This window comes from Acinetobacter sp. yr461 (assembly GCF_900110445.1).
GTDB lineage: Bacteria > Pseudomonadota > Gammaproteobacteria > Pseudomonadales > Moraxellaceae > Acinetobacter > Acinetobacter calcoaceticus.
Genome location: NZ_FODU01000002.1, coordinates 57,672 through 115,342, shown reverse-complemented (window position 1 = coordinate 115,342; position 57,671 = coordinate 57,672). Strand labels below are relative to the sequence as shown.

At 39.3% G+C, this 57,671-nt stretch carries 51 protein-coding genes, 1 tRNA gene and 1 pseudogene (2 of these 53 cut by a window edge); 18 read left to right on the top strand and 35 right to left on the bottom strand.

Annotation, left to right across the window (positions count from 1 at the left end; all coding sequences use genetic code 11):
- Window positions 1-149, bottom strand: the 5' end (the start) of a protein-coding gene (locus BMW38_RS05005) for a Nif3-like dinuclear metal center hexameric protein (protein ID WP_092706304.1). Its footprint begins 610 nt before the window's first position; the window shows 149 of its 759 coding nt (coding positions 1-149); it begins with the start codon at window positions 147-149; its stop codon lies off the left edge, out of view.
- 194 nt (window positions 150-343) lie between these two features.
- Here BMW38_RS05005 and BMW38_RS05000 point away from each other — a divergent pair, with 194 nt between their 5' ends.
- On the top strand, window positions 344-1,519 hold the full coding sequence (locus tag BMW38_RS05000; protein WP_092706301.1) for a S1C family serine protease: 1,176 nt from the start codon (window positions 344-346) through the stop codon (window positions 1,517-1,519).
- Between the two features lie 43 nt (window positions 1,520-1,562).
- Here the strand turns inward: BMW38_RS05000 and BMW38_RS04995 are convergent, their stop codons facing one another.
- The 6 genes from BMW38_RS04995 to ahcY all read right to left on the bottom strand — a co-directional run bounded on the left by BMW38_RS04995 (window position 1,563) and on the right by ahcY (window position 11,422).
- The gene (locus BMW38_RS04995; RefSeq protein ID WP_092706299.1) at window positions 1,563-2,801 is read right to left on the bottom strand and encodes a multifunctional CCA addition/repair protein; all 1,239 of its coding nucleotides are present in this window, start codon (window positions 2,799-2,801) and stop codon (window positions 1,563-1,565) included.
- 91 nt (window positions 2,802-2,892) lie between these two features.
- On the bottom strand, window positions 2,893-5,163 hold the full coding sequence (locus BMW38_RS04990; RefSeq protein WP_003650593.1) for an NADP-dependent malic enzyme: 2,271 nt from the start codon (window positions 5,161-5,163) through the stop codon (window positions 2,893-2,895).
- Between the two features lie 237 nt (window positions 5,164-5,400).
- Window positions 5,401-8,253: a putative bifunctional diguanylate cyclase/phosphodiesterase gene (locus tag BMW38_RS04985; protein ID WP_092706297.1), complete on the bottom strand. Its 2,853-nt coding sequence runs from the start codon at window positions 8,251-8,253 to the stop codon at window positions 5,401-5,403.
- 134 nt (window positions 8,254-8,387) lie between these two features.
- The gene (locus BMW38_RS04980) at window positions 8,388-9,110 is read right to left on the bottom strand and encodes a 16S rRNA (uracil(1498)-N(3))-methyltransferase (protein ID WP_092706294.1); all 723 of its coding nucleotides are present in this window, start codon (window positions 9,108-9,110) and stop codon (window positions 8,388-8,390) included.
- Window positions 9,111-9,128: 18 nt separating this feature from the next.
- A complete protein-coding gene (gene metF, locus BMW38_RS04975) occupies window positions 9,129-9,965 on the bottom strand; it encodes a methylenetetrahydrofolate reductase [NAD(P)H] (RefSeq protein WP_004643512.1) in 837 nt (278 codons plus the stop codon).
- Window positions 9,966-10,039: 74 nt separating this feature from the next.
- Entirely contained in the window at window positions 10,040-11,422 is a 1,383-nt protein-coding gene (ahcY, locus tag BMW38_RS04970; RefSeq protein ID WP_045125749.1) for an adenosylhomocysteinase, read from the bottom strand.
- Between the two features lie 223 nt (window positions 11,423-11,645).
- Between ahcY and BMW38_RS04965 the strand changes: the two genes are divergently transcribed.
- Complete coding sequence (locus BMW38_RS04965; RefSeq protein WP_092706292.1) at window positions 11,646-12,182, top strand: cysteine peptidase family C39 domain-containing protein; 537 nt, start codon at window positions 11,646-11,648, stop codon at window positions 12,180-12,182.
- Between the two features lie 37 nt (window positions 12,183-12,219).
- On the opposite strand, the gene BMW38_RS04960 is transcribed toward BMW38_RS04965, so the two are convergent.
- The 3 genes from BMW38_RS04960 to lipA form a co-directional block, all read right to left on the bottom strand.
- On the bottom strand, window positions 12,220-12,603 hold the full coding sequence (locus BMW38_RS04960) for a carboxymuconolactone decarboxylase family protein (RefSeq protein ID WP_003650604.1): 384 nt from the start codon (window positions 12,601-12,603) through the stop codon (window positions 12,220-12,222).
- Between the two features lie 106 nt (window positions 12,604-12,709).
- Window positions 12,710-15,172 (bottom strand): acyl-CoA dehydrogenase, encoded by a 2,463-nt coding sequence (locus BMW38_RS04955; protein WP_092706290.1) that lies wholly within the window; start codon window positions 15,170-15,172, stop codon window positions 12,710-12,712.
- A 282-nt stretch (window positions 15,173-15,454) separates the two neighbouring features.
- A complete protein-coding gene (lipA, locus tag BMW38_RS04950; RefSeq protein WP_003650609.1) occupies window positions 15,455-16,468 on the bottom strand; it encodes a lipoyl synthase in 1,014 nt (337 codons plus the stop codon).
- A gap of 196 nt (window positions 16,469-16,664) precedes the next feature.
- Here lipA and sthA point away from each other — a divergent pair, with 196 nt between their 5' ends.
- Window positions 16,665-18,077: a Si-specific NAD(P)(+) transhydrogenase gene (gene sthA, locus BMW38_RS04945; protein WP_003650611.1), complete on the top strand. Its 1,413-nt coding sequence runs from the start codon at window positions 16,665-16,667 to the stop codon at window positions 18,075-18,077.
- A gap of 243 nt (window positions 18,078-18,320) precedes the next feature.
- On the opposite strand, the gene BMW38_RS04940 is transcribed toward sthA, so the two are convergent.
- From BMW38_RS04940 to map, 4 genes are all read right to left on the bottom strand, one after another.
- Window positions 18,321-19,535 (bottom strand): MFS transporter, encoded by a 1,215-nt coding sequence (locus tag BMW38_RS04940; protein WP_092706288.1) that lies wholly within the window; start codon window positions 19,533-19,535, stop codon window positions 18,321-18,323.
- A gap of 178 nt (window positions 19,536-19,713) precedes the next feature.
- Window positions 19,714-21,060: an MFS transporter gene (locus tag BMW38_RS04935; protein ID WP_092706286.1), complete on the bottom strand. Its 1,347-nt coding sequence runs from the start codon at window positions 21,058-21,060 to the stop codon at window positions 19,714-19,716.
- A 415-nt stretch (window positions 21,061-21,475) separates the two neighbouring features.
- Window positions 21,476-22,546: an OmpW/AlkL family protein gene (locus BMW38_RS04930; protein WP_092706284.1), complete on the bottom strand. Its 1,071-nt coding sequence runs from the start codon at window positions 22,544-22,546 to the stop codon at window positions 21,476-21,478.
- A 206-nt stretch (window positions 22,547-22,752) separates the two neighbouring features.
- Window positions 22,753-23,577, bottom strand: a complete 825-nt coding sequence (gene map / locus BMW38_RS04925; RefSeq protein WP_092706282.1) for a type I methionyl aminopeptidase — start codon at window positions 23,575-23,577, stop codon at window positions 22,753-22,755.
- 210 nt (window positions 23,578-23,787) lie between these two features.
- Here map and rpsB point away from each other — a divergent pair, with 210 nt between their 5' ends.
- The 6 genes from rpsB (at window position 23,788) to BMW38_RS04895 (ending at window position 28,165) form a co-directional block, all read left to right on the top strand.
- Entirely contained in the window at window positions 23,788-24,540 is a 753-nt protein-coding gene (gene rpsB, locus BMW38_RS04920; RefSeq protein WP_092706280.1) for a 30S ribosomal protein S2, read from the top strand.
- A gap of 140 nt (window positions 24,541-24,680) precedes the next feature.
- The gene (gene tsf / locus BMW38_RS04915) at window positions 24,681-25,556 is read left to right on the top strand and encodes a translation elongation factor Ts (RefSeq protein ID WP_092706277.1); all 876 of its coding nucleotides are present in this window, start codon (window positions 24,681-24,683) and stop codon (window positions 25,554-25,556) included.
- Window positions 25,557-25,621: 65 nt separating this feature from the next.
- Entirely contained in the window at window positions 25,622-26,107 is a 486-nt protein-coding gene (locus tag BMW38_RS04910; RefSeq protein ID WP_092706275.1) for a DUF3465 domain-containing protein, read from the top strand.
- Between the two features lie 104 nt (window positions 26,108-26,211).
- Window positions 26,212-27,036 carry an AraC family transcriptional regulator gene (locus BMW38_RS04905; protein WP_092706273.1) on the top strand — a complete coding sequence of 275 codons (825 nt, stop codon included), beginning with the start codon at window positions 26,212-26,214 and terminating at the stop codon, window positions 27,034-27,036.
- 93 nt (window positions 27,037-27,129) lie between these two features.
- Window positions 27,130-27,846: an AzlC family ABC transporter permease gene (locus BMW38_RS04900; RefSeq protein ID WP_092706270.1), complete on the top strand. Its 717-nt coding sequence runs from the start codon at window positions 27,130-27,132 to the stop codon at window positions 27,844-27,846.
- A gap of 1 nt (window position 27,847) precedes the next feature.
- Window positions 27,848-28,165, top strand: a complete 318-nt coding sequence (locus tag BMW38_RS04895) for an AzlD domain-containing protein (protein ID WP_005046064.1) — start codon at window positions 27,848-27,850, stop codon at window positions 28,163-28,165.
- Between the two features lie 44 nt (window positions 28,166-28,209).
- Here BMW38_RS04895 and BMW38_RS04890 read toward each other — a convergent pair whose 3' ends face one another.
- From BMW38_RS04890 to BMW38_RS04840, 11 genes are all read right to left on the bottom strand, one after another.
- The gene (locus BMW38_RS04890) at window positions 28,210-28,659 is read right to left on the bottom strand and encodes an Mpo1 family 2-hydroxy fatty acid dioxygenase (RefSeq protein ID WP_004643497.1); all 450 of its coding nucleotides are present in this window, start codon (window positions 28,657-28,659) and stop codon (window positions 28,210-28,212) included.
- A 570-nt stretch (window positions 28,660-29,229) separates the two neighbouring features.
- On the bottom strand, window positions 29,230-29,841 hold the full coding sequence (locus BMW38_RS04885) for a septal ring lytic transglycosylase RlpA family protein (RefSeq protein ID WP_045430069.1): 612 nt from the start codon (window positions 29,839-29,841) through the stop codon (window positions 29,230-29,232).
- Between the two features lie 289 nt (window positions 29,842-30,130).
- Complete coding sequence (mltB, locus tag BMW38_RS04880; RefSeq protein WP_092706268.1) at window positions 30,131-31,132, bottom strand: lytic murein transglycosylase B; 1,002 nt, start codon at window positions 31,130-31,132, stop codon at window positions 30,131-30,133.
- A 19-nt stretch (window positions 31,133-31,151) separates the two neighbouring features.
- Complete coding sequence (rodA, locus tag BMW38_RS04875) at window positions 31,152-32,294, bottom strand: rod shape-determining protein RodA (protein ID WP_045430082.1); 1,143 nt, start codon at window positions 32,292-32,294, stop codon at window positions 31,152-31,154.
- A gap of 127 nt (window positions 32,295-32,421) precedes the next feature.
- Window positions 32,422-33,072 (bottom strand): hypothetical protein, encoded by a 651-nt coding sequence (locus BMW38_RS04870; RefSeq protein ID WP_092706266.1) that lies wholly within the window; start codon window positions 33,070-33,072, stop codon window positions 32,422-32,424.
- 23 nt (window positions 33,073-33,095) lie between these two features.
- The gene (gene queF, locus BMW38_RS04865; protein ID WP_092706264.1) at window positions 33,096-33,908 is read right to left on the bottom strand and encodes an NADPH-dependent 7-cyano-7-deazaguanine reductase QueF; all 813 of its coding nucleotides are present in this window, start codon (window positions 33,906-33,908) and stop codon (window positions 33,096-33,098) included.
- Window positions 33,905-34,678, bottom strand: a complete 774-nt coding sequence (locus BMW38_RS04860) for an ABC transporter permease (RefSeq protein WP_092706262.1) — start codon at window positions 34,676-34,678, stop codon at window positions 33,905-33,907. Before BMW38_RS04860 ends, queF begins: the two co-directional genes overlap by 4 nt.
- Window positions 34,675-35,610 (bottom strand): ABC transporter ATP-binding protein, encoded by a 936-nt coding sequence (locus BMW38_RS04855; RefSeq protein WP_003650650.1) that lies wholly within the window; start codon window positions 35,608-35,610, stop codon window positions 34,675-34,677. Before BMW38_RS04855 ends, BMW38_RS04860 begins: the two co-directional genes overlap by 4 nt.
- Before the next feature lie 116 nt (window positions 35,611-35,726).
- Window positions 35,727-35,803, bottom strand: a tRNA-Arg gene (locus BMW38_RS04850).
- A gap of 101 nt (window positions 35,804-35,904) precedes the next feature.
- Window positions 35,905-36,537: a hypothetical protein gene (locus BMW38_RS04845; RefSeq protein WP_092706260.1), complete on the bottom strand. Its 633-nt coding sequence runs from the start codon at window positions 36,535-36,537 to the stop codon at window positions 35,905-35,907.
- 147 nt (window positions 36,538-36,684) lie between these two features.
- A complete protein-coding gene (locus BMW38_RS04840; protein ID WP_092706258.1) occupies window positions 36,685-37,371 on the bottom strand; it encodes a 3'-5' exonuclease in 687 nt (228 codons plus the stop codon).
- Window positions 37,372-37,617: 246 nt separating this feature from the next.
- Here BMW38_RS04840 and BMW38_RS04835 point away from each other — a divergent pair, with 246 nt between their 5' ends.
- Window positions 37,618-38,847 carry an alpha/beta hydrolase gene (locus BMW38_RS04835; RefSeq protein ID WP_092706613.1) on the top strand — a complete coding sequence of 410 codons (1,230 nt, stop codon included), beginning with the start codon at window positions 37,618-37,620 and terminating at the stop codon, window positions 38,845-38,847.
- 92 nt (window positions 38,848-38,939) lie between these two features.
- Here BMW38_RS04835 and BMW38_RS19570 read toward each other — a convergent pair.
- Window positions 38,940-39,032 (bottom strand): annotated as a pseudogene (locus tag BMW38_RS19570) (hypothetical protein); the annotation flags it as partial.
- A gap of 59 nt (window positions 39,033-39,091) precedes the next feature.
- Here BMW38_RS19570 and glyA point away from each other — a divergent pair.
- Window positions 39,092-40,345: a serine hydroxymethyltransferase gene (gene glyA, locus BMW38_RS04830; protein ID WP_003650657.1), complete on the top strand. Its 1,254-nt coding sequence runs from the start codon at window positions 39,092-39,094 to the stop codon at window positions 40,343-40,345.
- A 62-nt stretch (window positions 40,346-40,407) separates the two neighbouring features.
- On the opposite strand, the gene BMW38_RS04825 is transcribed toward glyA, so the two are convergent.
- The 3 genes from BMW38_RS04825 to adeF are packed head-to-tail and all read right to left on the bottom strand — an operon-like array spanning window position 40,408 to window position 46,302.
- Window positions 40,408-41,883 (bottom strand): efflux transporter outer membrane subunit, encoded by a 1,476-nt coding sequence (locus tag BMW38_RS04825; protein WP_092706256.1) that lies wholly within the window; start codon window positions 41,881-41,883, stop codon window positions 40,408-40,410.
- A 12-nt stretch (window positions 41,884-41,895) separates the two neighbouring features.
- Complete coding sequence (adeG, locus tag BMW38_RS04820; RefSeq protein ID WP_092706254.1) at window positions 41,896-45,075, bottom strand: multidrug efflux RND transporter permease subunit AdeG; 3,180 nt, start codon at window positions 45,073-45,075, stop codon at window positions 41,896-41,898.
- Window positions 45,076-45,081: 6 nt separating this feature from the next.
- Window positions 45,082-46,302 carry a multidrug efflux RND transporter periplasmic adaptor subunit AdeF gene (gene adeF / locus BMW38_RS04815; protein ID WP_092706252.1) on the bottom strand — a complete coding sequence of 407 codons (1,221 nt, stop codon included), beginning with the start codon at window positions 46,300-46,302 and terminating at the stop codon, window positions 45,082-45,084.
- A 197-nt stretch (window positions 46,303-46,499) separates the two neighbouring features.
- On the opposite strand from adeF, the gene BMW38_RS04810 reads away from it, so the two are divergent.
- The 5 genes from BMW38_RS04810 to BMW38_RS04790 all read left to right on the top strand — a co-directional run bounded on the left by BMW38_RS04810 (window position 46,500) and on the right by BMW38_RS04790 (window position 50,769).
- On the top strand, window positions 46,500-47,528 hold the full coding sequence (locus tag BMW38_RS04810; protein ID WP_092706250.1) for a LysR family transcriptional regulator: 1,029 nt from the start codon (window positions 46,500-46,502) through the stop codon (window positions 47,526-47,528).
- A gap of 175 nt (window positions 47,529-47,703) precedes the next feature.
- Window positions 47,704-48,489: an ABC transporter substrate-binding protein gene (locus BMW38_RS04805; protein ID WP_092706248.1), complete on the top strand. Its 786-nt coding sequence runs from the start codon at window positions 47,704-47,706 to the stop codon at window positions 48,487-48,489.
- Window positions 48,490-48,580: 91 nt separating this feature from the next.
- The gene (locus tag BMW38_RS04800; RefSeq protein ID WP_092706246.1) at window positions 48,581-49,270 is read left to right on the top strand and encodes an ABC transporter permease; all 690 of its coding nucleotides are present in this window, start codon (window positions 48,581-48,583) and stop codon (window positions 49,268-49,270) included.
- Window positions 49,267-49,980, top strand: a complete 714-nt coding sequence (locus BMW38_RS04795; RefSeq protein WP_092706244.1) for an ABC transporter permease — start codon at window positions 49,267-49,269, stop codon at window positions 49,978-49,980. Before BMW38_RS04800 ends, BMW38_RS04795 begins: the two co-directional genes overlap by 4 nt.
- A 12-nt stretch (window positions 49,981-49,992) precedes the next feature.
- Window positions 49,993-50,769, top strand: a complete 777-nt coding sequence (locus tag BMW38_RS04790; RefSeq protein ID WP_017387976.1) for an ABC transporter ATP-binding protein — start codon at window positions 49,993-49,995, stop codon at window positions 50,767-50,769.
- A 74-nt stretch (window positions 50,770-50,843) separates the two neighbouring features.
- Here the strand turns inward: BMW38_RS04790 and abeS are convergent, their stop codons facing one another.
- The 4 genes from abeS to BMW38_RS04770 form a co-directional block, all read right to left on the bottom strand.
- Window positions 50,844-51,173 (bottom strand): multidrug efflux SMR transporter AbeS, encoded by a 330-nt coding sequence (gene abeS, locus BMW38_RS04785; RefSeq protein WP_003650669.1) that lies wholly within the window; start codon window positions 51,171-51,173, stop codon window positions 50,844-50,846.
- A gap of 247 nt (window positions 51,174-51,420) precedes the next feature.
- Window positions 51,421-51,672, bottom strand: a complete 252-nt coding sequence (locus BMW38_RS04780) for a YfhL family 4Fe-4S dicluster ferredoxin (protein WP_092706242.1) — start codon at window positions 51,670-51,672, stop codon at window positions 51,421-51,423.
- Window positions 51,673-51,674: 2 nt separating this feature from the next.
- On the bottom strand, window positions 51,675-53,045 hold the full coding sequence (gene yegQ / locus BMW38_RS04775; RefSeq protein WP_092706240.1) for a prephenate-dependent tRNA uridine(34) hydroxylase TrhP: 1,371 nt from the start codon (window positions 53,043-53,045) through the stop codon (window positions 51,675-51,677).
- Between the two features lie 56 nt (window positions 53,046-53,101).
- Complete coding sequence (locus BMW38_RS04770) at window positions 53,102-54,568, bottom strand: aminotransferase-like domain-containing protein (RefSeq protein WP_092706238.1); 1,467 nt, start codon at window positions 54,566-54,568, stop codon at window positions 53,102-53,104.
- A gap of 231 nt (window positions 54,569-54,799) precedes the next feature.
- Between BMW38_RS04770 and BMW38_RS04765 the strand changes: the two genes are divergently transcribed.
- Window positions 54,800-55,669 (top strand): PhzF family phenazine biosynthesis protein, encoded by an 870-nt coding sequence (locus BMW38_RS04765; protein WP_092706236.1) that lies wholly within the window; start codon window positions 54,800-54,802, stop codon window positions 55,667-55,669.
- A 53-nt stretch (window positions 55,670-55,722) separates the two neighbouring features.
- Here BMW38_RS04765 and BMW38_RS04760 read toward each other — a convergent pair whose 3' ends face one another.
- Window positions 55,723-56,502, bottom strand: a complete 780-nt coding sequence (locus tag BMW38_RS04760) for a ferredoxin--NADP reductase (protein WP_016137545.1) — start codon at window positions 56,500-56,502, stop codon at window positions 55,723-55,725.
- Between the two features lie 101 nt (window positions 56,503-56,603).
- Here BMW38_RS04760 and tsaA point away from each other — a divergent pair, with 101 nt between their 5' ends.
- The gene (gene tsaA, locus BMW38_RS04755; RefSeq protein ID WP_092706234.1) at window positions 56,604-57,335 is read left to right on the top strand and encodes a tRNA (N6-threonylcarbamoyladenosine(37)-N6)-methyltransferase TrmO; all 732 of its coding nucleotides are present in this window, start codon (window positions 56,604-56,606) and stop codon (window positions 57,333-57,335) included.
- Window positions 57,336-57,343: 8 nt separating this feature from the next.
- Here tsaA and BMW38_RS04750 read toward each other — a convergent pair whose 3' ends face one another.
- Window positions 57,344-57,671, bottom strand: the final stretch of a protein-coding gene (locus BMW38_RS04750; protein ID WP_092706232.1) for an MgtC/SapB family protein. It continues 944 nt past the right edge of the window; only the last 328 of its 1,272 coding nucleotides appear in the window; the start codon falls outside the window, past its right edge; it ends in the stop codon at window positions 57,344-57,346.

Sequence of the window (57,671 nt, the reverse complement as noted above, 5' to 3'; positions counted from 1 at the left end):
ATCGCATCTTCGGAAGCAGTAACGGCACAAACGATACGTTTTACTTCAGTTGAACCTTCAATTTGCAGGCCATTTGGTGCGTAATCTTTAAATTCTGCTGCTTTTAAGGTTTGATCGCACCACTGAATAATTTCATGCAAATTCGCCATGATATTTCCTGAATTGAATAGTAAATAATTGCTAAAGCTATAGAAACATATTTTGTTGTGTAACTAAAGCTAGACAAATCTTTTTTGAGTTTTTTATGTATATCGACATATTTAATTTAAAATGCTTAACTGAAAACTCTTTTTGTTCAATATATTAATTTAATTAAAAGCTTCTTTGCGTAGAGGATATGAACGTGCGCCGCACCTTTACATGGTTACCTTGGGTGTTACTTATTATTGTAATTGCCAGTTTTATTGCATGGCAAAAATACCATCAGCCGAAACCAACTGTTGCAGTTGATGGGGTGCAAATGCCTGCCGAAAAAGTTGAACCATTGGTTGATACTTCACGAGCGGGTGGGGTGGTGTCTTATAGTGCTGCGGTAAAAGTTGCAGCTCCAGCAGTTGTTAATATTTTTACGACCCAGAAAGTTAAACAAAATCATCCATTGTTAAGTGATCCAGTATTCCGCGAATTTTTTGGAAATCAGGTTCCTGAACAACAACAGCAAAATGAAAATAGTTTAGGCTCTGGGGTTATTGTTCGTGCTGATGGTTATATTCTTACCAATAATCATGTGATTGCTCAGGCCGACCAAATTGTAGTTGCATTGCGTGATGGACGTCGTGCAGAAGCAACTATTGTTGGAACAGACCCTGATACGGATTTAGCCGTAATTAAGATCGAACTCGACAAATTACCCGTGTTGCCATTTAAGCTCAGCGGTAATGAAGTGGGTGATGTTGTCTTAGCGATTGGTAATCCATTTGGCGTAGGGCAAACGGTAACTCAAGGTATTATTTCTGCCACTGAGCGCTCTGATTTAGGCATCAATACCTATGAAGATTTCATTCAAACAGATGCTGCAATTAACCCAGGTAACTCAGGCGGAGCTTTAATTGATGTCGCTGGTAACCTAATTGGGGTAAATACCGCTATTTTCTCGCAGTCAGGCGGCTCTTTAGGTATTGGTTTCGCAATTCCAGCTAAAATTTGCCAACAAGTATTAAACTCGATTTTGAAAGATGGTCGTGTTGTACGTGGATGGTTGGGCATTAGTCTAGTACCGCCTACACAAGAAGATGTATTAGCACCAAAACAACAAATTGGTGTGGTCGTTGCTGATGTTTTGAAAAACGGTCCAGCAGCATCTGCGGGCATTAAAGTTGGTGATAAAATTATTCAGGTAAATAATGAATCAATTACCTCAGCTTCTCATTTGATTAATTACGTTGCATTACAAGCGCCTAATAGTGAAATTAATGTGGTGGTTGAGCGAGCTGGGAAGCAAGAAAACTTTGTGGTAGCAGTTGGGGAAAGAAAAAACCAAAATACTCAATCTCAATATATACCACTGCCTAAACAGTAAAAACAAAAAAGCCTCGTAATGAGGCTTTTTTTATTGGCTTAAATTAAGAATGTGTGGGTGTTTGATGTTGATGTTTGAACTCAGTTAAAGCATCAATGCGACATTGAATTAACATTTCACCAATTTCAGCACCCTTAATGTTCTCGGGTAAGTCCTGAACTTTAATAGAGCGAACCACTTGCATCGCATCTAACATATACTGAGCTTGAGGATAAGGACGATCTTCTAAACCTAGTCTTCCTCGGGCATCACACTCACATGCCTGTACAAAAGCTTCCACTCTCTCAGGGCGACGTAATACATCTAAACGCTGTAATAAACGCCATACAGTTCCGGGTTTTAACGACATAATCTGATGACATTTTAGATGTTCTTTACACACCGATAATGCCAACTGTCGAGTTTGAGTGGGAACTTTTAAACGTTCACATAATTCGGTAACTGGTTTCACTCCACGTTCTTCATGCATGATATGGCGAGGGAGTTCATCTATAGGCGTTAATGCTTTACCCAAATCATGTACTAAAACAGCAAACCGAACATCAAGCGAATAGTTTGACTTACACGCTTGCTGTAAAGACATTAGGGTATGTATGCCGCAGTCTACTTCTGGGTGATATTCTGGACGTTGTGGCACACCAAACAATGCGTCAATTTCAGGGAAAAGATGTTTTAAGGCACCGCAATCACGTAGCGTCTGAAAATAAATATCTGCATGGTCTTCTAAAAGCGCACGCGAAGTCTCTTTCCACACACGTTCTGGTGTTAATGCATCAAGTTCACCTGATTCAGCCATCGTTTGCATTAGTTGTAAGGTTTCAGATGCAATATGAAAACCATATGATGAATATCGAGCTGCAAAGCGTGCCACACGTAAAACACGTAAAGGGTCTTCAGCAAAAGCTTCTGAAACATGCCGTAAGGTTTTATTCTCTAAATCATTCTGACCACCATAGGGGTCATATATTCTGCCATCTTGATCCATTGCTATGGCATTGATGGTTAAATCACGGCGAATTAAATCTTCTTCTAAACTTACTGTAGTATCGGTAAAAAACTGGAAACCGTGATAGCCCTTACCGGACTTTCGCTCAGTACGTGCAAGTGCATATTCTTCTTTAGTTTTAGGATGAAGAAACACAGGAAAATCTTTGCCTACAGGTTGAAAACCTTGGGCGAGCATATGTTCAGGCGTTGCTCCGACCACAACATAATCTTTTTCTTGATAGGGATGCCCAAGTAGAGAATCTCGGACGGCACCGCCTACTAAATACACTTGCATGAAAAAACCTCTATTCTTCAAGCAATCATGCTACAGAATAGAGGTTTTCTCAAGTCATTAGACAGGCTTTTCGTAAAAAGCTCTTTCTAAATTACTTTTCTTGTTGTTGGATTTCAGCAACAGTTAAAGCAGTCATATTGATAAGACGACGAGTCGTTGCTGTCGGTGTCAAAATATGAACAGGTTTTGCTGCGCCAAGCAAAATTGGACCAATAGTAACGTTGTTACCAGAAGTCGCTTTCAACAAGTTAAATGAAATATTTGCTGCATCTAGGTTTGGCATAATGAGCAAGTTTGCAGAACCTTTAAAACGTGAACCAGGGAATGCAAATTGACGAATATTTTCGTCTAATGCTGCATCACCATGCATTTCACCTTCAACTTCAAGCTCAGGAGCTTGCTCAGATAAAATACGATAAACTTCACGCATTTTTTGAGCGCTTGAATCAGTTTGGTCGCTACCAAAACTTGAGTGAGAAAGCAGTGCTACACGTGGAGTAATACCAAAACGACGTACTTCTTCAGCTGCCAAAATAGTCATTTCAGCAAGTTGTTCAGCAGTTGGGTTAGTGTTTACGTAGGTATCTGCAATAAATAAATTACGATCTTCAAGCATTAATGCATTTAATGTGAAGAAGTTATTCATGCCTTCTTTAAGACCGATAACATTGCGTACAAAGTCAAGGTGAATGTTATAGCTACTGTAAGTACCACATAACATACCGTCTGCTTTACCGAATTTAACCAGTAGAGATGCAATTAACGTTGAACGACGGCGAGCTTCACGTTGAGCATATTCAACAGTGATGCCTTTGCGTTGCATTGTTTGATAGTAGTCTTTCCAAAACTCTTCATACATCGGGTTTTGTTCTTGATCTACAATCTCAATATTTACGCCATGTTGTAAACGTAGGCCTAATTTTTTGATATTTGCTTCAATTACAGCAGTACGACCTACTAAAATTGGTTTAGCTAAATCTTCATCAACAGCAATTTGTACTGCACGTAATACGCGTTCGTCTTCACCTTCAGCATATGCAATGCGTTTAGGATCAGCTTTTGCTTGAGCAAAAATTGGTTTCATCAAGAATGCAGAGTTATATACAAACTCAGACAATTTTTGACGATACACAGCGAAATCTTCGATAGGACGAGTTGCTACGCCTGAGTCCATTGCAGCTTTAGCAACAGCTGGCGCAATTTCTAAAATTAAACGTTGGTCAAGTGGACGTGGAATTAAATAGTCACGACCAAATGAAGCAGATTTTTCACCATAAGTTGCTGCATCAGCTTCTACATGAGCCATACGCGCAATTGCATGTACACATGCAATTTTCATGTCTTCATTAATCGTAGTTGCACCAACATCAAGTGCGCCACGGAAAATGTATGGGAAACATAATGCGTTGTTTACTTGGTTTGGATAGTCAGAACGACCAGTTGCCATAATGACGTCAGAGCGTACTTCATGTGCATGTTCAGGTAAAATTTCTGGATCTGGGTTTGCTAACGCAAAGATAATTGGATTCTCAGCCATCTGTTTCACCATTTCTTTGGTGAGAATACCAGCAGCAGAAAGACCCAAGAACATATCAGCGCCAGTCATTACTTCATGAAGCTGAGATGCTGTAATATCTTGAACATAACGTTTTTTAGATTCGTCTAAGCCTTCGCGAGAAGTCGTTAATAAACCACGAGAATCGGCAACAATAATATTTTCTTTTTTAGCACCAAGCGCACAAAGCAAGTCTAAACATGAAAGTGCTGCTGCACCTGCACCTGAAGCTACGATTTTGATTTCATCAATTTTCTTATTTACAAGTTGCAATGCATTGAGCAAAGCTGAACCTACAATAATACTTGTACCATGTTGATCGTCATGGAATACAGGAATTTTCATGCGTTCACGAAGTTTCTTTTCGATATAGAAACATTCTGGCGCTTTAATGTCTTCGAGGTTGATACCACCGAAAGTTGGCTCAAGAGAGGCAACAATATCTACGATTTTATCTGGATCGTTTTCTGCAATTTCGATGTCAAATACGTCAACACCAGCAAACTTCTTGAAGAGAACGCCTTTACCTTCCATTACAGGTTTAGAAGCCAATGGGCCAATATTACCTAAACCAAGAACAGCAGTACCGTTAGTGACTACAGCAACCAAGTTTCCGCGTGCTGTATATTTAGCAGCAGTTGAAGGATCACGTTCAATCTCTAAACATGGCGCAGCAACTCCGGGTGAGTAGGCTAAAGCCAAATCTCGTTGGTTGACAAGTTGCTTACTTGGGGTGACGCTGATTTTCCCTGGGTTTGGATATTCATGGTAATTTAAAGCGGCCTGTTTTAAAGATTGATCGTCCATCTGAGTCTCTATTTGATACAAAAAAGCAAACTAGTCAAATCACTCATTCAGGGGAAGGCAACTCGGTTCTTTTACTATGCTTTAATTTTTACCAATTAAGAGAATAGTAGACGAATTGCCAATAGCCCTGTAGTGAGCTAAATGCTAAAGAATATAACACTACTTCTTTATTTCTCACAGTCAAAAACGCTCATTTTTGGAAAAAGCAGCGTATGTAAAAATAGTCTGTGAGAACTATTAAGAAATAGGCGAATTTGTTTGTAGATAAGGGATAATCTGCTCAGCCGGGATAGGACGACTAAAGAAATAGCCTTGTAAAAAATCACATTGCTGTTTTTGTAGATAGGCAACTTGTTCCTCTGTTTCTACACCTTCGGCAACCAGTTTAAGCCCCATACTTTTACCCATCGCAATCATGGCATTTACAATGGCTTCTTGTTTGTGATCACCAATTTTAGAAATAAATGCACGGTCAATTTTTAATACATCAATTGGGTATTCTGTCAGATACGCTAAAGATGAATAGCCTGTACCAAAGTCATCTAGAGCAATTGAAATATCTCGTTGTTTTATTGCATGCAATAAGGTTTTTACATTATCTGTGTTATCTAAGAGCGCGGACTCAGTAATCTCAAGTTCGAGATCTGAACCTTGAATATGATATTTCTGCAAAATTTCATCAATATCATTGAGTAATAAGCCTCGATGTATTTGCTGGGCAACAATATTCACTGAAACTTGAATGTTTGTGTAGCCTTGGCTTTTCCATTCTTGTAATTGTTTTCCAACTTTATCTAAAACGACTTTACCAATATCCGAAATCAGGCTACTGCGCTCAGCAAATGGTATAAACATATTTGGCATGACTAATCCTTTTTCGGGATGTTGCCAGCGAATTAATGCTTCAAAACCAATAACTGAATGATCGAGTAGACTAATTTTTGGTTGGTAATAAACGACAAATTCATCATTTTGAATGGCTTTACGTAACTCTTGCTCTAAATCGGCAGATTTATAGGAGTGAGTTGTTTGATTGCAATAGTAAGAAATGGTATTGCCTCCTAAGCGTTTTGCTTCTGAAAGTGCTTGTTCTGCATGATTGTTTAGATGATCAATTTGTCGTCCATGCTCAGGAAAGCATGCTACGCCAATAGATGCCGTAATAAAATATTCTTGATTATCAATATAAAAAGGGGCATTCAGTGCCTGCAAAATATTTTGGCAATATTGCTCAATATTTGGATGAATTGGAGAAATTTCATAAATGATTGCAAAATCGTCACTATTTAAATAGGCAACCAAAATTGCATTAATATTGATTAAGCGTAACCGTTGTGCAAACTGTTTAAGAAGTTCATCACCACTATCATTATTTAAAAATTCATTAAAAGCGCGAAAACGATCAATATTTACTCGTATCAATGCTAAGTTTTTAATGTTATATGATGGATTTACAAGGTATTGATGAAGTTGGTTGTAATAGTAAAGACGATTAGGCAAGTGAGTGAGACTATCGTAATTTTTTAAGTAAGATAGATGTTGTTCCTGACGTTTTTGCTCAGAGAGGTCTCGTGCAAATCCAATATAATTTGTAATTTGATTGAACTCATCTTTGACCACATTGATGTGTAACCACAAATATACGCTTTTGCCAGAACTAAACTTTTCGTCAAATTGGCCCATATATTCTCCGGTTTCGAGGAGCTGTTGGGTAATTGAGGTATGAAATTGTTGTTGGAGTTCTTTTTGATTAATTGTAATGCTAAATAACTCTTTATTTAGGAGTTCTGTTTTAGAAAATCCAGTTAATTTCTCATAGTAAGGGTTAATATCAATATAGTTCAGGTGTTCATCTAAAATAAATATGCCTTCTGCAGCTTGCCCAAGCACAATTGCCGAGAGTCTTAAGTGTTCTTGATCTTTTTTCTCTTGATGTATATCTCGGGTCATACCAACCATACGAAGCGCTTTTTGTGTTTTGGGATCTCTTGTAATGACACGACCTACATCTTGAATCCATCGCCATGAACCATCTTGACGTAAGATTCTGAAATTGATATTAAAATGATCTGTAATTCCTTCCAAATGTTGTTTCAAGCGCTCGTCAAAAAGTTTTTTATCGCTCGGATGTATGCGGTCTAAAATGCTATTGAGATAAATAATGGTCGTTTGAGTTTGTCTTTGTTGATCGAAAAAAGTAATTTCTAGTTTTTGATTTTCAATATCCCAGTCCCATGGCCGAATGCCAGCCGTTTCATGTGCAAAAGCTAAATTGTAGTGATGGCTTTCGAGTTGCTCATTCATTTTTGTGAGATCGTAAGTGCGTTCACGTACCTTTTGCTCAAGTAAATGATTATTAAATTGGAGCTGGGCTTCAATATCTTTCGATTTATTCACTTCTTGTTGAAGCTGGACACATAACTCTTCAGCCCATTGGGTATGTTGATCAGAAATTTGAACGAGCTGTTTATTCTTTAATAATAGTTTAGAAATCTTTTGATAGTTACGTTGAGTTGCGTATGCGCAGAGTACTGTCGCCACGAAAGTTAAATTATAGGCAAAATAAAAAGGTAGCTGAGTAATGGGCGTATGCGTAAATTGAGCGATCAATAGGGGGGATGTACTTGGAATAAATAAAAGATAAAAGTATCGAGGTTGTTGCGTTAAAAAAGTAAGACCAATGATATGAGCAGAAGTGATAAACAAGGCAATTAAAATATGAGCATCTGGTAGCGAAACCAACTCTGGTGGAAGATAAAAATGAATAACCGTAACGTTTATCCCAATTAAGATTCCTGAAATAAAACAAATACTTTGTAAGATAAGATCAGCTTTTTTAATAAAATTAATAGTGCGGTAGTAGGTTAAAATATTTGGAACAAATAATAGGCAAGTAAACGATGCAATAGTAAGGCCAAGAGACCAGCTAAATGTTGTTATTGAAGATGAAAAATAATAAGAAAAAATAGCATATGAGATCAGACATAGCAGTATTAAGCTAATCAAATACCAGCGTATATATTGAATTGAAAGTTTTAGCTGCTCAATTTTTGTTTGATGCTGTAAATATTCTTCCTGAAGCCCGGACATAAGATTTTTCTATCCTATTTTTTTACATATATACAGAAAGAATCTGATTTATCAGTGATAAAGAATTTGAAATTTTATTCATACAATAAAAGTAAATTAACTTTAAATAACGATTTAATCAATGTTCAATGAACTTAGCTGGATAAAAATCGATAATTTAAAATAGATAAGGCAACGACAGGCGCAGTTTCTGTACGTAAGACACGGTCACCAATACACCAATTCATAAAACCAGCTTGATTGGCTTGAGTAATTTCATTTTCACTTAAACCGCCTTCTGGTCCAATCAATAAGGCAAGTTCAGGTTGGATGCCAGCTAATACATCATTTTGTTCTTTTTCTGGTGCTAAAACAAATTTTGATTGAGGAAGTTCAGAGGAATTTAACCATTCGTTAAGAGAAATGGGTGCTAACACTTCTGGAACGATATTAAGACCACATTGTTCACAAGCAGCAATTGCAACAGCTTGCCAGTGATCTAATTTTTTTTGATCTCGGTCGTATTTTAAGCGCATTTCACAGCGCTCACTTGTGAGCAACTGAATTTGACTTACTCCAAGTTCAGTGGCTTTCTGAATGGCATAATCCATTCGGTCACCTTTACTCATGACCTGACCCAGAACAGCTTTAAATGGGGCGCTACGGTTATTAGGGTTGAAACTTTCAATCGTGACAAATGCATTTTTTTTATTAATTTCGGTCAGGGTCGCGAGATATTCGCCACCTTGACCATTAAAGAGAGTAGCTTGTTCTTGTAATTGTGCACGTAAAACACGCACCCAATGATGAAATACTGTTTCTGTCAGTTGAATTGTTGAGCCAACTTTAAGTTCAGTTTCGATAAAAAAACGATTCATTGGGTACGCCTTACAAAATTAATTTAAACCAAGATCAACGACGAGTTGACGAGTTGGTTCGACTTGATTCATTGAATAGAAATGTAAGCTTGGTGCACCACCTGCGATCAAGCGTTCACACAGCTTAACAACAACTTCATGACCAAAAGCTTTAATACTCTCACTGTCATCGCCATAGGCTTGTAATTGTTTTCGGATCCAGCGAGGAATTTCTGCACCAGTACCATCAGCAAAGCGAATTAAGTTGCTGGCATTGGTAATAGGCATGATGCCAGGAGCTACCGGAATATTAACTCCAGCTTTTTCTAAGCGCTCAATAAAATAAAAGTATGAGTCTGGATTAAAGAAGAATTGAGTAATTCCTGCATTAGCGCCAGCTTGTACTTTTTCAATAAAACGTTGGATATCTGAATCAAGGTTCTCAGCTTGAGGGTGCATTTCTGGATAAGCTGCAACTTCAATATGAAAATGATCACCTGAATGCTGACGAATGAAACGAACTAAATCTTGAGCATAAGGAAGTTCGCCAAGTCCAACCTGACCAGAAGGTAAATCACCACGCAAAGCAACAATACGGTTAATACCTTGCGCTTTATAGAGGTCGAGTAGTTCAGCAATACGAGCTTTATCATCACCAATACAAGAAAGGTGAGGAGCAACGGGTGTACCTTTGCCGTTGAAATCGTCAATAGCAGCAAGAGTACGTTCGCGAGTAGAACCACCAGCGCCATAAGTAATCGAGAAGAAATCTGGATTTAATGGTTGTAATTCTTGATGAACAATACGAAGTTTTTCAGCACCGGCATCAGTTTTCGGTGGGAAAAATTCAAAAGAAATAGGTATACGTTTAGTCATGTCAAATCCTTGTAAACAGCGAAACAATATTTTAAGAAAAAAGGGCAGTCGGTTCACCGTCTGCCCTTAAGTTCTTAGTATTTGTAAGCGTCAGACTTGAATGGTCCCTCAACAGCAACACCTAAATAGCCAGCTTGCTCTTGAGTTAATTGAGTAAGTACACCACCGAAACCTGCAACCATTGCCGCAGCAACTTCTTCATCAAGTTTCTTAGGAAGAACTTCTACACGAATTTTTGCAGCTTTTTCGTTTGCAGGAAGATCAGCAAATTTCTCTTGGAATAAGTGAATTTGACCTAACACTTGGTTAGCAAAAGAACCGTCCATCACGCGTGATGGGTGACCAGTTGCATTACCTAGGTTTACAAGGCGACCTTCAGAAAGAAGGATAAGGTAGTTATTTTCATCTTCAGAACGATAAACTTGGTGAACTTGTGGCTTAACTTCAACCCACTTGTAACCACGTAAATAAGCAGTATCAATTTCTGTGTCGAAGTGACCGATGTTACATACAACTGCACCAGCTTTTAAGCTATCTAACATTGCAGCATCACATACGTGGTAGTTACCAGTAGTAGTTACAACAAGGTCAGTGTTGCCAAGTAAGTCTTGGTTAATATCTTCTTTTTTGCCTGTTTGTACGCCGTTTTTGTATGGAGATACAACTTCATAGCCGTCCATACATGCTTGCATTGCACAAATTGGGTCAACTTCAGTTACACGAACGATCATGCCTTCTTGACGTAAAGATTGAGCTGAACCTTTACCAACGTCACCATAACCGATCACAAGCGCACGACGACCAGACAAAAGCATGTCAGTTGCACGTTTGATCGCGTCATTTAATGAGTGACGGCAACCATATTTGTTGTCGTTTTTAGACTTAGTAACAGAGTCATTTACGTTGATTGCAGGTACTTTCAAAGAACCGTCTTTCCACATTTCGATAAGACGTTGAACACCTGTTGTGGTTTCTTCGGTAATACCGTGAATACGTTCTAAAAGAGCAGGGTATTTGTCGTGAACAAGAGCAGTTAAGTCACCGCCATCATCCAAGATCATGTTGGCATCCCAAGGCTGACCATTAACATTAACTTGTTGTTCTAAACACCATACATATTCTTCTTCAGTTTCACCTTTCCAAGCGAAAACTGGAATACCACGAGCAGCAATTGCAGCAGCAGCATGGTCTTGAGTCGAGAAAATGTTACATGAAGTCCAACGAACTTCAGCACCTAATTCAATAAGCGTTTCAATAAGAACCGCTGTTTGAATGGTCATGTGGATACAACCAAGAATTTTTGCGCCAGCAAGTGGTTTAGATGCTGCATAACGTTTACGTAAACCAATTAGAGCTGGCATTTCTGCTTCAGCAAGTTTGATTTCTTTACGACCGTAGTCAGCAAGTGAGATGTCAGCAACTTTATAATCTGTAAATGAAGCATTAACCGCGTTCATCAGGATCTCCTAGGGAAAAAATAGTATGGATCGTTCTGTTCGCGGATGCCGTTGTTGGTTAAAAACGAGTGTTTAACCGATTGTCGAGCCTGGCAAATTGATCTTTAGTGCCGATCATTTGTCGCAGCATCCCTCGACTAGCGAAACATTGTACTTGGAAAAGCTTTTAGTGCCAATCCAGTTTTGTTTATTATCTGCTTAATTACGACTTTAGATTTAAATTATGGCCTTAAATATTCCCGAATCTTTGGCAAACCTCGAAGCGAATAGCGGTGTTTTTGCAGTTTGGATAGTACTTCGACATCATGGGGTTCAAATTGATATTTCCGAGCTGATTCAAATTTGTCGATATGATGAAGACGGCACCTATACGATTGCCTTAGCCGTTGCTTTAAAGAAATTTGGGTTTGATGTTTCATTTCATTCGGATAAAGACCCAAATATTAGCCCAAGCGAACGCATGAGTTATAAAGAAGCAAATGTATTGAAAATACCAACTGGCCCAGCGTTAGGCTATCAGGATATTCAAGCTGAAATTCAAAACGGGAAAATGATCATAGTCTATTACGATACTTTAGAAGGTATCGGAAATCAGTCACTCATCTATTCTATTGACCAAAAAGAAATCTGCTTTTTTGATAGTTTTGAACCAATGTCAGCGGCAGTCTTTGAAAAGCAACGTCAAGTGGAAGGGATTTGTCGTCAGGCTATCGTGATTGATGATCGTAATTTTCAGATGCATTCAACCAAATTGAATTAGATAAAAAGAGCCAGTAGAGCGCTGGCTCATATTAAAATTATTTTTGTTGATATTCTTGAATCACTTCTAAAGCCGCTCGAAAGGCTTCTTGAGTAGCAGGGGCACCGCAATATGGCAGACTATGCAATAACGTTTCTTGAATTTCTTCAACTGTACAACCATTGTTGAGCGCGCCACGAACATGGCCTTTGAGTTCAGTTGGTGACTTAAGTGCAGTTAACATTGCCAAAGTAATTAATGAACGATATTTACGCGGTAGCACACCTTCACGCTGCCAAGTTGAACCCCATGCATGTTCATTAATCCAGTCTTGCAATGGCTGAGTAAATGGTACGGTATTCTCTTGGGCACGTTTTACAAAAGATTCTCCCATCACCTCTGTGCGAACTTTTAATCCATTTTCGTAATCTTGCTTAGACATTAATTTCTCCTAAAAATAAAAGCGTCGATTGACGCTTTTATGGCTGTTTATTAATTAATGCGAATCAAAAGTGATTGCAATAGTGAATTAGTGGAGGCATCAGTCACTAAATTTGATGAGGGTTCGATAAAGGAAGATCTTTATTTAAGTTTTCATCAAAAATATCTGTAAGCATGCTGTCGAATCGAATTGCGTTGTATTGCAATAATTGCTGAGCTTCGCTTTCAGAAATAAAACCTTCTTTTGTAGCGTTTTCGATATTCTCCTCGAAAGTAAGTCCTTTAAATTTGCCTTTAGATTCAGCTTTTTTAAACTTATCCCAAAGTGGTTCAAGGGTTCGTAAAATCTGGAATGCATGTTCTAAACGACCAGTCACATCGTCGGCTTTGGTTGAATAAAATACGTGATGTTTGAGTTGTTCCCTGAAAGGATGTTCTTGCATCATGAGTTCAGCGACTTGCTGTTTTAACTCATCATCGGGTTTTGAAATCACACGACCAAAAGGGAAACAGATCCATTTCACAAATGCTGCGGGGAGTTTAGCTGGGAAGTTTTCAAATAAACCCCAAAATGCTTCCTGAATATTCAAGAAAGCTTTTTGCAGAGCTAATTTAGCGTGAAGTTGTTCAGCTTCAGTTTTTTGACCCGCTTCATAAAACTTTAAAATTGCAGTAGAAATAAAAAGGTGTGCGTGAATATCGGCCAAACGTCCTGACAGCATCTCTTTGCGTTTTAAGTCTCCTGCGAGTAAGCCAAGCGCCATATCTGCAACTAAAGCAAAGTTGGCACTAAAACGGTTAATCGTCTTATAGTAACTGGCAGTAAATTGATCTACTGATTGAGGAGCATCGCTTGAACCACCTGTCCAACCATAAGCAAATGATTTTGCGCCACGGTTAAAGGTGTAGGCTAAATGTTTAAATAATAAATCATCGAATTTTTTGACTGAAGTGCTTTTATCTTCAGACTGAAGTAGTTGCAACTCTTCAAAAAGGTAAGGATGACAACGCATTGAGCCTTGACCAAAAATCATCAATGAACGGGTTAAAATATTTGCGCCTTCCACTGTAATTGCAATTGGAATTGCTTGGTAGGTGAGAGCAAGGAAGTTGCGTGGCCCAAGTTGAATTGCACGTCCTCCGGCAATATCCATTCCGTGATTGACTACTTTACGCATCGTTTCAGTTGCATAATATTTTGCCATAGCGGTCATCACGGCAGGTGTTCCACCTTGATTTAATCCGCAAGTGACTAAATAACGGAATGCCTCAAGCATGTAGGCATCACTTGCAATTTCACTGGTCGCTTCTTGTACGCCTTCAAATTTACCGACAGAAATATTAAATTGCTGGCGAATTTTCGCAAAAGCTCCTACGGTGAGATAGCTCATTTCACCTGCTGCTGTTGCTAAAGCTGGAAGGGAAATACCACGGCCAACGCCTAAGCATTCCATCAGCATTCGCCAGCCTTTACCGGCATTTTCTTGTCCACCAATAATCCAGTCAATTGGAATAAAAACATCTTCTCCTTCTACTGTTCCATTCATAAATGGAGAACCCGGATAATGACGTGCTCCAATTTTAACTCCCGCATGACTTGCAGGAATTAAGGCACAGGTAATACCGTATTCTGTTTTATTTTTATCGCCGAGTAATCCTTCTGGGTCATAAAGTTTAAATGCGAGGCCAACAACGGTGGCAATTGGGGCAAGCGTAATCCAGCGCTTAGAGAAATTCATGCGTAGACCAAGAACTTGAGCACCTTCATATTCGCCGTAACAAACAACGCCTGAATCTGGAATGGCGCCAGCGTCTGAACCCGCTTCTGGACTGGTTAAACCAAAGCACGGAATTTCTTCACCTTTGGCAAGACCGGGTAAATATTGTTGTTTTTGAGCATCGGTACCGTAATGCATGAGCAGCTCACCGGGTCCCAACGAATTTGGAACCATACAACTCACCGCGGTGGTGAGTGAGCGTGAAGCAATTTTGCTCATAATACGACTTTGTGCGAATGAGCTAAATTCTTTACCACCAAACGATTTCGGAATAATGAGTCCTAAAAAACCTTTATCTTTAATAAATTGCCAAACTTCAGGAGGAAGGTCTTTTAAGTGATGATGAATTTCCCATTCATTGAGCATGCTACAAAGTAGTTCAACTTCATTATCAATAAAACTTTGTTCTTCTTCTGACAAGGTTGGGTAGGGATACTTTTCAAATTGAGACCAATCAGGTGCTCCCATAAATAATTCTTTTTCCCACCAACTGGTACCAGCCTCTAAAGCCTCTTGTTCTGTGGTACTAATGCTCGGCATTGAATTCGCTAACGTCTTATAGGCTGGCTTGGTAATCAGGTTAAATCGTAATGGCTCAACTAAAATAATGATGCTGAGCGCAATAATTGGAATACCTAAAAGCAGAGACCATGGTGTTAGCAAGAACGCTGAAAGTATGGCAATAATAATGGCCACACCGCTACCAAGAACTTTATTTAAGTTAAAAAAGAAAATTGCCCATACTGCAATAAGCTGAATAATAATACTTAATATAAAGAGTAGGAAAATCATACTTGCTCCTTACTAGCTAAGCCCTCAAGTGGATGAAGTTACAAAAGCGAGGAGATATTTAAGGCTTAACTAGCTATTTTGTTGCTGTTTAAATTTGAGTTTTTATGTCGCAAATATTGATGTATATGCTAGAGCAGGGATATATCGTACTTTTAGGTATAAGATATTTTTGAGTGAAAGTGTAAGGGGTTATTTTATTGATTTGTCAAGAAATGTTATTGATTTTCTTATACAAATAAAAAGCCCTCTAATACAGAGGGCATTTTATAGATATTTAATTTATTAAGCTTCGACGACCTGAACAGCAATTTTCTTAGCAGGATCTACTTTACGACGAACTTCTGGTACTGGTTCACCATGGTATTGGCGATCAGCAAAGTAACTTGAACGAACCATTGGTGCAGACCAAATATTTCTAAAACCAAGTTTGCGGCCATGCTCTGCATAACGTTCAAACTCTTCTGGTGTTACAAAGCGGTCAATTGGTGCGTGTTGTTTAGAAGGCTGTAAATATTGACCAATAGTGACATAGTCCACATCATGAGCGCGTAAGTCATCAAGTAATGCAATGACTTCTTCTTCAGTTTCACCAATACCCACCATCAAACCACATTTTGTTGGAATATCTGGGCAATATTCTTTAAACATTTTGAGTAAGGTTAAAGAATGTTGATAGTCTGAACCTGGACGCATGGCTTTATATAGGCGAGGTACAGTCTCAATGTTATGGTTAAATACGTCTGGCGGACATTCAGTCATAATGCGTAAAGCAATATCCATACGTCCACGGAAGTCAGGTACTAAAATCTCAAGCAATGTAGTTGGGCTAAGCGCACGAGCTTCTTTAATACAGTCCACAAAGTGTTGTGCACCGCCGTCAAGCAAGTCATCACGGTCAACAGAAGTAATTACTGCGTACTTGAGTTTCAGATTGGAAATGGTTTCTGCCATGTGACGAGGTTCGTCAGCATCTAACGCATTTGGACGACCATGTGCAACATCACAGAAAGGGCAACGGCGTGTACAAATATCACCCATGATCATGAATGTTGCTGTACCGCCACCAAAACATTCTGGGAGGTTAGGACAAGCTGCTTCTTCACAAACGGTATGGAGTTTTTGAGCACGTAAAGTCGTTTTAATACGCTGAACTTCTTCTGGTGCCGTCATCTTGACACGAATCCAGTCAGGTTTACGCGGCACTTCAACCGTAGGTACAACTTTTACAGGAATTCTTGCGACTTTTTCTGCGCCACGAAGTTTTACACCCTGTTCAGGTTTACGGTGTTCTGACATATTTAACTTTTCCACTCGTTTATAGAGACATTGACATTGTATTATAGCGAAGTTCTTCAGTTAATAGCGGAAAATAACTATTCATATAATAAATGTGGTTATTCAGAAATATAGGGTTGAGAAATACATAAATTCACCGCATATTAGTCATAATCTATTATAAAATATGGTCATTCAAGAGAGGAAGGAGCTTTCAATGCCACGTAAAAAAGAGGTCGTTAGTGGGAATTTCGTTAAATACGATGCGGTAGTTCTCGGTTCTGGACCTGCAGGTGAAGGCGCGGCAATGAAGCTTGCAAAAGCGGGTAAGCGTGTTGCAATTGTAGATGTGCGTGATCAACTTGGTGGTAACTGTGCACATGTAGGAACCATTCCAAGTAAAGCATTACGTCAAACAGTTTCTAGTATTATTCGCTATCAGCGTGATCCAATGTTTCAAAAAGTAGGTGAATGGAAACAGTTCACCATGAAACAGGTTTTGCGTAATGCACATAAAGTGATTCAACAACAGGTTGATACACATACACGCTTTTATGATCGTAACAAGATCGGTGTATTCCACGGGCGTGCATATATTCAAGATAAAAATACAGTTTTAGTTTTCAGCCATGAAGGCATTAAAGAAACAATTATTTGTAAACAAGTTGTGATTGCGACAGGTAGTCGTCCATACCATCCGCAAGGTCTCGACTTTGACCATCCTCGCGTATTCGATTCGGACAAAATCCTTGATCTTGATTACTCAATTCAAAAAATCATTATTTATGGTGCTGGCGTTATTGGCTGTGAATATGCCTCAATCTTTATTGGTCTAGACCATAAAGTTGACTTGATCAATACTCAGCAAAAACTATTAAGCTATTTAGATGACGAAATTGCTGATGCTTTGTCTTATCACTTGCGTGAACAAGGTGTATTGATTCGTCACAATGAACAAATGGATCATCTTGAAACGTTTGATGACCATGTGGTTCTACATCTACAAAGTGGTAAAAAGATTAAAGCCGATGCCATTCTCTGGTGTAATGGCCGTTCAGGAAACACAGAAGGTTTAGGCCTTGAGAATGTTGGGTTAGTACCAAATAGCCGTGGTCAACTTTCAGTAAATGATCAGTACCAAACTGAAGTTGAAAATATCTATGCTGCTGGTGACGTGATTGGTTGGCCTTCATTAGCTTCGGCTGCTTATGACCAAGGGCGCTGTGCTGGCGCAAACATGAGTGGTGAAGATGCTAAACCAGTACGAGACATTCCAACGGGTATTTATACCATTCCGGAAATCTCATCAATTGGTAAAAATGAACAGGAATTAACGGAAGAAAAAATTCCGTATGAAGTGGGTCAAGCTTCTTTCCGTCATTTAGCTCGTGCACAAATTACGGGTGATACAGTGGGTGAGTTAAAGATTCTTTTCCACCGTGACACGATGGAAATTTTAGGTATTCACTGTTTTGGTAATAACGCTGCTGAAATTATCCACATTGGGCAAGCAGTTATGCACAGCCCAAACAATACCTTGAAATATTTTGTTGAAACGACATTTAACTATCCAACAATGGCTGAAGCATATCGCGTAGCTGCGCTCAATGGTATGAATCGCTTGTTTTAATTTTAAATAAGTTTTCAATAAAAAAGCCCGCAAATCTGCGGGCTTTTTTATTTTCATTAGATCATACGATTTTTATATTTTTATGACAGTTCTGATGAGTGATTTACGTGCTTTATATTTTAGTGGGCACAAAATGCTTGGTTAAAATATTCAAATAAATCTGGTGTTTGTTTCCATAAAATTATAGAAAGTACCAAAAATGCAGCGATGATAAAAGCCATAATTGTTTTCAAAAGTAAGGCATTATGCGTCATGAATAACAGCCTCCTCATTAACAAAGAAGTGAACAATCACTCCTAGTATACTTAAGGCTATAGAACATAGCCAAATCGCATTGTAATTACCTGTTAAGTCATGGTTAACGCCGCCAAGCCATCCACCAAAGAAAGAACCGACTTGATGGGTGAAAAACACAATACCACTCAGCATGGAAAGGTATTTAACGCCAAACATATTTGCCACAATGCCATTTGTGAGCGGAACTGTAGAGAGCCATAAAAGGCCCATAATTATGCCAAAAGCATATACCGTATAAGTGCTTAAAGGTAATAACAAAAAGGCAATGATCGCGATGCCACGGCTGCCATAAAGTGCCATTAATAATTTAGGTTTTGAGAAACGATCTCCTAACCAACCAGCACCGTAAGTTCCCACTACGTTAAATAGGCCTACCAATGCCAGAAATACAGTGCCAGTAGCCGCGTCAAATCCATGGTCGATTAAATAGCCGGGTAAATGTACACCTAAGAAGACGACTTGGAATCCACAAACTAAAAAGCCTAAAGCTAACCACCAGAAGGGCTTATGTTTTCTGGCAATGTTAAGCACTTGTTTAAATGTGAGTTGAGGCTGAGCAATTGCTTTTGGTATTTGATTGCTTGACCCTTTTAACATAAGCGCTAGCGGAATAATAAAAGCAATTAATAGCGCACTCACCATCAGGGCTGCTGACCATCCCACTGTTTTAAGTAAGAGCAGGGTAGATGGCAACATAATGAACTGACCGAAAGATCCGGCAGCACTAGCAATACCCATTGCCATGCTTCTTTTTTCTGGTGGAGCAGCTCGACCTACTGCACTGAGTAAAACCGTAAATGAGGTTGCTGATAAAGCTAAACCAATGATAAGACCTAGACTCAAATTTAAAATTAAAATACTAGAACTAAAAGCCATTAAGAGTAGGCCGAGGGTATAGAGCATGCCACCGACTGCGACAACAATTCGACTGCCATATTTATCGGCAATTGCGCCGGTAAAAGGTTGAACGACTCCCCAGATCAGGTTTTGCATAGCAATAGCAAGGCTAAAAACATGTTGCCCCCAACCAAACTCATGACTCATCGGTACTAGATAGAGTCCAAAACCATGTCTGACTCCTAGAGAAAGAGCTAGAATAATTGCACTGCCAATCAACATATAGATGAGGGGCTGAGAAAATTGATTGCCAGTTTTAGTCATGATTAATAGAAAATTATAATAATGTGATGATTTATTGTAGAAGATATATCGAGTAATATCGATATGTTTAGATAGAATATTTAAGGCGAGCTAAAGAGTAAGTAAGGTTGTATTGCTTTGTGAAAAAAAGAAAAGAAGCAGAAATTATTTTGATCTCTGCTTCTTATAAACAATAAAATTAAGCTGCGGAATTGCGTTCAAGTAATGCTTGTTCAAAAAGAACTTGTTCTTTTTCTTTATGTTCGGTGGTGAAGCGAATTAAAATTACGCTACAGCCTGCGACCATAACCAAACCACCTAAAATAAACAAACAAGTTTGAACATCAAGTAAACCTTTGAGTAAGAAACCAGCTGCGACAGCACCAACGTTACCACCTGCACCAATAATTCCTGCAACTCCGCCTAATGCATTACGGTCAATAAACGGAACAAGTGCATAAGTTGCACCACAAGCCATATGAGTAAACAGTGCAAAAATGGTCATAGAAATGATTGCGAGAGCAACACCATTCATTTGTGAGAAGAGTATTAAGAATAAACCTTCACCTAAGATCATGAGTACGAGCACTTTTGTACGACCATCTAATCCTTTTTTGAGCGCTACTTTATCGGAGATGATCCCGCCAAGTGCACGAGCAAATAATGCCAGCAAACCAAAGATTCCTGCAGTTAAACCAGCGGTTTTCAAATCCATTTTGAACTGATCAACATAATACATTGCTGCAACGTTATGGATGAAAATCTCAATACCGAAACTTGCGCCATATGCTAAAAATAAAATCCAGACACGATAGTTACGAGCGGCTTGCATTAAAATTGCTGTACCACCTTTTTTACCACTACCAACCTCAATACCTTGTGCGCGGACTTCTTTAAAGTTTCCTTGAGGACAATCTTGAGTTAATTTCCAGTAAAGGATGCCAACAATAACCATCATTACGCCAGGTACGATTAATGCCACGCGCCATCCCATGGCTTGCTCAACACCAAACATCACAATTGCACCGAGCAATAAAGGCATTAAGGCTTGCGTTGCACCACCGCCAGCATTTCCCCAGCCAGCTGCTGCAGCGTTTGCTGTACCTACAACGTTAGGAGCAAACATAATGCTTGTATGGTATTGCGTAATTACGAAGCTTGCGCCAATTGCGCCAATGAGTAAGCGAAAGAACAGAAAAGATTCATAACTATTGGCAGCAGCTACACCAAATACTGGAATACTGCCGACTAATAGGAGGATGGTGTACGTAATGCGTGGACCATATTTATCGCAGAGTGGTCCGACAATAAGCCGAACTAAAATCGTAATGGCAACAGCAGCAATATTAATATTGGCAATTTGGTCTTTTGTTAATCCAAACTCACCTTTAATAACGGGCATTAATGGTGCACACGCAAACCATGCGAAGAAACATACAAAGAAAGCGAGCCATGTCATGTGGAAGGCACGCATTGCTGGAGTTGAAAAACTGAATAATTTAATCTCAGTTGCTTTTTTTGCATCTAGATTTACATTTGAAGACATACGCCGTCCCCCTGAACTGAACGAAATTTAATTTGCATGGCAATAAGTTGCCTATCTGCAGACCGATCAGAGCGGACATCGTTGGCCGTCTTGGTTTATTCATTGAATCAGCGTTGATTCATTATGCTATGAATAAAGCAAAGGGCGTGCCAAAAAATGAATTTTACTAAAAAGGAAAAATTACTTTCTAATTTTATTAAGTTAGTTTGTGAAGATAAAAATAACTAAAAAAAGAAGATCGAAACGAGAGGAGGGTTATAAGAGTATAGGGAGTTAGTTTTATCTGTTGTGTTTATAAGAAATGCTCATTTTTTTAGCATTTTGATTTAAAAAGAAGCAATTTGTAGGAGCTTATAGATTGAAAGAAAGCTATAAAAACGTGCATAAGTTTTTATAGCTTTACATAACACAAAAGTTAGAAGCGGTAACCGACCCCTGCATAACCTAAAATCGGGTTAATTTCGATATCCGCTTTTGCATTGATTAATTCACCATATTTGGCGTCGCTCACTGTAATGGTCGTATCTGTTTTTAAGTGAGCATACGAGACAGAACCTACAGCGTACCATTTATCATTAAAGTCATAGGTAAATCCTAAAGTTGCTACTGGAGCAATAGCATCGGATGCTTCAAGTTCTACTTTAGGATCACCAGAGCTAGTTTTTCTTTCTAAAGCTGCTCCTGCTTTCCCGTCTTTAATGTTTACAATCATATGGCCAGCATTGACTAAATCTTTCTCAATTTCTGGGTTCATTTCTAATTCGCTAAAATAGGCATACATCACACCTAGACCAACATAAGGTCTAAATTTATTTACGCCAGTTTTGCCAAAATGGTATTGAAACTCAAATGCTGGAGTCCAAGCGCGTGCTGACGCAGCACTTCCGTGTCCTTCAAGATCTGTAATGAAAAGATTATTTTCAAGCTCCATCGAACCAAGGATTCCACCAGCAGGTTTTGCAGTAGCAGAAAAAGGTGCATAAATCTTACCTTTACCTTGTAAATCAACTTTAGGGGGAATACCAGCTTTTAACTCCAATGAAAAATTATCTGTAAAAAAGTAATTACTCATGAGTCCTAAGGTAGTAACGTCATCTGCCTCTAACCCAGTATTCTCGGCATCCCATTGACTCAAACCTCGTACTTGTGCTGTTCCACTTAACCATGCGGGAATGGTATCAGTACCTAAACCAATAACATCAATGAGCTCTTCCAGCACAACATTACTATTACTGTCCGAAATATTATCTTGAATAGTTTTTACTTTAATATCTCCGACCTTAGACTGCTCATTTTCTTTAACAGATGTATTAATTCTAAAAGGTTGAGCTTTTCCTGTAGGCTTGACATATAAAGGACCAGCAGAGACTGAAAAACGTTTGAAGCCATCACCATCTTTTAAACTAAAATATGGAGAAGCGGCTGAGGTGACTGTTGGCAGAGCAAAAAAGGCAGCTGTCATACAAAATAATGACTTTTTCATCATAAAAGGACTCCATGTCCGGCATTTGTTTACTGATTTTTATTGAGCCAACCATACCGTGTTTTATAAAAATGATTGTTTATTAAAAATTAATAATTGTAATTTTTTTGAAATAATTGTTTATATTTAGCAATATTTATTAATTAAAAATACATAATGAATAATAAAAGGCTACATAAAGTAGCCTTTTATTAAATGTAATTAAATGATTAGTTGAAGCGAGATAAGTCTTCTTCAGGGCGCGCAGTTAAAACTTCAATGCCCGTTTGAGTCACTAAAATAGTATGTTCATATTGAGCTGAAAGTTTATGGTCTTTCGTTACAACAGTCCATTTGTCGCCTAATAGTTTAGTTTGCCATACGCCCGCATTTACCATAGGTTCAATGGTAAAAGTCATACCTGCTTCCAGACGCATACCGGTACCCGCTTGACCATAATGTAATACTTGAGGTTCATCATGGAACACAGTTCCAATACCGTGACCACAATATTCACGTACTACACTAAAACGTTCTGATTCGACATATTTTTGGATTGCATGGCCGATATCACCTAAATATGAACCATCTCTAACAGTTGCCATTCCACGATACATGGCTTCTTGAGCAACCTTGCATAGACGATTAGCCAAAATAGAGGTTTCGCCACCGATGACATACATCATGTTTGTATCGCCGTGATAGCCATCTTTAATGACAGTTACGTCAATATTCAGGATGTCGCCATTTTTTAAGATTTTATTTTCAGAGGGAATACCATGACAGACAACATGGTTAACCGAAGTACAAATAGAGTGCTGAAAAGCAGGGCGTCCAGGAGCGCCACCATAGCCGACACAGGCAGGAATAGCATGCTGTACATTTTCAATGTGATTACGGCAAATGGTATCAAGTTCAAGTGTGCTCACACCTGCCTTAATATAGGGCTTGATCATCTCTAGAACTTCAGCCGCCAGTCGTCCTGCAATGCGCATTTTTTCAATTTCATCTGGAGTTTTGATTAATCGACGTGGAGCTGTATAAGTACTGTTCATGATCTCTAAAAACTTTTGGTAATTTACAAGTGTCTATGGTATAAATAGCCGCCCATTTTATCAAATGCTTTTCGTGAATATCTTTTACGAACAATTTTGATAGATGGCGTAAAAAATCCGCACATATATCGTCACATTACTCTGGGTGCCTGTAAAAGGGTGGAGAATGCGGATATATGGAGGCCTAACCCAAACTTTAAGGTAAAGAAAATGGCAGATTACAACGTAAGCATGCGCGACCTTCTTCAAGCTGGCGCGCACTTTGGTCACCAAACACGTTTCTGGAACCCAAAAATGCGTCAATACATTTTTGGCGCGCGTAACAAAATTCACATCATCAACCTTGAGCACACTGTTCCTGCGTTAAATGATGCTTTGAACTTCGCTAACCAATTAGCAAGCAAAAAGAACAAAGTTTTGTTTGTTGGTACAAAACGTGCTGCTTCTAACATCATCCGTGAACAAGCTCAACGCGCTGGTCAACCATATGTAGATCACCGTTGGTTAGGTGGTATGTTGACGAACTGGAAAACACTTCGCCAATCTATCAACCGTTTAAAAGATCTTCAAACTCAATCTCAAGATGGTACTTTTGCTAAGCTTACTAAACGTGAAGCTTTAGAACGTGCTCGTGAGATGGAAAAACTTGAGCGTTCTTTAGGCGGCGTTAAAAACATGGGTGGTTTACCTGACGCGTTATTTGTAATCGACGTTGATCACGAAGCGATTGCAATCAAAGAAGCGAAGAACTTGGGTATTCCTGTTATCGGTATCGTTGATACAAACTCTAACCCAGACAACGTTGATTACGTTATTCCGGGTAACGACGATGCGATCCGTGCAGTAACTCTATATGCTTCTGCTATGGCTGATGCGATTCTTGCTGGTAAAGAATATGCTCAATCACAAGCAAATGCACAAGCTAAAGGCGAAGAAGCTGCTAAAGAAGCTCCAGAGGCTTAATGCATTTTGATGCAAAATTGTCATTTTTGCGACATGTAATGGTGGCAAATTAAGCGTCAAGAAAGCAGAACGGTCCAGAGAACACTTTGGGCCGTTTTTGTTGAACAGATTCATTTTTCTACCGTATTTAGGAGAACAACATGACTGCAGTTACTGCGAGCATGGTAAAAGAATTACGTGACCGTACTGGTCTTGCAATGATGGAATGCAAAAAAGCATTAACAGAATCTAATGGTGATGTTGAATTAGCGATTGATAACCTTCGTAAATCAGGTCAAGCAAAAGCTGCTAAAAAAGCGGGCAACATTGCTGCTGACGGTGCAATCACTATCGTTCAAGAAGGCAATAAAGCAATTTTAGTTGAAGTTAACTGTCAAACTGACTTCGTTGCTAAAGACGAAAACTTCTCTAACTTCTCAAAAGCTGTTGCTACTGCTGCTTTAGCTGCTGGCGAAACTGATGCTGCTAAAATCGCTGAATTAAAATTAGCAGACGGTCAAACAGTTGAAGAAGCTCGTATTGCACTTGTTCAAAAAATCGGTGAAAACATCCAAGTTCGTCGCGCGAAAATCGTTGAAGGCGAAAACTTGGCTATCTACAAACACGGTTTAAAAATCGGTGTTGTAGTTTCTTATACTGGTGATGCTGATACTGGTAAAGGTATTGCAATGCACGTTGCTGCATTCAACCCAGTAGCTGTAAATGCTGAAGCTGTTCCTGCTGACCTTATCGCTAAAGAAAAAGAAATTGCTGAAGCGAAAGCGTTAGAATCTGGTAAGCCAGCTAACATCGTTGAGAAAATGGTAACTGGTTCAGTTGATAAATATTTGAACGAAGTTGCTCTTGATCGTCAAATGTATGTAATCGACAACGACAAAAAAGTTGCTGATGTATTAAAAGCAACTGGTACTACTGTTGCTAACTTCGTACGTTTTGAAGTTGGTGAAGGTATTGAGAAAAAAGCAGAACTTAGCTTCGCTGAAGAAGTTGCTGCTGCTCAAGCTGCTGCGAAGTAATTCGTATCACAATAAAAAAAGCCCCATTGGGGCTTTTTTTATCTCGACTAAAATGAGGGCTTAGAATGATAAATAAAAAAAATCTTAGTATTGGCAGTGTCATTATTTTATTGGTTGCTGGATATTTTGGTCTGGATTTATCTGGGCATAAGCAAAATCAATCGCCATCATCAACCATACCCGAAGCTCGGCATACAGAAACTACATTACCAAGTAATGGAGTCGATAACATAAAAGCTGCTCATGAGCAGAGACAAAGTAATGTTCAAGTGCAGGGAAGTGGTCGGGTCAAAGCAATTTTAAGAGATGATAATGATGGGTCGAGACACCAGAAATTTATTCTTGTTCTAAAAAATGGCCTTTCAATTTTAGTCGCACATAATATCGATTTAGCACCTAAAATTCCTAATTTAAGAAAAGGTGACGTGGTAGAGTTTTATGGTGAATATGAATACAACCCTAAAGGTGGTGTATTACACTGGACTCATCGTGATCCACAAAGTCGTCATGAAAGCGGTTGGCTCAAACATGATGGGCAAATCTATCAATAAAGCCGAATAAACGAATAAAGAGATTGTTTTTATAGAGCAATTTTATTCTATTCAGTTTCTTAAAACATGCTATGGTTTTTTTATTGAATGGATGAGACGTATTTATGCAGCGGGAGCAAGCCGATTATCTGCATGTGCGAGAGCTGGGCGGTTTAGAGTTATTAAAAGCACATTATCACCAAACGCAATTTTCGAAGCATACTCATGAAGGGTATTGTATTGGCGTGATTGAAGAGGGCGCACAGTCTTTTTTTAGGACAGGCCAGCTACATGTAGCTCCCAAAGGCGATATTATTTTAGTAAATGCTGACGAGATTCATACGGGTTCATCTGCTGTTGAGTCGGGTTGGCGATATCGGGCGATTTATCCCACACCTGAAATGTTGGAAGAAGTCAGTCAAGATTTTTTTGAAAATTCACGTGGGGCGCCGTGGTTTCCTCAAGCTGTGATTCGTGACTTGGGTTTAGCCCAACAACTTTGTTTACTCTTTGATTTATTGGAACAAAAAGATAATTTCTTACTCAAAGAAACAATGTATTTGTCTACTTTAGCCTGTCTAATGAAGCGACATAGTAAATCAAATCAGACTTTTTGTGAGTTGCCAGAGGCATATTCAAAAATATTAAGAGTTAAAGAGTTACTGGTAGAAATGCCTGAAACGAATTTTTCTTTGCAAGATCTGGCTGACATGGTGGGCTTGAGCGCATGGCATTTCTTAAGACAATTTAAAAAATATGTGGGCTTGCCACCTCATGCTTGGCTTGTTCAAGCGCGCTTACAAAAAGCAAGACAATTATTAAAACAGGGTGACCAAATTGCAATGGTGGCACAGCAGTGTGGCTTTTCTGATCAAAGCCATTTTAATCGCCACTTTAAAAAAGCAATGGGCGTGACGCCAACTCAATATGTAGCTAGTCTAAATAACTAAATTATTAAAAATTTATTTACAGCAATTTTATTCAATATAAGTCGGCTTTCATCAAGCATGTTATAGAAATGCTTCTTATATTGGATTCTATATATGAATATTCAGCTTAATCAGTCGGTTGAGTTTCCAAAAAATAAGCCATCTTATCTTTTTTTACGCGGTGCAATGGATATTTTACCGTTGTCAATTTCTGTTATTCCATGGGCAATTTTAGCAGGTTCTATGGCAATTCATGCAGGTTTATCTTTCTATAAGGCGCTTGCGATGTCAGGAATTGTCTTTGCTGGAGCAGCGCAATTAGTTAGCTTAAGCATGGTAATGGAAGGTGCATCCACTTTTACAATTTATGTGACGATTTTCTTTTTAACAGCTCAGCATTTTATTTATGCATTAACTTTAAGAAATGACATTTCTATTTTGCCTCTTTCGAAACGATTAAGTTTGGGTTTTTTATTAACAGATGAATTATTTGCGGTATGTGCATCCGGTGAAAAAAGGCAGCCAGAATACCTGTTGGGTGCAGGTCTATCTTTTTATTTATTCTGGGTAGTGTTTAGCTTGGTAGGAATACTTTTAGCAACAGTGATTCCTGATTTATTAAATTATCATTTAGATTTTTCAATTGTGGCTATTTTTGTTGCCATGATCGTACCGTTATGTAAGGGGTTGCCTGTACTTGCTGGTGTGCTAATGACCTGTTTTAGCGGATTTTTCTTTAAATTTTATCAAGTTGAAGGGGCGATTTTACTTTCAGGATTACTAGGGATGTTGGTTGCTGTGTTAACTGAAAAAATAGAGAAGGAGCGATAATATGTCTTGGTTCATGATTTTAGGCTTGGCAGCAATCGTCTTTTTTAATCGTTATTATTTTTTAGAGCCTAACGTTAAAATTAAACTGCCTCTTATTATGAATAAGATGCTTAATTATTCTGCTCCCTGTTTATTAACAGCAATTTGTATTCCAGTTGTTTTTTTTGATGGCGATAATTTAAAAGGAGTTTTAGATAATTCTTATATTTATGCAGCAATCTTTTGTATTGTAATTTCCATTTATCTAAAAAGAGTACTTTTAAGTGTTATCGCTAGTTTAGTTTTTTTCTATTTTATAAATTTTCTAATAAATCAGTAAAATGTAAAAAGCTGAATCGAGATGATCCAGCTTTAATTTAATCATTAGGAAAGAGCGTGTTTTTGTCTGCTTTTCCATTTAGGTAAGATTTTTCCTAGATAGGCATCCATGCACCAAACTGGTCCAATCAGTAGAAATTGTAAATCTTTAAAGAAAGATGGCTTTTTGCCCTCGATTTTATGGCCATAAAACTGTCCGACCCAAGCAACTACAAAAATAGCGATATAAAATCCTACTCCTACAGGTAGGGTGTAAATAAGCCACGCCATAACCACCAGTAAAGCAGCCATTGCAACAGCAAGTACAAGATCTAAACGTGCATAAAATACGAGAGTCAGTACAAGTAATAGGGCTGTGAGTAAAGCGCTGAAATGGGCAATGATTCCAATAATAGAAAATAAAATGGCAGGAACGCAGAGCCAGTGAATTTGTTTGTTGGTTGGGTTTTGATGGCTTTCGCTATATTCATCAAACCATTCTGTAATGGATTTCATTAATGGCACACTCCTTGTTTTAGATTTGATTTATTTTTTCTGAGTATATTTTATCCTGTTCTTAAGGTAGGCGACAAGAAAGCGGTATTATTCAACTATAGGAACTTGGCAATAAAGATTTAAAAAGAACATGAGAAAAATGTAATGTCTGGGTGATAGAAAAAGTACTCAATGTAACCTTGAGAATGATGCAATATTTCAGAATATTTTTTATAGGTTGCTAGATGATGAAATCATCAAAAAAAGTGTGATTTTGAGATAGGTGGGAAAATTGCATGAAAAAGCTCTACTTATCTACTCTAAAAACGCCATAATTAGCCTTAATTTTATAAAAATGGTACTAGGGTAGCGGAAATTTAATAAAGTCGCTCTAAATGCAATTTAGAAGCAAAATAAGCTTGGATAAGATAAACGTACTTTTTTGTGTAAAAAATATTCAAATTTAAGGGTGGAGAAGGGCTAAAAAAGATAATTTTTTTAACCTAAGTTAGAAATTATTTTTATAGTTTAAAACATAAAAAAGCCGCAGAAAAAATTGCGGCTTTTTACATGAACTCTAGAGGCTATAACTTATGAAGTTGGACCATCAACACGTTCAATATTTACTTTTGCAGTTCCCGCATTGGTAATACCAAGACGTTTAGCAGCACCGTATGATAGGTCAAGTACACGATTGCCATGGAAAGGACCACGGTCATTTACTTTTACAACCACACTTTTACCATTGTCTTTGTTAGTTACTCGGATGTAACAGTTCAATGGTAGGCTACGGTGAGCAGCAGTGAGAGCATTCATATCGAATGTTTCACCATTTGCTGTTTTACGACCATGGAATTGACGACCATACCATGAAGCCATGCCAGTTTGGCTAAACTTACGAACAGTGTTTGAAGCTACTGTGTTAAGTTTTTCAATCACTGAAGGCTCATCTTCAGGGATTTCAATTTTTGCTGCGATCGCTTGACGACGAATTTGATCGCCAGAACGTTCAGTGATTGAAAGACTGTTAATGTTAGAAAAACGAGAATTAAAATTTTGAGTATCTTTACTCAATACACGAGCTGCTAAATTAGAGCCATCTACATCATTATTTAATGATGATGATTGCACCATTTCAGCGTGCAATGGGGCCATACTTAAACTAGCCGTCAGTGCAAGAACGTATTTCAGCGATAACTGCATTTGTATAAACTCCTGAGAACATGTACTTTTTTCTTTCAGCGATTGACTGAAATTTAAAGTGAACATGTCTGATTATTCACTTTTGCAATTGCTACATTGGGGTGGATAATATTCATCGCTTACGGAGAGTGTCTAGTCTTTAACGAGAAATCGTTACAAAAAGGGCAAAAACTTACAGTTCTAGGTTAAAAAATAGCCAAAAGTGTAACAAGATATTAAATTTGTGCGTATTGTGATCTATTTAACAAAAATATTTATTGACTTTTACATAACTCATAAAAAAGCTAGCCTATCGGCTAGCCACTTCAGTGCCTAATAACCATACAGCAGTCGCATACATACGACTCTTATTATAGGTCGTAATCACTTGAAAATTCGGGTAAGTTAAATAGTAAATTGGACCATTATAGTCTTGTAATTGAATAACATTCACCATATCCAGATCATCAATTTTAACTAAAGGATTTAATGGTGAAATACCTAGTGTCTTTAATGCCCCATATGGAAAAGGCTGAGTTAAATCTTTAGCAATAATACTTTCTGGATTTGACCCCGTGTAACGCGCCATAAACCCGATAGGTTGATCGCGTTGCCATCCTTGTTTTGCTAAGTAGTTTGCAATTGAACCAATTGCATCTTCTGCAGAGTTTCTTAAATCGATATGTCCATTACCGTCATAATCGACCCCATATTTACTAATATTGCTCGGCATAAACTGTGGATAGCCAATTGCACCTGCGTAGGAACCTACAATACTATTTGTTGGGTAGCCTTCTTTATAAGTCCATGCAATAAGAGCAGCTAACTCATCACCAAAATATTCAGCACGGCGAGGGTAGCCAAAAGCAAGTGTGGCTAAGGCATCACGTGTAATAAAAGAACCTTTATTGGCGCCATAACCTGTCTCAACACCCAAAATACCTAAAATGACTGCTTGAGATACACCGTATTGTTGTTCAGCGCGATTTAAAGCATCTGCATATTGGTTTTTAAAACGGACACCACGTTGAATTGTCCCTTCAACCAAAAACATAGAACGATAGTCATACCAAGGTTTGCTTTCCCCTGGACGAGTCATAATATTTAGAATGTTTGGTAAATTTTTTGCACCACTCATAGCTGCATCAACTTGATCGCCACTTAATCCATAAGCGCTCATGGTTTTTTGTTTAAAATTTACATAGTCAGGATGTGTTGCAAAATCGTTGGCCTGAGCGAAGTGACTTGTACTGATTAAACCAGTACACAAAGCGAGCATTTTTAAAGTTTTATTTAAGTGTTGAGACAACATATCGTTTTAAAATTCCAGATTATCGATGTGTATGAATGGACATGACTAAACCAAAGGTGGCCATTAAAGTAATAATAGCTGTTCCGCCATAACTCATAAAAGGTAAAGGAACACCTACTACAGGTAAAATACCACTGACCATTCCCGCATTTACAAATACATACACAAAAAATGACAAACCAAAGGCGCCAGCAACTAAACGTCCATAGTTATGGAAGCTTTGTAAACCGATTTGGAATGTTCTAAAAATAATAGCAAAATAAAGAATAACTAAAATAAGTACACCGATGAGCCCAAATTCTTCGGAATACGCGGCAATAATAAAGTCGGTATGACCTTCGGGTAAAAAGTGCAAATGTGATTGAGTTCCTTCAAGAAATCCTTTGCCCGAAAAACCACCAGAACCAATCGCAGTTTTAGATTGAATAATATTCCAACCTGTACCGAGTGCATCCGCCTCTGGGTCAAGCAACGTTAAAACCCTTTGACGTTGATAGTCGTGTAAAAGAAATTCCCACGCAATTGGAATGATGACCGCAGCGCACGCTCCTGCAGCACCGATCATACGCCATGATAGTCCACTTAAAAATAAAACAAATATGCCACTTGCTAGCACTAACACTGATGTCCCTAAATCGGGTTGTTCTGCAATTAGTAAAAAAGGAATACCAATTAACATTAAGGATAAAACAACTTGTGAAAAGCTAGGGGGAAGGGGTTTACGTGCTAAAAACCATGCAACCATCATGGGCATACCGATTTTCATGAATTCACTGGGTTGGACACTTCCGAAACCGGGAATATCAATCCAGCGCTGAGCACCCATTCGGACTTCGCCAAACACCATGACTGCCACAAGTGAAAATAAGCCAAACAAATAAAAATATGGTGAAAAAGCTTGATAGACCTTGGGCGGAATTTGGGCTAGACCAAACATAACTAAAAAGCCAATACCAAAACTCATGGCTTGTTTACTCACTAACCCCACATCCTGTGCAGAAGCACTATATAGTACGGTTAAACCTAATAAAGCATTTAAGAGCAGAAATAGGCATAACCAAGGGTCAACATGGAGTTGTTGCCACTTTGACGGTTGCATAGCGGTGCTAAGACCATCTCGAGGAGCTTGGCGTAAAAATTTATATTGTGGGCTAGGAGACATGCGGCGTTAACTAAGGTCAATCAGTGCTTGGCGCATGCTAACATAAACGTGGTGAATGGCAATGTATATCAATATTTTGCAATAAAAAAACCTAGCTCTCGCTAGGTTTCCGATAGTCTATTTTTTATTAGTTAAAGAATAGACTATCATGGTATTCAGCCATCGCTTTAAGTTCAGTGCGATTTAAGCTTGGAATCAGTTTGTCGATTGCAATGTGAACTGCTTTTGTTACAGCTGCTGCACCAATATCTGCTGCTTTACGCTTAATCATGCCAAGGTCTAATGTCTTGTTAAAATCAGACATGAAGTGTTTGATCATCGCATCGCCGAATTGTTTATATAATTCAGCTAAAGCAGCTTTATTAATGTCATTGCCTGCTTCAAGCTCAGTAAAGTTATGCTTAAGGTTAGTCACTAAACCTGCATCTAAATTTACGCCTATTTTATATTGGCCTTGTGGGTCTTTAAATAAGCTTTTTTCAGAAAACTCTACTGACTGTTTAACCACATCATTTGGTGCTTTGCTTAGCAATTGCTTTAAAAGAACAGCAACAGTTGATTTGACATAGCCTGCTAGTTTTTCGGCAGTATCGCGCTTTTCACTTGCTGGAAAATGCTGAACTAACTGAATTAAGACATTATCAATAATTTCTTCATTAAGTTGTAAAGCAATCTTATCGCGAAGTGGATATAAAGGTTCACTAGAATTTTTATTCGCAATTCCAGTTTGTATATCGTTCAATAAGCCTTCAGAAGGGGTAAAACCAAAAAACGGCATGGTATATCCTCAAATTATTCGTTTTATTGTCGTGCCAATCGAATCGGTTTTGGCATCCATGAAAGATCCGATACTCGGCAAGGGTTAATATCAAGTCCGCCGCGACGAGTATAAGTTGCATAAACCATCAGCTTTTCAGGCTGTAGATTTTGCCAAATATCGGCAAAGATCTGTTCGACACACTGTTCGTGAAAGCCGTTATGCTGACGGTACGAGATAATATAAGCTAAAACACTACGATAACAAGGTTTTTTGCCTTTAAAACGAATAAAAACTGTACCCCAATCAGGTTGTCCCGTGACTGGGCAGTTACTTCTTAAAAGATGAGAATACAATTCAACTTCGACTTCTTCACCAGACTCATCTAGTTTTAAAAGAGTGGCATCAGGATGTTGTTCTAAACGCTCTGGAGTGAGGTCGTCAACACAAATACCTTGAGGCTTAGAAATCTCTAAATCATCTACTTGAAATAGGGTTAACTCAACTTTTGCACCAGCCGCAGCGGAGAGATCTTTTTCAACAGTTTCAATGAAGGACTGTTTAGAATCAAACTGAGTGAAATTAAGACTATTGAAGTAAAGTTTTAATGACTTAGATTCAACCAAATTCGGTGAAGATGCAGGTAGCGTAATTCTGCCAATAGCAACTTGCGGGATAGCATGAGCGTTTAACCATGAAATTTCAAAAACATGCCACCAATCTTTACCTTGTGTGATGCCTTCAATATGCGAGTAGGCTTCACGAGACTGAGCACGGGCAATTGGAAATAAAACATCAGGTTGATAGTTAGTTGGATATTGGGTTTCTTTCCCCAACAAAGACTGTTCGACACTCATTCACGCATTCCTGAACCACGAGCAAGTAAATAGTAAGCAACTCCGTAAAGTACAACACAGCATGATGTCACAATGATTAAAGAGAATGAAACATTCACATCGCTATGACCTAAAATGCCGAAACGGAAAGCATTAACCATATAAACAATAGGGTTAATTAAAGAAAGTTTTTGCCAAAAAGGACCAAGGGAACTAATGGCATAAAACACACCACCTAAATAAGTTAAGGGTGTAAGAACAAAGGTTGGAATAATAGAAATATCATCAAATGATTTTGCATAGACTGCATTAATAAAACCACCTAATGAGAAAAGAACCGAAGTAATTAAGACTGTATATATAGTTACGAACCAGTTGTGTATGAAAAGGTCGGTAAAGAACATGCTCATTGCAGTTACAATTGTACCAACTAATACACCACGGCAAATACCACCGATCACATAGCCCCACAAAATAATATGTAGTGGCACAGGACTCATGATGAGTTCTTCAATGCTTTTTTGGAATTTTACGCTAAAGAAACTGGAAGACACGTTGGCGTAACTATTAGTAATGACAGCCATCATAATTAAGCCAGGCACAATAAATTGCATATAGCTCACGCCACCCATTTGTCCAATGCGTGAACCAACCAAATTACCAAAAATGACGAAGTACAAACTCATTGTAATTGCCGGTGGTAATAAGGTTTGTGGCCAAATGCGTAGAAAACGGCGTACTTCTTTACGAACTATGGTCCAGAGAGCAATTTGCAGTTGGCTAAAATTCATTTTGCCTCTCCTTCAAGATTTTTCTCGACCATTTTGACAAATAACTCTTCTAGACGGTTCGATTTATTACGCATACTGTGAACACGAATACCTTGAGATTCTAATAACTGGAATAGGTCATTCAATGTATGCGCTCTATCCATCGTGACTTCTAAAGTATTGCTATCAATTAAGTTGAACTTGACACCAATAATGTTTAACTGGAGCGGCCCAATCGGTTCGGCTAAATCGAAGATAAATGATTCTTCATTGAGCTGATTAAGGAAGCTCTTCATGCTGGTATCTTCTTTAATTACACCGCGGTCAATAATCGCAATGCGACGACACAACATTTCTGCTTCTTCTAAATAGTGGGTCGTTAAAATAATAGAAGTACCGCTTTCGTTCATTTCGGTTAGAAAATCCCACATAGAACGGCGTAATTCAATATCTACACCAGCAGTAGGTTCATCTAAAATAAGAAGTTTAGGCTCATGCATCATGGCACGGGCAATCATCAGACGACGCTTCATACCACCAGACAGCATACGTGCTTGTATATTACGTTTTTCCCACAAACCGAGTTTTTCTAAATAATGTTCGGCACGTTTTTCTGCAATCTTTTTATGGATACCGTAATAGCCAGCTTGAGTGACTAAAATATCGAATGTTTTTTCAAACTGCCCGAAGTTAAATTCTTGAGGAACGACACCAAGCTGCTGTTTTGCCAGAGATGGATGGGTATCGAGGTTGTGCCCAAAAATCTCAACTGTTCCTGAGGTTTTTTTTGTGAGGGAGCTGATAATACCAATGGTTGTTGATTTGCCGGCACCATTTGGGCCTAACAACGCATAAAATTCACCTTCAGGCACAGTGAGGTTAATACCTTTTAACGCCTGAAAACCATTACGATATGTTTTGGACAAATCTCTTAAAACCAAAGCATCAGTCATGAAATTCTCACATTATGAAAGAGGGGTATATTTTGAGCGATAATGATTAATAAACCAAGTAAAATAGTCGGAATTTTATAAAATTAAGATAAATTGAGAAATTATTATATAAAAGCTGGTGCGCCCGGCGGGGATCGAACCCACGACCCCAGGTTTCGGAAACCTGTACTCTATCCAACTGAGCTACGAGCGCATGTGTGGGGCACATCATAGGAAAAAAACACTTGCAGGTAAAGCACGAAATACGTGCCAAGTGATTTTAATGCTTAATTAAACAGCAAGTTGTTCAATATTTTATATGCTTTGTGAAAGAAGCTGAATTGAATAGTTAATTGTACGTAAAGATCTTGCAAGTTCTTGAGGGGGAATGCGTGATTCTTGCAAACTTGTAATCCATTGTACCTGACATAATTTAAGCTCTTGTATTGTTCCAGTTTTCTCTATTTTTTGAACAAGTGGTTTAGTCATTAGTCCGCAATAACTGCTAAGTGTTTTTATCATTAACTGTTGTATTTCTTCGAAAGAAAGAGCCTCAGAAGATATTACTGGTTGAAAATATGTAGTACTGGACTGATCTAAAGTTTTTTGCTCGGAAAGCTGGATTTCTCCAACAAGATGGGGGGAATGCAGTATAGAACTATCAACAGATTCTTTTTGATTTTCTTCTACTTTATTTATGGCTGATGTTTTTAGAATAATTTCTTCATTAGTAGATGTATCGGTAGAGGCAATTGGGGCAATAAGTTTTAAGTCTATAAGTTGTTGAATCAGCTCTGGAGAAGCAATACGTTTTTTAAATTCACCATTTAAGTTCTGAAAATCTTCATGGTCTATTAATAGTAACAAACGTCTTTGTTTTGCATTTAAAACAATATTGCGTTGTTGAAGCGCAACTCTTCCCAAATTGGTTCTATAAAAACCAGCCATTACTTTTCCCCAATATAAAAATAAATCAGACTGTTCAATCTTGTGAGTCGAACAGTACTGTTTTTAATAAAATATAAATGGGGTTAACAATAAAACTTAAAAATGACAATATGATGAATAATCTATAAATATCATTTGGTTAAAATATTAAAAGGCACTTTCTAATGCTTTGCGAAGATAGACATCAAGCTCATCTTGGCGTAATAACCATTGAATATAGTCTTTAGGAAGTTCAGCAATTGCTGTGCCTTTATGCTTACCAAAGTTAACATTAGTGGGGATACGTGCTTCTTCAGAAATTCGGTAGAGCTCTTCAATATCTTGAATATTTAGATGATAGACAATATGCATCAAAATATTAGCAGTCAAAATAATATCGGCATCGGCACGGTGAGCACCTTTAAGCATTTCCCTAGCTTTACTGCTGCCTTGAGAAATCATATAGATCAGTGCTGAGATATTATGAGCCTCTGCATCTGCCCAAACTTTACGTGCTAAAGCTAAAGTACAAATCGGTTTAATATTCGATACATCAACACCACAACGAGCAATCGCGGCAATATCGTAATCAATATTGTGGCCAATAATATAAGTTGTGGTCTCTGGCAATTTAAAGGTTTTATAGTGAGGCTGGTTTTCTAAATCTGTTTCTAATATGTGGTGTACTGCCATTGCAGCATAAGAGATAGGCGCACCAACCTGATAGAGCTGATCAAACAATTTGCTTTTATCTAAGGTGAGTTTTCCTTCATTCAGTTCAATCGGGGCATACGCAATTTCAATAGGCAAACCATTTAGTGTATGAGTTTCTGTATCTAAAATAATGGCTTGCATATTTGGCCCTTTAAAAAATCACGAGTAGCTATGAATGGTAACAGTTGGCTATTCACTTTAAAACATAAAGAGAGGGTTAGATGTGAACAAGAAATTCAATTTATGTTGAGAAGTAGAAGATTTCGGTGCTAATTTTGATCAAATATGACTTGCCAAAAATTAAGTTTAGGCGTAATTGTTTGTAAGACATTTAAAATGTTACTAAAAACTAAAGCACAACAAAAATGGAATTTAAGGGATATAGCAATGAAAATGAAACTGTTCATGACCAGTGTTCTTAGCACAAGTTTATTGTTGACGGGATGTGGTGGAGGAAGTAGTGATGATGACTCACCGATTGTTGATCCATCCGGTACTCCTGCCAATAATATTCAAAATCCAGTTGTTAAAGTTGATGCCTATACAAGTACCAATTTGGGAACAGTAGCTGCAGAAAGTAGCATTTTAACTTATAAAATGTTGGGCCAAAGTGGGCAAGAGGTGCAGGCAACCAGTTTGGTATTCACACCAAACACTCCACCACCAGCAGGCGGTTGGCCAATTGTAGTCTGGGCACATGGAACAACTGGTGTTGCAGATGTTTGTGCACCAAGTAAAACGGCTTTAGCAGACAGTACAAAAGATTTAATTAGTAAGTTACTTACAGCGGGTTATGTTGTCGTTGCACCTGACTATGAAGGTTTGGGCACACCAGGAATACATCCTTTTTTAAATGTTAAAAGTGAGGCTTTTTCAATTACAGATGCGGTGGTTGCAACGCGTAACTATTTATCACAGCGTAATTTATTAACTTCAAAAAAATGGCTTACAGTCGGGCATTCACAAGGGGGACATGCTGCGTTGAGTGCTGCACAATATGCGAGTCGTGCGCAGCTAGACTATAAAGGTACGGTAGCGGTAGCACCAGCTTCTAATTTAGGTTTTATTTTAATTGCGGGTGAACAAGCTGTTGCAAATGAGACCTTGGATAAAAAGATCCCAATGTATGCACAGCTTGATACTTATACAGCTTTAGTTACAGCTGGCATTCGAAATACACAGCCAAGCTTTAATTATTCGCAGGTATTTACTTCACAAACAGAAAGTACAGCACAGCAGGCAGAAACGATTTGTGCGGGACCATTAGCGCAAACTTTTGCAGTTAATATGCAAACCTACGCAGAAACACATGGCGGCACACTGGATGGTTATACACGTACACAAACTAACTTTATGGGTGTCCCGATTGTTAAAACATTCTTAGATAAAGATTCGCAGCCGCTACAAGCAAAAGTCACTACACCGATTATTATTTATCAAGGGGTAGCGGATTCGACAGTACCTAAAGTCGCAACGGATATCTTGATATCTAATGCCACTGTCGTAGGCACTAAAATTAATAGTTATGTGACTGGTAACTGGGACCATAATACGGCGATGAGTAGTAATGTAGACAACATTGTTGGAAATGTTCAGACTTTGCTAACAGCACAATAGAGTTATTGATATTTAAAGTATTTTTAACATCATTTTAATCTAGCGTTAACGATGAAAAAATTTAAAATATAAGCGTTAAACCAGCTTTTTTATTGATTTATAAACAATGGCTCATTTTTTATAAAACTTGAGCCATTTTTATTTAAAACTGAGCTAACTTCATTCTGTTTAATTATAAAGTTCATGCTACAATATGTCGCAATCTTAGCACGGCTTAAAAGCCCTACTTATAGGACCCCCGCTAATGTTTGCCAATATTTCCATTTCTGAATTTGATCCAGAATTAGCTCAAGCAATTGCTTCTGAAGGTGAGCGTCAAGAAGCACATATCGAGTTAATTGCATCTGAAAACTATTGCTCTCCTGCTGTGATGGAAGCGCAAGGATCAAAACTTACGAACAAATATGCAGAAGGTTATCCAGGTAAACGCTATTATGGCGGTTGCGAATATGTGGATATCATTGAGCAAATGGCGATTGATCGTGCTAAAGAACTTTTTGGTGCAGATTACGCAAACGTTCAACCACACGCTGGCTCACAAGCTAACTCTGCTGTTTATCTAGCGCTTCTTAACCCAGGCGATACTGTTTTAGGTATGAGCTTGGCTCACGGTGGTCACTTGACTCACGGTGCAAAAGTAAGCTTCTCTGGTAAAACTTATAACGCGGTTCAGTATGGTCTAAACTCTGAAACTGGCGAGATCGATTACGAAGAAGTTGAACGTTTAGCATTAGAGCACAAGCCACGTATGATCGTTGCTGGTTTCTCTGCTTACAGCCGTGTTGTAGATTGGCAACGTTTCCGTGACATCGCGGACAAAGTTGGCGCTTACCTTTTTGTTGATATGGCTCACGTTGCAGGTCTTGTAGCTGCGGGTGTATATCCAAACCCAGTTCAAATTGCTGACGTAACCACAACTACGACTCACAAAACACTTCGTGGTCCACGTTCTGGTTTAATCCTTGCGAAAGCGAATGAAGAAATCGAGAAAAAACTTCAATCAGCTGTATTCCCTGGTAACCAAGGTGGTCCATTGATGCATGCGATTGCTGCTAAAGCGATCTGCTTCAAAGAAGCAATGTCTGATGACTTCAAAGCTTACCAACAACAAGTTGTGAAAAATGCTCAAGCTATGGCTGAAGTATTAATCGCTCGTGGTTATGACGTTGTTTCTGGCGGTACTGACAACCACTTATTCTTGTTATCTTTAATTAAACAAGACGTAACTGGTAAAGAGGCAGATGCTTGGTTAGGTGCTGCTCACATTACTGTTAATAAAAACTCAGTTCCAAATGATCCACGCTCTCCATTTGTGACTTCTGGTATCCGTATCGGTACTCCAGCAGTAACAACTCGTGGTTTCGGTGAAGCTGAAGTTCGTGAACTTGCTGGTTGGATCGCTGATGTGATTGACAGCAAAGGTGACGAAAAAGTTATTGCTGATGTAAAAGCGAAAGTTGAAACTGTTTGTGCAAAATTCCCTGTATATGCACAATAAGTTGTAGATATAAAAAAAGCGCCGTATGGCGCTTTTTTTATATCTAGTTAATTACGTAAGAATTAACTTTTAGTTTTTAGCGATGACTCGGCATCATACCATCCACCACCTAATGCCCGAATTAAATCTACACTAGCCATCATTCTGCTGCCGTTAAGCTGAGCAGAAAGTTGCTCTTGTTGCAAAATAGTACGGTCAGAATCAATTACATCAAGATAGCTGATAGCACCTTCACGATAACGTAGATGAGAAAGCTGATTTGCATGGCGAGAAGAGGAGAGAGCTTGATTTTGAGCTTGAATTTGCTGATCGAGAATGCGTTGATCGGACAAACCATTTTCAACTTCACGGAATGCATTCAGCACTGTTTGGCGATAATTCGCAACGCTTTCTTCATAAGCAGCTCGCGCTTGAGCAACTCCAGCTTTACGTTGCCCACCATCAAACAAGGGTAAAGATAAAATAGTGCCTGCGACTGGCCCAAGCAAGAATGTGCGGCTCGACCATTTACCTAAATCACCTAAAGTTGATGATTCATAACCGAGAGCACCTGTTAGATCTAGTTTTGGAAAAAAAGCAGCGCGTGCAATTCCAATACGTGCGTTATCTGCTGCCATAGCACGTTCAGCAGCAGCAATGTCAGGCCGTCTTTCAAGCAAAGTTGAAGGTAAACCTGCTGGAAGGCGAATGCTGTTTGTTGCTAAGGGTTGAGCTGCTAGGTTGAAGTCAGCTGGCGTTTTTCCAAGTAAAACAGCAAGTGCATGTTCTGCAGTTGTTCGGTTACGGGCAATGGTTAGTGCATTGGTTTGGGCTGTAGCCAGTTCAGTCTGCGCGCGAGAAACATCTAATTCACTGACTAAACCATTACGAAATCGAGTTTGAACTAGATCTCTAGTCTCACCAAGTAATTTAATAGTGCGATTATAAATTACTTGTTCAGCATCAAGCTGGCGAATTAGAAAATAGCCTTGTGCAACATCTGCTTGTAATGCTAAAAGTGCCGACTGGTATAGCGCTTCTTGTTGCTGTACATCGGCTGTTGCTGCATTGACATTACTAGCAATACGGCCAAATAAATCGAGCTCATATGAAACACTAGCTTGGGCACGCCATAAGGTTTGTGCAGATGTATGCGCATTATCATCTAAACCCAGTGAAGCGGGAGATGGTTTTTGGCGAGTTGGGCCAAAGCCAGCACCAATACTTGGTAAGCGTTCCGCTTGCGCTGCTGAACGTAACGCACGTGAAGCCTGAATATTGGCAGCAGCAGCTTTAAGGTTTTGGTTACCAGCAATTGCTTGTTGCTCTAGTTCGTTTAATAGTGGGTCATTAAAAACACGCCACCATTCGCCACGTGATTGTGCATCGGCAGGTTGAGCAATTTTCCAGTTACTATCTTCAAGTTTAGGGTCTGACTCTTTAAATTTGACTGGAACTATCACCTTTGCAGGTTGATATTCTGGAGCCAATGAGCAGCCTGCAAGGAGCAGGCTTCCCATGAGTGAGGACACTAACCATTTTTGTTTTGATGATGTCATCAAATGTCCTCCTTAGTGATCATGTGGGTTAGCTAATGGCGCTTCATGAACGGCTGCCGAATGCAGTTTATGTTTGCTGTTGAGTGTACGAATCAGGACATAAAAGGCAGGGGTGAGGAATAAACCAAACAACGTTACTCCGATCATGCCAAAGAACACGGCAATACCCATGGCATGACGCATTTCAGAACCTGCACCTGTTGAGGTAACCAGTGGTACTACACCCATAATAAATGCAATTGACGTCATTAAAATTGGGCGTAAACGCAGACGACTTGCTTCAACTGCGGCATTAAATGCAGTTGCACCTTGCATTTCAAGTTCCCTTGCAAATTCGACAATCAAAATGGCATTTTTACAGGCCAGCCCGACCAGTACCATCAGACCAATTTGGGTAAAGATATTGTTATCTCCACCTGTCAGCCAAACACCTGTCAGAGCCGCCAAGATTCCCATTGGCACAATGAGAATTACAGCTAATGGCAGAGTTAAGCTTTCGTATTGTGCTGCCAATACTAAGAACACCAGTAGTACACTGATTGGGAATACCCATAGTCCTGCATTACCAGCCAAGATTTTTTGGTAGGTTAAATCAGTCCATTCAAACTTAATGCCGCGTGGTAAGGTTTGAGCAGCAATACGTTCAACAGCAGCTTCAGCTTGGCTAGATGAATAGCCCGGTGCAGGGCCGCCGTTAATGTCCGCTGAGGTATAGCCGTTATAACGCACTACCATTTCTGGACCGTAGGTTTGAGTCACATTCACCAATGAGGATAAAGGCACCATTTGTCCGGCACTGTTGCGGGTTTTAAGCTGCAAAATATCTTCAGGGTTAGCACGGAAAGGAGCATCGGCTTGCGCTCGAACCTGATAAACACGTCCAAAGCGGTTAAAGTCGTTGACGTACTGAGAGCCTAAATAAATCTGCATGGTGTTGAACACATCGGTTACAGCCACACCTTGCTGCTTGGCTTTTACACGGTCCAGATCAACATTAAGCTGAGGTACATTAATTTGATAACTTGAGAACATTGGACCAAGTTCAGGGGCCGATTGTGCTGCTTTCATAAAGTTTTGTGCAGCATCATTCAATGCCGAATAGCCTAAGGCACCTCGGTCTTCAAGTTGGAGTTTAAAGCCGCCCATAGTACCTAAGCCCATCACGGGTGGTGGTGGGAAAACTGCAATATAGGCATCTTGAATGGCTGAATATTTCTGGTTGAGAGTACCTGCAATTGCATTAGCAGATAAGTCTTTGGCCTTACGTTCATCGAATGGCTTTAAGGTCACAAAGACAATACCGGCACTTGAGCTGTTGGTAAAACCGTTAATGGATAAGCCAGGGAAGGCAACAGCACTTTCTACACCAGGTTGCTTAAGTGCTGTATCGCTCATTTTACGAATGACTGCTTCGGTACGATCTAATGAAGCGCCATTTGGTAATTGAGCAAAGCTAATTAAATATTGTTTGTCTTGGGCAGGAACGAAGCCACCAGGAACAATATAAGAAATACCAACGGTTAAGCCGAGAAGTGCTGCATAGACACCCATTGCCGATGCTTTATGAGATATGACACGACTTACGCCTTTACCATAGTTGTCTGACGCACGGGTAAATACGCGGTTAAACAGCGCAAAGAAACGTCCAAATATGCGGTTCATAATGCGTGTTAATGCATCAGGTTTAGCATCGTGCCCTTTAAGTAACATGGCAGCTAAAGCTGGAGAGAGCGTAAGGGAGTTAAATGCCGAAATGACAGTTGAAATGGCAATGGTCATGGCAAATTGTTTATAAAATTGCCCTGTTAAGCCTGTCATAAAGGCAAGTGGAACGAACACGGCAACCAGCGTTAAAGCAATCGCTATAATTGGACCACTTACTTCTCGCATGGCGCGATAAGTTGCATCTCTTGGGCTTAAGCCTGCTTCAATATTCCTCTCGACATTTTCGACAACGACAATCGCGTCATCGACCACAATGCCGATGGCAAGTACCATCCCGAATAGCGATAACGCATTGATGGAATACCCAAAGGCAAGCATAAGTGCAAATGTACCAATAATAGAAACTGGTACCGCAAGCAATGGAATAATCGACGCGCGCCATGTTTGTAAGAATAAAATAACAACCACAACAACCAGTGCAATTGCTTCAAGCAAGGTATGAACGACTGCTTTAATACTAGAGCGTACGAATTGAGTCGGGTCGTAAACAATGTCGTATTTAATTGAAGATGGGAAATCTTTTGAAAGCTCTTTCATCGTGCTACGCACTTGATCGGAAACTTGCAAAGCATTGGCACCCGGAGCTTGGAAAATTGGAATGGCAACTGCTTGTTTATTATCAAGCAATGAACGCAAGCCATATTGTGAGGCTGCAAGTTCAACACGGGCAACATCACCCAATCGGGTAACCGCGCCATCGGGTGCAGTTTTTAAAATAATGTCTGCAAATTCTTGCTCAGTCGTTAAGCGACCTTGAGCATTCACTGAAAGTTGTACAGGTGAATTAGTTGGTGACGCACCAATTGTACCTGCCGCAACCTGAATATTTTGTTCACGGATTGCATTCACAATTTCAGTGGCTGTGAGATTACGTTGCGCTACTTTTTGTGGGTCGAGCCACACACGCATAGCGTAGTCACCAGAACCAAATAAACCGACTTCACCTACACCTTGTAAGCGTGCCAAACGATCTTTTACGTTCAGTACAGCGTAGTTACGTAAGTAAGTCATGTCGTAGCGGTTATCTGGTGAAGTCAGATGTACAACCATGGTTAAAGTGGGAGAGCTTTTTAACGTGGTGACACCTAAACGCTGTACATCTTCAGGTAAACGAGGCATTGCCTGAGACACGCGGTTTTGAACCAATTGTTGAGCTTTATCTGGGTCAATACCGAGTTTGAAGTTCACGGTAATGGTTAAGTTACCGTCGCTGTTTGCTTGAGATTGCATATACAGCATGTCTTCGACGCCGTTGATCGATTCTTCAAGCGGAGAGGCAACAGTTTCGGCAATTACTTTTGGGTTTGCACCCGGATATTGAGCGCGCACCACCACAGATGGCGGAACAACTTCTGGATATTCGGAAATCGGTAACTTAAATACTGAAAGTAGACCAGCAAGCAAAATCAATACTGATAACACACCAGCAAAGATCGGCCGATCAATAAAAAATTTGGAAATATTCATATGCGATTAACCTTTTGCCGGAGTTGATATTTTTTCTGTTGGCTGAGGTTGAGGCGTGTTAGTACTTGCAGTGATTTGTGCATTCGGCATCGGGACGAGGTGCGGCGTAACTGGGTCACCCGGACGAATGCGCTGTAAACCATTCACCACAATACGGTCGCCCGCTTGTAATCCGCTATTTACGATTTGCAAGCCATCTTGTTGCGCCCCGATTTTTATTTCACGGTAAGCGGTCTGGTTTTTAGCATCGACTACAACAACAAAACGCTTATCTTGATCGACCCCAATTGCGGTTGGGCTAATGAGAATGGCTGAACGTGGTTGGCCGCCACCTAGACGAATCCGAGCATATAAACCCGGTAATAAAACTCCGTTTGGGTTGTCGAAAGTCGCTCGAACACGAATCGTACCTGAGGTTGTATCTAGGTTATTGTCGATTGAGTTGATAGTCCCTTCACGCGAGAAACCAGTTTCATTGGCAAGTCCCATATAGACAGGAACCTGTGCTGAATTGCGTTGATTACTGATGTATTTCAGGTAAGTTTGTTCATCAACATCAAAAGATGCATAGAGACGGGATACTGACACTAAACTCGTTAAAACTTGTGCTCCGTTACCCGCAGAAACCACATTACCCACGGTCACTTCAGCACGAGAAATTCGGCCGCTGACTGGTGCAGTAATACGGGTGTATTCAAGATTTAAGCGTGCAGATTGAACGGCTGCTCTGGCTGCTTGTAGGTTGGCACTGGCTGAGCGTGCATCATTTTCTGCCAGATCAAGCTCTTGGCGTGATACAGCATTACTTTGAATTAGACGTTGTATACGGGAAAGATTGGTTGCTGTATAGGTGACTTGCGCTTCGGCTGAAGCAAGTTGTGCTTGTGCACGATTGAGTTCTGCTTCAAATGGACGAGGGTCAATTGTAAAAAGTAACTCGCCTTTTCTAACCAGACTCCCATCTTTAAAATGAACGGCAATGAGTTTGCCCGAAACCTGAGGCCGAATATCAACTTGATCAATGGCTTCTAAGCGACCGGAATATTCTTGCCAATCGGTAATGGTTTTGCTGACGACAGGAGAGACATCAACAGTAGCAGCTTGTTGGGCTGTGGTCGGTGCAGCTTTTGCATCGGCATTTTCATGTAGAAATATAAAACTGCCTCCCGTTGCTAAAAGGGCAACAAAGATGGCAGACAGTGCGAACTGTTTGCGGGAAAATGACATGAGGTGCTCCTACTTATTTGGATACCTGTTTTCAGACTTTTAATTATGGTCCGTATGGGAGAAACAGGGTTTGGGGGATGGACGGAGCATAAAAGTTTGTCAATCACGAATAAATATATTAAATTCGATAACACTATTCGTATTTTTATAACAATTGATGTATTTGAATTAAAAAATGCATTGATAGGAGTGTGCGTGTGGATCTATTTCATGCGATGAAAGTATTTAACAAAGTTGTCGAAACAAATAGTTTCAGTTTAGCTGCTGACAGTTTAGGCCTACCGCGTGCTTCTGTGACCACAACCATTCAGGGTTTAGAGAGACATTTACAAGTTCGCTTATTGAACCGAACCACTCGTAAACTCAGTTTGACACCCGATGGTGCGGTTTATTATGAACGTACTTCGCGAATTTTAGCCGATGTTGAAGATGTTGAATCGAATTTTCATGATTCGGAACGTGGACCACGAGGCCGACTACGTATTGATGTTAAAGCCTCGATTGGGCGGCTGATCCTGATTCCGATGCTTTGTGACTTTCATGCCAAGTATCCCGATATTGATTTGGTGATTGGAATGAGTGATCGTCCAGTGGATTTGGTACAAGATGCGGTGGACTGTGTCATTCGTATTGGTCAGCTGAAAGATTCAAGTTTGGTTGCACGTCGTATCGGAACAATTCAGTGTGTGACGGTTGCTGCACCCCGTTATTTGGCTGAACATGGTGAACCCCAAACCATTGAAGATCTACAAAAACATCAGGTCGTGCATTACTTTAATAGTCGTACCGGACGTAATATTGACTGGGATTTTATGGTTGATGGTGAGATTCATAGCGTTGGCGTGAAAGGGCGTGTTTCTGTCAACGATGGTGATTCATATGTGGGGCTTGCAGTTCAAGGTTTCGGTTTAATTCAGTGTCCGCGTTTCATGGTTGCCGACCATCTGGAGTCGGGAGCCTTGAAAGAGGTTCTTACAGAGTGGCGTCCAGCACCAATGCCAATTTCTGTTGTTTATTTACAAAATCGGCATTTATCGCCTAAAGTTCGTGTGTTTGTAGATTGGGTGGCTGAATTATTTGCGAGTTGCCATCTATTAAGTGGTTGCTCAATGTCATGGGATCAGAAATGTGAATTTGCCAGTGCCAAAGAACATAACCATGAATATACCATTCGGACATTGGTTGAAAATGAAAATATGGCAGAAGCCTATGCACTCAAAAATTAGCTTCATATTTTGAGTGATTTTTCAACAATTAATCACTTAATACAATCCACTGTTTAGTCATCTTCATAAATCCTTAATTTATGGTATAGAAATTGCAATTATTTCGGCAGAAGAGTAAGTTAGAAATACTCAAATTTTTATCACCTTATTTGGATTTTTAAGGAGAAGCTTCAAGATGGCAAGCTTTATGAAAAAAATGTTCGTTTCAACAACCTTAGTTTTGGCTGCTGTTGCGACGAATGTTCAAGCAAAGGATTGGAAGGTGATTCGTTTTGGTACTGAGTCCTCTTATGCGCCGTTTGAATATAAAACACCAGATGGCAAGTTAACTGGTTTTGACGTTGATTTGGGTAATGCCGTTTGTGCAAAACTCAAAGCCAAATGTGTTTGGGTTGAAAACTCTTTTGATGGGATGATTCCAGCACTTAAAGCGAAAAAATTTGACGGCATTCTTTCATCAATGACGGTCACTGATGAACGTGCGAAACAAATTTTGTTTAGTAACAAAGTCTACAACACGCCAACGCGTATGGTTGCAAAAAAAGGCTCGCCGTTATTGCCTACAGCTGCCTCTTTGAAAGGTAAACGTGTAGGTGTACAACAGGGCACAATTCAAGAAACTTATGCTAAAACCTATTGGGCACCAAAAGGTGTAACCGTTGTACCTTATCCAGTCCAAGATTTGATTTATCAAGACATGATGTCAGGTCGTTTAGATGCAACTTTACAAGATGCAATCATGGTTGATGGTGCTTTCTTAAAACAACCAAAAGGCAAAAACTTTGCATTTGTCGGTGGCAATGTAGTTGATGCAAAAACACTGGGTGTAGGTGCAGCGATTGGTTTACGCAAAGAAGATGCAGATTTAAAAGCGAATATTGATAAAGCACTCGCAGCAATCATTGCGGATGGTACATACAAGAAACTAGAGAAAAAATATTTCTCCTTTAACATTTACTAATGATGTGAAAAATGTCGGCTGAGTGCCGACATTTTTAAATCTATTCTCATCTCATCAATATTAGATATTGTTTTTAAGGAGAAGATGAGTCATGTTTTTATCTGGCTATGGGCCACTCCTTCTCAGCGGGACATGGATGACCCTCCAGCTTGCGCTGTTGTCACTTTTGCTTTCTGTCATTATTGGCTTAATTGGTGCGAGCTCAAAACTCTCTAGTTTTAAAGCCTTACGCTATATTGCGACCGCCTATACGACACTCATCCGTAGTGTGCCAGACTTGGTCATTATGCTGCTGTTATTTTATAGCTTGCAGTTGGGTCTAAACCAAATTACTGAATCACTGCAAATGGACCAAATTGATATCAATCCATTTGTGGCTGGTGTGATTACTTTAGCGTTCATTTATGGTGCATATTTTACCGAGACCTTTCGTGGTGCATTTCAATCGGTTCCAACGGGGCAAATTGAAGCAGCAAAGGCCTATGGTATGACCCCTTGGCAGGTTTTTCGCCGTGTATTATTCCCTCAAATGATGCGTTTTGCATTGCCAGGCATTGGTAACAACTGGCAAGTCTTGATTAAGGCAACCGCACTGGTTTCAATTATTGGCCTGACTGACATTGTAAAAATTACACAAGATGCAGGTAGAAGTACCATGCAACTGTTCTTTTTCAGCATCGTGGCTGCTGCCATTTATTTGGCAATTACCACCGTCTCGAACCTGATTTTAATGTGGCTTGAACGTCGTTATTCTGCTGGTGTGAGGAAGGGACAATTATGATTGAAATCCTTCAACAATATTGGCAGGCATACCTTTGGACTGATGGTTTACAAATGACCGGAGTGGCGATGACTGCTTGGTTATTGGTGCTTTCTATTGGTATTGGTTTTGTGCTTGCTGTGCCTTTATCACTTGCACGAGTATCAGAAAATCTTTGGTTGCGTGGCCCAGTTTGGTTGTATACCTATGTTTTTCGTGGCACACCACTGTACATCCAATTGCTGATTATTTACTCAGGCATTTACAGCTTTGATTACATCCATGAACAGCAGACTCTCGATGCATTTTTTCGAGAGGGTATAAATTGCACCATTTTGGCATTCGCGCTCAATACTGGTGCATATACCACTGAAATCTTTGCTGGAGCGATCCGTTCTATTCCACATGGCGAGATTGAAGCTGCACAAGCTTTCGGTATGTCCAAATGGAAACTCTATACTCGCATTATCATTCCATCGATGTTGCGCCGTGCTTTACCATTTTATGGGAATGAAGTCATTTTGATGTTGCACGCGACAACCATTGCATTTACAGCAACTGTTCCTGACATTTTAAAAATTGCGCGTGATGTGAATGCGGCAACCTATGACACCTTCAATGCTTTTGGAATTGCCGCGGTGTTGTATGCGATGCTGGCATTTATTTTGATTTGGCTATTTCGTAAGTTGGAAAAACGTTGGTTGGCATTTTTAAAGCCATCGAATCATTAGGAGACATAAATAATGGAACAAGTTGCAAAACTAGTGATTCGTGATTTACACAAAACATTTGGCGATCATGAAGTACTGAAAGGGATATCACTTGATGCAAATGCTGGTGATGTCATTAGTATCATTGGTTCATCTGGTTCAGGTAAAAGTACCTTGCTACGTTGTATTAACTTTTTAGAACAACCGAGCAATGGCACCATTAAACTTAATGGTGAAAAACTACGCACAGTCTTTGATAAAAAAGGCAATTTAAAAGTGGTTGACCCAAAGCAACTACAAAAAATGCGTACCCAGCTCATGATGGTATTTCAGCATTTTAATTTATGGTCACACATGACGGTGCTGGAAAATGTTATTGAAGGACCAATTCATGTACTTGGGGTAAAACGTGCTGAGGCAGAAGAGCGGGCGCGGAAATATCTACGTAAAGTTGGTTTGCCTGAAAGTGTTGAAAGTAAATATCCTGCATTTTTATCTGGTGGCCAGCAGCAGCGTGTAGCGATTGCTCGTGCTTTGGCTATGGAACCGGAAGTTATGTTGTTTGATGAACCAACCAGTGCGCTTGACCCAGAGTTGGTGGGTGAAGTACTCAAAGTAATGCAAGGCTTGGCTGAAGAAGGGCGCACCATGATTGTGGTGACACATGAAATGGGTTTTGCGCGTCATGTGTCTAATCAAGTAATTTTTTTGCATCAAGGGAAGATTGAAGAACAGGGTCATCCTGATGAAGTACTCAATAACCCGAAAAGTGAACGCTTAAAGCAGTTTCTAACGGGCAGTTTAAAATAAGCTGTTCATACCGAGTATGGTGAAATTTTTTATAAAAGATTCTCACCGTACTCGGTTGTTTTTTTAATTATATTTTATAGATGAGTATTTTTAGAAAACACATTAATAATGATAATGCCTGCGATCATTAAAGTAAGACCAATGCAGGCTGCCAAGTCTAAATGCTGTTTGTAAAATATCCAGCCAATTGCAGAAATTAAAATAATACCCGCGCCAGACCAAATGGCATATGCAATTCCGATCGGAATTGTTTTTAGCGTCAGAGACAATAAATAAAAAGCAATTGCATAACCTACAACAGTAATAATCGAAGGAATTGGAACAGTAAAACCTTGAGATGCTTTTAAAGCTGAAGTTGCAATGACTTCACAAGCAATCGCAATTGCTAAATAAAGATAAGACATGGGGAGCTACGCCAGAATGAGTTTTAATCAATTTATATGAAATGTTGAAATGGTTTGACCAGTTTTAACGATTGTGCAATTTTTTTGGTACACAAATACAAGTAAATCAAACTGAACTGATCATTTGATTTTATCACTAGCAAAGTGGTATCAGCTATTTATTCGTTTATTTAATCATTGATCCGTGCAGTCATTTAGAGGATCAGCGACTTTAGCTTGATCCTCTATAAACTTTTTAAAAGATAGATTAGCCAACTATATTTAATCCCTTAAATTTTTCTAATAGTTGATCTTGGGTTTCAATATGTGCCGGATCTTGTTTTATACAATCGATTGGACAAACCGCCTTACATGTTGGCGCATCGTAAAAGCCTACACACTCGGTACAACGGAGTGGATCAATTTCATAAACTTTACTCCCTTCAAAAATGGCGATGTTGGGGCATTCCGGTAAGCACATATCACAATTAATACATTCACTTGTAATCAAAAGTGCCATTTTTAACTCGCTGAATAAGCTAATGTCGATGCAGTAATACTTTCCTTCGCATGTGGTAAGTTGCGTACGAGTAGTGCATAACTGATATCAACATCTTGGGAGAGTGGAATCTCAACGAAATGGCCTGAACCTTTGGCATCTATAATTGGGTTACCTTTTAAATCGCGCATCTCGGTTAAGCTAAAGGTAATATTGCCTTGAGGCGTCATGAGCTCAAGTGTGTCGCCAACCACAAAACGGTTTTTAACCTCAATACGAATATATTCGCCATAACGCCCTAAAACCTCTCCACAAAATTGTTGATAGTCAAAATGTGATGAGCCATCGGCATAGTTTTGATATTCACTGTGCACATGACGTCTTAAAAAGCCTTCGGTATAACCTCGGTTCGCCAAACCTTCGAGCTGTGTCATTAAGCTTGGGTCAAACGGTTTTCCAGCTAATGCATCATCAATCGCTTTTCGATAGATTTGGGCTGTACGGGCGCAATAAAAATATGATTTGGTACGGCCTTCAATTTTAAGCGAGGCTATGCCCATTTTCGTTAAACGATCTACATGTTGTACAGCACGTAAATCTTTCGAGTTCATAAAATAGGTGCCGTGTTCATCTTCTTCGGCAGCAAACATTTCTTCATCATTACGTTGTACTAATAAGGTTTGAGCTGAAGTTATTTCTGATTGTGCTGATGAGCAGCAAGACTTTTCTGACTTATTGAGCTGAGTGACTGGAATCACATCACCGTTTAAATCTTCTTGGGCTTCATGCAGCTTATAGTCCCAACGGCAAGCATTGGTACAAGCACCTTGATTGGCATCACGTTTGTTCATATATCCTGAAAGTAAGCAGCGACCTGAGTAGGCCATGCATAGTGCGCCATGCACAAAAACTTCAAGTTCAATATCGGGCACATGTTGCTGGATTTCTTCTATTTCTTCTAAAGACAACTCACGCGATAAAATGACACGGTTTAGACCGTAATCTTTCCAAAATTTAACAGTTGCCCAATTAATTGCATTGGCTTGAACCGATAGATGAATTTGTACATCAGGAAATCGCTCACGCACCATCATAATTAAGCCTGGATCAGACATAATGAGTGCATCAGGCTGCATAGCGATCACAGGTTCAAGATCACGAATAAAGTTTTTTAATTTGCTGTTATGTGGCTGGATATTCACCACAACATAAAACTTTTTACCCAAAGCATGAGCTTCATCAATTCCGATTTTTAAGTTGTCATGATCAAAAGCATTATTACGCACACGTAAACTGTAACGTGGTTGGCCTGCATATACGGCATCTGCTCCATAGGCAAATGCATAGCGCATGTTTTTAAGTGAACCTGCAGGAGAGAGGAGTTCGGTCTTCATAAAATAAAAGGCATAAAAAATATATGGTTTTATTTTATTAACTCTACATTTTTGATTCAACCTACTGAATTAGTAGGAATTTGATCTATGTTTTTTTGTGCAGGAAGCATATTTTTTGCCAGTTCTCCTAAGCGCATCAAAGCATTTAACATTTTGGGGTTCAACTCAAAACACGCTGCAATACGTAAGCAATGACTAAAACGTTTATCAGCCGAACATAAAATTCCTGGCATACATAAGATTTTTTCATCCATTGCCTGATGAAAGAGTTCTAGCGTATCAATAGATTCTGGTAGCTCTAACCATAAAATAAATCCAGCTTGTGGGCGACTGACTCGAGTACCGACTGGGAAATAGCGACAAATATAAGATTTGATGGTGTCAATTTGTTGTTGATAGCGTTTTTTGAGCTGCCGTAAGTGCAGATCGTAACCACCATTTTCTAAGAAAAGTCCTAAGGTTTCAGTGAGCAAAGCAGGCTCGGCTACCGTTGTTGTAAATTTCAGTTGCTGCACAATATTACGAAAGCGCCCAGCTTCTAACCAACCAATTCGATAGTCCGGCGCTACAGTCTTGGTGTAGCTACTACATACGAGAACCCATCCATTTTGATCAAATGCCTTAATGTTGGGTAAAAGAGGTTCGGCAAGTTGCAATTCGGCATACATTGCATCTTCAATGACGGGAACCTGAAACTGATTAGCTAGTTCTGCCAAGCGACGGCGGCTGCTTTCAGGCATGCTGAAACCGAGGGGATTGTGTCCTGTTGGAATCGTTAATATGGCTTGTACACTTTGAGATTTTAAGAGTTCTTCAAGTGTATCTAGACACATGCCTGTATGTGGTGAAGTGGGAACTTCTACAATTTTTCGGCCTAAATTATGAAGGAGTGGGTACAAATTATGAAAAGTAGGGATCTCAAGTGCAATGCTATCACCCGCTTGAGTTGTTGCCATAATCGCTAGGCTCAAGGCCTCCATGGTGCCATGAGTCAGCACAATATCATCTGCTGAAAGAAACATGCCCAGTTGCAAGCTTCGTCTAGCAATTTGTGTGCGTAGTCGTGTTGACCCAGGTGGTAAGGTATAGCTTTTAAAAATATCTGGTTGTGTACGTAAAACTTGAGCAGTTAAGCGTTTTAAACGTTCAATCGGGTAGAAGTTTTCTCCTGAGGGGCAAGCTAGGGCCAAATTAATATAGGCTGGGTCCATTTGCTTTTTAACGATTTGTGCGAGGAAGCAGCTAATACCTGAAAGTGGCACTTTTTCTTCACTCACATAACGTTCTTCGAGTTCTAGCAAGTTTGAAGGTGCATGACAAACATAGTAACCAGATTGAGGACGAACAGAAATCAAACCTTGATCTTCAAGCTGACGATACGCTTCTTTTACGGTGTTAATGCTAACCTGATAATGGTTTGCACAGTCTCGTATTGAAGGTAGACGCGAACCAATAGGCTGCCTTCCATTATGGATTTGAAGTATTAACTCATCACTCACTTTTTTATATTTGTACATATCAATTCATTAAAAAGCCAAAGCAATGGGTACACTTTATAGTGATCTGTTGTTTATCTCAAATATTGTGATTACTTTGGATTGGTCCGTTTAATCGAGTTTTACACTTAAAAACTGTGTCTATTATTTTTCATATTAACTGATACTGTAACCATTAAAGATATCTCAGTAAGATCAAAAGCATGGTGAGGATTTAAAACCATAATTTTTAATATCAAAATGAGTAGGAGTGGGTCTATGTCCGTTGTAGCATTTAAACAAGTTGATGTTTTTACTTCACAAGCATTTAAGGGAAATCCTGTCGCGGTGATTATGGATGCCAGTACCTTAACATCTGAGCAAATGCAGGCGATTGCCAATTGGACCAATCTCTCTGAAACTACATTTGTACTGCCTGCCACAGATTCGCAAGCTGATTATCAGGTTCGAATTTTTACTCCGCAAAATGAATTACCATTTGCAGGCCATCCTACAATTGGCACAGCCCATGCTTTACTTGAAGCTGGTCTAATTACTGCTAAAGAAGGAAAATTGGTACAGCAATGTGGTGCAGGTTTAGTTGCTCTTACGGTAAGTGAATTGAATCATATTTCCTTTGAACTACCACAACCTAAAATTACGCCATTAGATACTAAACAGACTCAAAAATTGGCAGAGATTTTAAAATGTCAGATTGACACTCAATGGAATGCTGCATTGGTTGATGTTGGGGCGCGTTGGGTTGTATTACAAGCTGTCAATGCCGAAGTTGTTTTAGCGACTCAACCAGACTTCGCTGCTTTAAAACAACATGATTTAGAAATGAAAGTTGGTGGAGCGACGGTTTATGGTTTTTATGAAAATAATGATGAGCAAAAACATATAGAAGTTCGCTCATTTGCCCCTTCAATTGGAATAAATGAAGATCCAGTTTGTGGTAGTGGTAATGGTAGCGTAGCGTCTTTTATTCGTTACCATGGTATTTTGCCTGCACAAAATGATCAGGTACTTTCTTCACAAGGTCGCGTTTTAGGACGTGACGGACAGCTTCAAATAAATTTATATCAAGATAAAATTTTAGTGGGTGGAAGCGCTGTTACCTGTATCGACGGCACGATTAACTTATAAAACAAATATAAAAAAACCGAGGACTTGGCCTCGGTTTTTTTAATTAGAAAAACTTATTTTTCTACGAACGCACGTTCAATTACGTAGTCGCCCATTACACCCATACGAGGTGATTCAACTAAACCGTGTTGGTCAAGTAACGCAGCAACATCTTTCAAGAAAGCAGGACTACCGCAAAGCATTGCGCGGTCAGTTTCACGGTTAAATCGTGGTAAACCAACTTTTTCAAATAAAGCACCAGTTTCAATTGCAGTGGTAACACGGCCTTGAGTGTGAAAAGGTTCACGAGTTACAGTAGGGTAGTAAACAAGCTTGTCTTTAATGCCTAACTCTTCAAAGAACTCATGGTTTGGTAATTCGTTCAAGATAAGGTCTTGATAAGCTAATTCAGAAATATAACGTGTACCATGAACAACAATTACTTTTTCAAAACGTTCGTAAGTTTCTGGGTCACGAATAATTGATAAGAATGGTGCAAGGCCAGTACCAGAAGATAAAAGGTACAAGTTTTTACCCGGTAAAAGGTCATCATGAACCAATGTACCTGTCGGTTTTTTAGAAATTAAAATTTCATCGCCAACTTGTACTTTTTGCAAAATCGAAGTTAAAGGACCTTCTTGTACTTTAATTGAGAAGAATTCTAACTCTTCTTCGTAATTTGCACTTGCAATCGAATACGCACGCATTAACGGTTTGCCATTCACTTCAAGTCCGATCATTACGAACTGACCATTTTTAAAACGTAAGCTAGTGTCGCGTGTAGTTTTAAAACTGAAAAGGGTGTCATTCCAGTGGTGAACATGAGTAATGCGTTCGACGTTAAAAGCAGCCATTAAAGGTCTCGATCACGATTAAAAGAAAACAGATTGCTATTCTAATCTAAATTCATTCCCGATAAACTGAATATATTTAATTGTGTTTATAAGAAAAAGTGATGATCAATTCTGTCACCCTCCCCATAATCGGCCACATGTGCTCTCCATATCGAGAAAAATTCGGTATTCCACGCCAGCCTAATTTGGTAAATATCGAGTCATATATTGAGATGGTAGAACCTTATAACGACTTGTTGGCTTTTGAGGGAATTGAACAATTTAGTCATCTCTGGCTAGTTTGGCAGTTTCATGACAATAAAAATCAGGGCAATGCAGATAAATTCCGTCCGCAAGTTCGTCCCCCACGTTTAGGGGGTAATGAAAAAATTGGCGTATTTACTACACGTAGCATGTATCGACCAGCACCAGTGGGCTTGTCTGTAGTGCGTTTAAAGAAAGTTGAAAAAGTTGGAAAGTCAGTACGAGTGTATGTCACAGGAAGTGATTTATTAGATGGAACTCCAATTCTAGATATCAAACCCTATATTCAATATTCTGATGCGATTGCTGATGCACAAAGTGGTTATGCCCATGCAGAACCAAAACGTAAATCAGTCATTTGGTCTGAACCTGCTCTAAATGCTCAAAAATATTTTTTACAAAATAAAGAAATGAATGATCAATACCTTGATGAGCTTGAGCAGGTATTGGCTTTAGACCCTCGGCCTGCCTATCAAGAAGATCCTGAAAGAATTTATAAAATGAAATTTTCCAGTTTCGATATCCATTTTAAAGTCGGTCAGATTGAAGTTACCTTAGTGGATATGGTCAAAGCTTCTACTGTGCAATAACTTCTATTTTAGAACCAATGGATGTTGAGCCAAAGTAAAGTAATAAAAATAGCCATATGAATGAGCTGGGCGGGAACGAAGGCAAGAGCATAAGTTAGCCCGCCCGAAATTGCAGAGTTTATACTTTTGGCAATTGCATGCACTGCAAAGCCTCCCATAAAAGCAATTAATAAAGGGGACATATGAGCACTATCAGGTTCACCTTGTACAATTACTGCGGCTATAGCTGCATGGATCTCAAACAAAGAAGCGAGTAACGTTCCGGCTATTAATCCTGCATCGCCTAAAGATATACTTAAACCATAAACACCTGCCTGAATGAGCGTAAGTGTTCCA

What these genes read in the sequence shown, in the direction of transcription:
- lipA (WP_003650609.1), bottom strand. Translation starts at nt 16,468, where the DNA reads ATGTCAGAACACCGTAAACCTGAACAGGGTGTAAAACTTCGTGGCGCA.
- map (WP_092706282.1), bottom strand. Translation starts at nt 23,577, where the DNA reads ATGAACAGTACTTATACAGCTCCACGTCGATTAATCAAAACTCCAGAT.
- sthA (WP_003650611.1), top strand. Translation starts at nt 16,665, where the DNA reads ATGCCACGTAAAAAAGAGGTCGTTAGTGGGAATTTCGTTAAATACGAT.
- BMW38_RS04990 (WP_003650593.1), bottom strand. Translation starts at nt 5,163, where the DNA reads ATGGACGATCAATCTTTAAAACAGGCCGCTTTAAATTACCATGAATAT.
- BMW38_RS04835 (WP_092706613.1), top strand. Translation starts at nt 37,618, where the DNA reads ATGAAAATGAAACTGTTCATGACCAGTGTTCTTAGCACAAGTTTATTG.
- BMW38_RS04870 (WP_092706266.1), bottom strand. Translation starts at nt 33,072, where the DNA reads ATGCCGTTTTTTGGTTTTACCCCTTCTGAAGGCTTATTGAACGATATA.
- BMW38_RS04980 (WP_092706294.1), bottom strand. Translation starts at nt 9,110, where the DNA reads ATGAATCGTTTTTTTATCGAAACTGAACTTAAAGTTGGCTCAACAATT.
- tsf (WP_092706277.1), top strand. Translation starts at nt 24,681, where the DNA reads ATGACTGCAGTTACTGCGAGCATGGTAAAAGAATTACGTGACCGTACT.
- BMW38_RS04910 (WP_092706275.1), top strand. Translation starts at nt 25,622, where the DNA reads ATGATAAATAAAAAAAATCTTAGTATTGGCAGTGTCATTATTTTATTG.
- BMW38_RS04995 (WP_092706299.1), bottom strand. Translation starts at nt 2,801, where the DNA reads ATGCAAGTGTATTTAGTAGGCGGTGCCGTCCGAGATTCTCTACTTGGG.
- BMW38_RS04800 (WP_092706246.1), top strand. Translation starts at nt 48,581, where the DNA reads ATGTTTTTATCTGGCTATGGGCCACTCCTTCTCAGCGGGACATGGATG.
- BMW38_RS04965 (WP_092706292.1), top strand. Translation starts at nt 11,646, where the DNA reads ATGGCCTTAAATATTCCCGAATCTTTGGCAAACCTCGAAGCGAATAGC.
- BMW38_RS04860 (WP_092706262.1), bottom strand. Translation starts at nt 34,678, where the DNA reads ATGAATTTTAGCCAACTGCAAATTGCTCTCTGGACCATAGTTCGTAAA.
- BMW38_RS04780 (WP_092706242.1), bottom strand. Translation starts at nt 51,672, where the DNA reads ATGGCACTTTTGATTACAAGTGAATGTATTAATTGTGATATGTGCTTA.
- BMW38_RS04900 (WP_092706270.1), top strand. Translation starts at nt 27,130, where the DNA reads ATGAATATTCAGCTTAATCAGTCGGTTGAGTTTCCAAAAAATAAGCCA.
- glyA (WP_003650657.1), top strand. Translation starts at nt 39,092, where the DNA reads ATGTTTGCCAATATTTCCATTTCTGAATTTGATCCAGAATTAGCTCAA.
- adeG (WP_092706254.1), bottom strand. Translation starts at nt 45,075, where the DNA reads ATGAATATTTCCAAATTTTTTATTGATCGGCCGATCTTTGCTGGTGTG.
- abeS (WP_003650669.1), bottom strand. Translation starts at nt 51,173, where the DNA reads ATGTCTTATCTTTATTTAGCAATTGCGATTGCTTGTGAAGTCATTGCA.
- ahcY (WP_045125749.1), bottom strand. Translation starts at nt 11,422, where the DNA reads ATGAACGCGGTTAATGCTTCATTTACAGATTATAAAGTTGCTGACATC.
- adeF (WP_092706252.1), bottom strand. Translation starts at nt 46,302, where the DNA reads ATGTCATTTTCCCGCAAACAGTTCGCACTGTCTGCCATCTTTGTTGCC.
- BMW38_RS04940 (WP_092706288.1), bottom strand. Translation starts at nt 19,535, where the DNA reads ATGACTAAAACTGGCAATCAATTTTCTCAGCCCCTCATCTATATGTTG.
- rpsB (WP_092706280.1), top strand. Translation starts at nt 23,788, where the DNA reads ATGGCAGATTACAACGTAAGCATGCGCGACCTTCTTCAAGCTGGCGCG.
- BMW38_RS04885 (WP_045430069.1), bottom strand. Translation starts at nt 29,841, where the DNA reads ATGCAGTTATCGCTGAAATACGTTCTTGCACTGACGGCTAGTTTAAGT.
- BMW38_RS04890 (WP_004643497.1), bottom strand. Translation starts at nt 28,659, where the DNA reads ATGAAATCCATTACAGAATGGTTTGATGAATATAGCGAAAGCCATCAA.
- BMW38_RS04790 (WP_017387976.1), top strand. Translation starts at nt 49,993, where the DNA reads ATGGAACAAGTTGCAAAACTAGTGATTCGTGATTTACACAAAACATTT.
- metF (WP_004643512.1), bottom strand. Translation starts at nt 9,965, where the DNA reads ATGACTAAACGTATACCTATTTCTTTTGAATTTTTCCCACCGAAAACT.
- BMW38_RS04805 (WP_092706248.1), top strand. Translation starts at nt 47,704, where the DNA reads ATGGCAAGCTTTATGAAAAAAATGTTCGTTTCAACAACCTTAGTTTTG.
- queF (WP_092706264.1), bottom strand. Translation starts at nt 33,908, where the DNA reads ATGAGTGTCGAACAGTCTTTGTTGGGGAAAGAAACCCAATATCCAACT.
- BMW38_RS04845 (WP_092706260.1), bottom strand. Translation starts at nt 36,537, where the DNA reads ATGGCTGGTTTTTATAGAACCAATTTGGGAAGAGTTGCGCTTCAACAA.
- BMW38_RS04935 (WP_092706286.1), bottom strand. Translation starts at nt 21,060, where the DNA reads ATGTCTTCAAATGTAAATCTAGATGCAAAAAAAGCAACTGAGATTAAA.
- BMW38_RS04760 (WP_016137545.1), bottom strand. Translation starts at nt 56,502, where the DNA reads ATGGCTGCTTTTAACGTCGAACGCATTACTCATGTTCACCACTGGAAT.
- BMW38_RS04855 (WP_003650650.1), bottom strand. Translation starts at nt 35,610, where the DNA reads ATGACTGATGCTTTGGTTTTAAGAGATTTGTCCAAAACATATCGTAAT.
- BMW38_RS04795 (WP_092706244.1), top strand. Translation starts at nt 49,267, where the DNA reads ATGATTGAAATCCTTCAACAATATTGGCAGGCATACCTTTGGACTGAT.
- BMW38_RS04905 (WP_092706273.1), top strand. Translation starts at nt 26,212, where the DNA reads ATGCAGCGGGAGCAAGCCGATTATCTGCATGTGCGAGAGCTGGGCGGT.
- mltB (WP_092706268.1), bottom strand. Translation starts at nt 31,132, where the DNA reads ATGTTGTCTCAACACTTAAATAAAACTTTAAAAATGCTCGCTTTGTGT.
- BMW38_RS04985 (WP_092706297.1), bottom strand. Translation starts at nt 8,253, where the DNA reads ATGTCCGGGCTTCAGGAAGAATATTTACAGCATCAAACAAAAATTGAG.
- BMW38_RS04930 (WP_092706284.1), bottom strand. Translation starts at nt 22,546, where the DNA reads ATGATGAAAAAGTCATTATTTTGTATGACAGCTGCCTTTTTTGCTCTG.
- BMW38_RS04840 (WP_092706258.1), bottom strand. Translation starts at nt 37,371, where the DNA reads ATGCAAGCCATTATTTTAGATACAGAAACTCATACACTAAATGGTTTG.
- BMW38_RS04825 (WP_092706256.1), bottom strand. Translation starts at nt 41,883, where the DNA reads ATGACATCATCAAAACAAAAATGGTTAGTGTCCTCACTCATGGGAAGC.
- BMW38_RS04955 (WP_092706290.1), bottom strand. Translation starts at nt 15,172, where the DNA reads ATGATTTTCCTACTCTTTATATTAAGTATTATTATTCAGCTTATTGCA.
- rodA (WP_045430082.1), bottom strand. Translation starts at nt 32,294, where the DNA reads ATGTCTCCTAGCCCACAATATAAATTTTTACGCCAAGCTCCTCGAGAT.
- tsaA (WP_092706234.1), top strand. Translation starts at nt 56,604, where the DNA reads ATGATCAATTCTGTCACCCTCCCCATAATCGGCCACATGTGCTCTCCA.
- yegQ (WP_092706240.1), bottom strand. Translation starts at nt 53,045, where the DNA reads ATGAAGACCGAACTCCTCTCTCCTGCAGGTTCACTTAAAAACATGCGC.
- BMW38_RS04960 (WP_003650604.1), bottom strand. Translation starts at nt 12,603, where the DNA reads ATGTCTAAGCAAGATTACGAAAATGGATTAAAAGTTCGCACAGAGGTG.
- BMW38_RS04895 (WP_005046064.1), top strand. Translation starts at nt 27,848, where the DNA reads ATGTCTTGGTTCATGATTTTAGGCTTGGCAGCAATCGTCTTTTTTAAT.
- BMW38_RS04765 (WP_092706236.1), top strand. Translation starts at nt 54,800, where the DNA reads ATGTCCGTTGTAGCATTTAAACAAGTTGATGTTTTTACTTCACAAGCA.